The organism is Mesorhizobium sp. WSM4308, from assembly GCF_002294905.1.
GTDB lineage: Bacteria > Pseudomonadota > Alphaproteobacteria > Rhizobiales > Rhizobiaceae > Mesorhizobium.
Genome location: NZ_NSFW01000018.1, coordinates 1 through 56,959 on the forward strand (window position 1 = coordinate 1; position 56,959 = coordinate 56,959).

Here is a 56,959-nt window from a genome sequence, read left to right on the forward strand (position 1 = left end):
GCGACGCCGTCGGAAAAATGCGGATGCGCGTTGGTCTCGTTGGGCACGCCATGGGTGGCCCAGCGTGTGTGGCCGATGCCGATCGTGCCGTCGAGCGGCTCGTCCTTGAGCCGGCGTTCGAGGTTGACCAGCTTGCCTTCGGCGCGGCGGCGGGCGAGCTCGCCATGCTCGATGGTGGCGACGCCGGCCGAGTCATAGCCGCGATATTCCAGCCGCTTCAGTGCATCGACAATGAGCGGCGCAACCTGCGAGTGGCCGACGATTCCAACGATACCGCACATGCAGATAGCCCCCGATTCCCCATGGAAAACCAGCGATACTTAGGGATGGCCGGCCCGCCGCGAAAGTCACATTGCATTTCGCCCGGTGTAACGGACGGTTGTGCACCCATGCACCATGACAGACCGCTGTTGCAATCCGGTTACTGCAATTGGTCGGTTTTTCGATTGCTTCAGCGGGAAGTAAACCCGCTGGCTGACCGCTAGTGATCGGCGCCAGCCGCCTTCTTCTTCGCCGCCGCGGCCGAGGCAAAGCGCTCGCGCAATTCCTTGCCCTTGCCGGGGATCGTCTTCTGGCGGGCGCGGCCGAAGGCCAGCGCGTCGTCGGGCACGCTTTCGGTGATGACGCTGCCCGAGGCAATGTAGCCGCCCTTGCCGATCGATACGGGCGCCACGAGCGAGGAGTTCGAGCCGACGAAGGCGCCCTCGCCGATATCGGTGAAGAATTTCGAATAGCCGTCATAATTGCAGGTGATGGTGCCGGCGCCGATATTGGCCCCCGCGCCGACACGAGCATCGCCGATATAGGTCAAATGGTTGACCTTGGCGCCCTCCTCGATAACAGCCTGCTTGACCTCGCAGAAATTGCCGACCTTTGCCTTGTTCCGAAGATCGGCCCCCGGCCGCAACCGCGCGAACGGCCCGACATCGCAATTCGCGGCAATGGTCGCGCCTTCAATATGGCTGAAGGCATGGATCTTGGCGCCGCCGGCGATCTTCACGCCCGGGCCGAACCAGACATTCGGCTCGACGATGGTGTCGGCGCCGACCTCGGTGTCGTGCGAGAAATACACGGTCTCCGGCGCGATCAGCGTCACGCCCGACAGCATCGCCTCCTGGCGGCGGCGTGCCTGCCAGATGCCTTCGGCCTGGGCCAGTTCGGCGCGGTTGTTGATGCCGAGCGCATTCTCGAAGCTGGCCTCGGTGGCGACGACATCAAGGCCCTGCGCACCCGCGATCTCGACGATGTCGGTGAGATAATATTCGCCCTTGGCGTTCTTGTTGCCGACCGCGTCGAGCAGCTTCAGCGCATGGGCGCCGGCCACCGCCATCATGCCGGCATTGCAGAAACCGATCTTCTTTTCCGCCTCGGAACAGTCCTTTTCCTCGCGGATGGCAATCAGCTTGCCGCCTTTCTCGACCAGCCGGCCGTAGCCGTTTGGGTTGGGTGTTCGGAAGCCGATCACCGCGACGGCCGCGCCTTCGGCGAGTTTCAGCCGCGCCAGGTTCAGAGCTTCCGCATCGATCAGCGGCGTGTCACCGAACATCACCAGGATGTCGTCATAGCCCCTTGATATCGCATCACGGGCGGCAAGAACAGCATGCGCCGTACCCAGGCGTTTTTCCTGCACGAAGGTCTCGGCCTTGGGCGAGAACTTCGCCACCGCCTTGCGCATCTCGTCCGCCCCATGGCCGATGACGATCGCATCGCTGCTGGCGCCGGCGGCATCGGCCGCCTTGACCACATGGGCGACCATCGGCAGGCCTGCGATCTGGTGCAGCACCTTCGGCAGCGCGCTCTTCATGCGCGTGCCTTCGCCGGCGGCGAGAATGACGGACAGGCAGGATCTCTGGCTCATGGATGGGCAACCGTGTGAAAAGGGTTGGGAATCAAGACAGGATAGCAGTGGCGCCATGCTGCACCAATGCGGTTAAATTCCGGTGAGATGGCGGAGCAGCTGACTCTTAATCAGCTACCCCACAGCTCGATCCTAACAGCAATAGCGGCAGTGGCGATCTACCCCAGCCGGCCCAGCACCGGGAAATTCTCCAGCAACCAGTAGGACACGGTCTGCACGCCGCCGGTGAGGAAAAACACGCCGGCGACCACCAGCAGCGCGCCGATCGCCTTTTCGACGCGGCCGAGATGGACGCGGAATTTGCCGAGGAAGCGCATGAAGGCGCCGGAAAACAGCGCCGCGATCAGGAAGGGGATGCCCAGCCCTAGCGAATAGGCGGCGAGCAGCAGCGCGCCCTCGCCTACGGTTTCGCGGCCGCCGGCCAGCGTCAGGATCGGCCCCAGCACCGGGCCGATACAGGGCGTCCAGCCGAAGGCGAAGGCGAGCCCCATGACATAGGCGGCGATAGCGTTGGCCGGCTTGCCTTGCGACTGGAAACGCGCCTCGCGCGACAGAAGCGGAATACGCAGTATGCCGAGAAAATTCAGGCCCATCAGGATGATCAGCACGCCGGCGCCCATCGCCAGCGGCTCCTGCCAGACGCGCAGCAACCGGCCGATGGTCGAGGCGCCGGCGCCGAGCGCGACGAACACCGTCGAGAAGCCGAGCACGAAGGCGATCGAGGAATAGAGCAGCGCGCCGCGCGTGCCTTCGCGGGCTGTCACGCCCGCATCGCCGCGAAAATCGTCGACCGACACGCCTGCCATGTAGCAGAGATAGGGCGGCACCAGCGGCAGCACGCAAGGCGACAGGAACGAGATGGCTCCCGCCCCGACGGCGCTGACATAGCCGATGTCCAATGCCATTCCAAAACTCCAACTGCTCCCGGCCGGATATAGCGACGGCCAGGCCTGTCTGCCAATCACCATTATGTGGAACGTCAGCGGCATACCGACATGGGGGACGAAAGCGGCGGCATGGGACGTTGATATCAAAGAGGCCGCGATTTCCCGCGCCTCTCCAATATCAGCCAGGGAGATTTCCATGAAAACCATGACCATAGGGCTGGCCGCGCTGCTTCTCAGCACCGCCGCATCCTTCGCCGCCGACGCGTGGAAGAAAGCCGAGGTCAACGGCACCAAGATCTACACCGACGCCAAGGGCATGACGCTCTATACCTATGACAAGGATGAGAAGGGCAAGACCAATTGCTACGACAAATGCGCCGCCAACTGGCCGGCGCTGAAGGCCGCGGCCGGCGCCAAGGCGGACGACGAATGGAGCGTCATCGACCGCACCGACGGCACCAAGATGTGGGCCTATGACGGCAAGCCGGTCTACACCTTCGTCAAGGACAAGAAGGCCGGCGATGTGAACGGTGACGGTGTCGCCGGCGTCTGGCACATGCTGAAAGCCGATTGATCCTCGATACAATCGCCCGCCTGACGGCGGGACAAGGCTGGTCGCCGGGCATCCTCCATGCGGGCCGGCGGCCAGCGTCAGGCGGCCTTTCCCCTCGTCGTCCCGGCATCGTACGCAAGCCGCCTTCGCCGCGACTCGGCGCAAAATGAATCGGGCCGTTCGCCCCGAGCAAGCGACGTCATCCCTCCCAGCCAAAATCTGTGATTTTCTCCATACACTCTAAGAGTGTATTGCTGCGAACAGCCCCGCAATTTGGGCGCTTCCCCTTGACCGGATGCAAAAGCGCGGCCATGTGAGCGGCAAATAGAACGAGATTTCGTCGCGCGCAGCGGAATTCTTCTGCCGCATCACAGCTGATATGAGACCTCATGGACGTCGTCGTCGTCGAATCGCCGGCCAAGGCGAAGACAATCAACAAATACCTCGGCAAGAACTACAAGGTTCTGGCCTCGTTCGGCCATGTCCGCGATTTGCCGGCCAAGGACGGCTCGGTGCGCCCGGATGAAGACTTCGCGATGTCCTGGGCGGTCGACACCGCCTCGGGCAAGCGGCTCGCCGACATCGCCAAGGCGGTCAAGGATGCCGACGGCCTGATCCTCGCCACCGACCCGGATCGCGAAGGCGAGGCCATTTCCTGGCATGTGCTGGAAGTTCTGAGGCAGAAGCGTGCGCTGAAGGACAAGCCGGTCAGCCGCGTCGTCTTCAACGCCATCACCAAATCGTCGGTGCTGGAGGCCATGGCCAATCCGCGCCAGATCGACGCGCCGCTGGTCGATGCCTATCTTGCCCGCCGGGCGCTGGACTATCTCGTCGGCTTCACGCTGTCGCCGGTGCTGTGGCGCAAATTGCCCGGCGCCCGCTCGGCCGGCCGCGTCCAGTCCGTGGCGCTGCGCCTGGTCTGCGACCGTGAATCCGAGATCGAACGCTTCATCCGCGAGGAATATTGGCAGATCGCCGCCATCCTCGGCACGCCACGCAACGAGACTTTCGAGGCGCGGCTGACCGCCTTCGAGCGCAAGAAGCTGCAAAAGCTCGACATTGCCAACAAGGCGCAGGCCGACGACATCAAGGCAATGCTCGAGGGCGCGACCTTCAAGGCATTGTCGGTGGAAGCCAAGCCGACCAAGCGTAATCCAGGCCCGCCCTTCACCACCTCGACGCTGCAGCAGGCCGCTTCATCGGGCCTCGGTTTCTCCGCCACCCGCACCATGCAGGTGGCGCAACGGCTCTATGAAGGCATGGAGATCGGCGGCGAGACCGCCGGCCTGATCACCTATATGCGAACCGACGGCGTTCAGATGGCGCCCGAGGCGATCGACGCTGCCCGTGAGGCCATCGCCAAGGAATTCGGCCCGAAATACCTGCCGGAAAAGCCGCGTTTCTACACGACCAAGGCCAAGAATGCCCAGGAAGCGCACGAAGCGATCCGCCCGACGGATTTCATGCGCACCCCGGCCTCGGTTCGGCAATATCTCGATTCCGACCAGATGCGGCTTTATGAGCTGATCTGGAAGCGCGCCATCGCCAGCCAGATGCAGCCGGCCGAGATCGAGCGCACCACCGTCGAGATAGAGGCGGTCAACGGCGCCCGCAGCGCCGAGCTTCGCGCGGTCGGTTCGGTCGTTCGCTTCGACGGCTTCATCGCCGCCTACACCGATCAGAAGGACGATGACGCGGAGGACGAGGAAAACCGCCGTCTGCCGGAAATCCGCGCCGGCGAGCAGCTTGCCCGCCAGGCAATCAACGCCACCCAGCACACGACCGAGCCGCCGCCGCGCTATTCCGAAGCCACGCTGATCAAGAAGCTGGAAGAGCTCGGCATCGGCCGGCCTTCGACCTATACGGCAATCCTGAAGACGCTTGAGGACCGCGACTATGTCACGATCGACAAGCGCCGGCTGGTGCCGCAGGCCAAGGGCCGTCTGTTGTCCGCTTTCCTCGAAAGCTTCTTCGAGCGCTATGTCGAATATGACTTCACCGCATCGCTGGAGGAAAAGCTCGACGAGATTTCCGACGGCAAGCTCGCCTGGAAGGACGTGCTGCGCGATTTCTGGAAGGATTTTTCGGGCGCGGTCGCCGACATCAAGGAGCTGCGTGTCACCGACGTCCTCGATGCGCTGAACGAGGAACTGGCGCCGCTGGTCTTCCCCGCGCGCGAAGACGGCTCCAACCCGCGCATCTGCCCGAAATGCGGCACCGGCAACCTCTCGCTGAAGCTCGGCAAGTTCGGCGCCTTTGTCGGCTGCTCGAACTATCCCGAATGTTCCTTCACCCGCCAGCTCGGCGACGCCGCCAATCCGAATGGCGAGAATGGCGGCGGCGAGGACGGCATCAAGGTGCTCGGCAAGGACCCCTACACGGCGGAGGAAATCACCCTGCGCTCGGGCCGCTTCGGTCCTTACCTCCAGCGCGGCGACGGCAAGGAAGCCAAGCGCTCGAGCCTGCCCAAGGGTTGGACGCCCGAGACCATCGACCATGAGAAAGCATTGGCGTTGCTGGCGCTGCCGCGCGATATCGGCAAGCATCCCGAGACGTCCAAGATGATCTCGGCCGGGCTCGGCCGCTACGGCCCGTTCGTGCTGCATGATGGCACCTACGCCAATCTCGACAGCATCGAGGATGTCTTCTCGATCGGCCTCAACCGCGCCGTCACGGTGATTGCCGAGAAGCAGTCGAAGGGCAAGGGCGGCCGCAATGGCGGCACGCCGGCGGCCCTGAAGGAGCTTGGCGACCATCCGGATGGCGGCGGCAAGATCGTCGTGCGCGACGGCAAATACGGGCCTTACGTCAATTTCGGCAAGGTCAATGCCACGCTGCCCAAGGGCAAGGATCCGCAATCGGTGACGATCGAGGATGCGCTGGCGCTGATCGCCGAGAAGGAAGCCAAGGGCGGCGGCGGCGGCAAGAAGCCGTTCCGCAAGGCTGCCGCGGCCAAAGCGCCGGCAGTCAAGAAGACCGCGGCCAAGAAGCCGGCCGCAAAGAAAAAAGGGTAGGACGGCGTGGCGCGCAGGATCACCGGACGGAGCCACGGCGATCCGCGCACCGCCGACACCCGGGCCAAGGTCAAGGACGACTACCGGCCCTCGCGCGACGAAATCCTGCGCTATATCGCCGAAAACCCCGACCGTGCCGGAAAGCGCGACATCGCCAAGGCCTTCGCGCTGCGTGGTGACGACCGCATCTGGCTGAAAGATATTTTGCGCGACCTGCAGGATGAAGGCGTGCTCACCAAGGAGCGCAAGCGGCTGGCCCGCGTCGGCGCCCTGCCCCATGTCGCCGTGCTCGACATTTTTGGCCGTGACGGCGACGGTATTTTGCTGGCGCATCCGGCGGAGTCCGTGGGCCCCGGGGAGCCACCTGTCGTCTCGATCCGCGTTTCGCGCAGCGGCAACGGTCCGGCGCCGGGCATTGGAGACCGCGTCCTGGCCAAGACCTTCCCGACCGATGATCCGTCAGGCCCCGCCTATACCGGCCGGGTGATGAAGATTTTTGAGAAACGTACAGATGCCGTCCTCGGCGTCTTCCGCGTGCTAAAGGACGGCACCTTCCGCATCGAGCCGGTGGAACGGCGCCAGCCGGAGTTGATCGTCGACAAGGAATTCCAGAACGGCGCCAAGAACGGCGACCTAGTCGAGGTCGAGCCGGCGCGGGCTTCCCGCTACGGGCTGCCGAGAGCCAAGGTGCTCAATGTGCTGGGCTCGCTGACCAGCGAAAAAGCGGTCTCGATGATCGCCATTCACGCCCACGACATCCCGCACATCTTTCCGGCCGATGTCATCGCCGAATCCGAAGCCGTCAAGCCGGCGACGCTTGACCGCCGCGAGGACTGGCGCGACCTGCCACTCGTCACCATCGATCCGGCCGACGCCAAGGACCATGATGACGCTGTGTTTGCGACGCCTGATCTCGACGAAAAGAACCCGGGCGGCGTGATCGCCACGGTGGCGATCGCCGATGTTGCCGCCTATGTCCGCTACGGCACGGCGCTGGACCGCGAAGCCTTGAAGCGCGGCAATTCGGTCTATTTTCCGGATCGCGTCGTGCCGATGCTGCCCGAGCGTATTTCCAATGATCTCTGCTCGCTGCGCGAGGGCCAGGATCGCCCGGCCCTCGCCGTGCGCATGACCTTCTCCGCCGATGGCCACAAGATCCGCCACTCTTTCCACCGCGTGATGATGAAATCGGCGGCGAAGCTCGCCTATCCGCAGGCACAGGCGGCTATCGACGGCGTACCCGACGACAAGACTGGTCCGATCCTCGACACGGTGCTCAAGCCGCTCTGGGATGCCTATGCGATCCTCAAGCGCGGTCGCGCCGGCCGCCAGCCGCTCGAACTCGACCTGCCGGAGCGCAAGATCATGCTCAAGCCGGATGGCACGGTCGACCGTGTCATCGTGCCGGAACGCCTCGATGCCCATAAGCTCATTGAAGAATTCATGATCCAGGCCAATGTCGCCGCCGCCGAGACGCTGGAGGCGAAGAAGCAGGCGCTGGTCTACCGCGTGCACGACGCGCCGTCGCTCGCCAAACAGGAATCGCTGCGCGAATTCCTGCAGACGCTCGGCCTGTCGCTGGCGCGCGGCGCGCAGATGCGACCCAGCCAGTTCAACGGCATTCTCGAGCGCGTGCGCGGCGCCGACAATGAGGCACTGGTCAACGAAGTGGTGCTGCGCTCGCAGAGCCAGGCTGAATATTCGCCCGGGAATATCGGCCATTTCGGCCTCAACCTCAGGCGCTACGCGCATTTCACCTCGCCCATCCGCCGCTATGCCGATTTGATCGTGCATCGCGGGCTTATTGCCGCACTCGGCCTCGGTCAGGGAGGACTGACGCAGGACGAAGCAGCCCGGCTCGAAAACGTTGCGATCCTGATCTCCGGGACGGAACGGCGTGCCATGGCGGCCGAGCGCGACACGGTCGACCGGCTGATTGCAGCCTATCTCGCCGAGCGCATCGACGACCGGTTCGACGCCCGAATCTCCGGCGTCACCAAATCAGGACTATTTGTCCAATTGCCGCAATATGGCGCCGATGGCTTCATCCCCGTGTCAACTCTGGGCGGCGATTACTATATCTACGACGAAACGGCTCGCTCGCTCTTCGGAGAACGCTCAGGCAAAGGCTACCAGCTCGCGGACCATGTCGAGGTCCGGCTCGTCGAGGTGGCACCGATGGCCGGCGCCATGCGCTTCGAGATGCTGACCGACCCGAAGCCCCTGCCAGGCTCTACCAGGTCGTTTCACAAGGCTAAGGGCCGCGCCCGTGCGTCGCAATCGCGACCGGGTTCGCGCGGCAGGAGACGATGATGCCAGAGGAATTAGGGATACAAGAACAGGTTTTCGGCGGCGAACATCACACGGGTCGGGTCGCCCGCCCCTTGTGGACGGCGATGAAGCGCGGCCTTTTGGGCCGCTGCCCGAACTGCGGCGAAGGCAAGCTGTTTCGCGGCTTCACCAAGACTGTCGAGACCTGCAGCGTCTGTGGCGAGGAAATCCATCACCATCGCGCCGACGACCTGCCGGCCTATCTGGTCATCGTCATCGTCGGCCACATCGTTCTCGGCGCCTTCATGGGCGTCGAAGCGGCATCGACGCTGTCCACCTGGCAGCACATCCTCATCTGGGTGCCGTTGACCATCATCTTGTCGGTTGCGCTGCTGCAGCCTGTCAAAGGCGCCGTCATCGGACTGCAATGGGCGTTCTATATGCACGGATTCGGTGGCGAAAAGGATGGGGCGGGCTCCCCCCACGGCGCCTGATGCGCCGCTGGCGCAACACGCCAATCGCTAAGGCCACTTTCGCATGCAAGAAGTTTCCGCTAGGTCCCTGCGCATGGAAGCAATGACCAAGGCGGATGTCGACAAGCTCGACAAGGGTCTTGCCGCACATGGCGGCCGGCCCCTGCGTCCGCGTGACGCCGCGACCCTGATTCTTCTCGACCGCGAGGGCGATGAGGTGCTGGTGCTGATGGGGCGCCGTCACGCCGGCCACGCCTTCATGCCCGGAAAATTCGTGTTTCCCGGTGGCCGTACCGACCCGGCCGACAGCCGCATCGCGACGGCCACGGCATTGCATCGCGACGAGGAAGCGAAGCTGCGTGCGGGTCCCGGCCGCACCAGTGCCGCGCGGGCCCGCGCTGTCGCTCTGTCGGCAATTCGCGAGACCTATGAGGAAGCCGGTCTGCTCATCGGCGAGAGGGCCGCCTTTGCCACCGACAAGCGTGACTGGCAAGGTTTTGTCGAACACGGCGTAAAGCCTTCGCTCGAAACGCTGCGCTTCATCGCGCGCGCCATCACTCCGCCCAACCGGGTGCGCCGCTTCGACACGCGTTTCTTCAGCGCCTGGCGCAGCGACGTCGCCGTTGAACTGCCGGGCGGCGGCCCGACCAATGAACTCGAGGAACTGGTCTGGCTGCCGCTTGCCAAGGCCAGGGAAGCCGACATACCCGACATCACCCGAATGATCTTGGACGAGCTGGAAAAACGCCTCGCCCAAGATCCGCTGCTGCGTCCGGGCGGCCCCGTGCCCTTCTACCGGCTTGTCCGCAACAGCTTCACCCGCGAACTTTTGTAGAGCAATTCCAGGAAGAGGGTGACGCGGTTTTCCGCCCGGAATTGCGCAAGATCAACGAGACAGAGTATTCAGCATCCCATGACGGTCGATACCCAACCACAGGGCGACGAACGCGTACACTGGCTGCCGATGGTGGCGGCGATCTCGTCGATCAGCGTCGTCGGCATCGCCATTGGCCTCGGCATGCCACTGCTCAGCGTCATCCTCGAAACGCGCGGCCACTCGGCTTCGATGATCGGCCTCAACACCGCGGTCGCCGGCCTGGCCTCGATCGCCGGTGCGCCGCTGGCGACGCCGCTCGCCATGCGCTTTGGCGTCGCCTGGACCATGATCGCCATGATCGCCACCGGCGCGCTGGCCTTCGTCGGCTTCCATTTCGCACCCAATTTCTGGATGTGGTTCCCGCTGCGCATCGTGCTGCATGTCGCGTTGACGGTGCTGTTCATCCTGTCGGAATTCTGGATCAGCACGTCGGCGCCGCCGCACCGGCGCGGCCTTGTCCTTGGCATCTACGCCACCGTCCTTTCGCTCGGGTTTGCCGCCGGCCCCTGGCTGTTCGCCCATCTCGGCAGCTCCGGCTTCAGGCCGTTCGGCGTAATCATTGGATTGGTGACGCTGGCCGCCGTACCGGTGCTGGCCGCGCGCAACGAAAGCCCCTCCATCGTGGCCGATGGCGAAACCAGCAATTTCTTGCGCTACGTCTGGCTGGTGCCGACCGCGACTTTTGCCGTGCTGGTGTTCGGCGCGGTCGAAACAGGCGGCTTCGCGCTGTTCCCGGTCTATGGCAACCGCATCGGCTATTCCGAAGCCGACGCCGCATTGCTGCTGACCATGATCGGGCTGGGCAATGTGCTCCTGCAGATTCCGATCGGCATGATCAGCGACCGCGTTTCGGACCGGCGCCATCTGCTGCTCGCCTGCGCCACGGTTGGCCTTGCCGGTACGCTGTTCATGCCCTTCTTTGCCGCGAACTGGCACTTGATGGCAGCGCTTCTGTTCGTCTGGGGCGGTGTCGTCGCGGCCATGTACACGATCGGCCTCGCCCATCTCGGTTCGCAGCTCTCCGGCCACGAACTGGCGTCGGCCAACGCGGCCTTCGTGCTGTGCTACGGCGTCGGCATGGTGCTTGGTCCGCAGGCGATCGGCATCGGCATGGACAGCTTCGGGCCTTCCGGCTTCGGCTGGTCGCTCGGCCTGTTCTTCGGCGCCTATATCGCCCTGGTCTGCTTCAGGCTGGTGCGCAAGATCCTTTTGTAGCGCGACCGGGACAGCGATTCTGTTCGCGTACGCGGCAGGCTGCTGACAGAACCATGTCAGCAGCAGCGCGGTAAAAGAGTGTCCCCAAACATCGGAAGTTGAGGACACTCCCATGATCGACAGCGGCTTTGAAACCACATCCCTGAGAATGACGCTTCTGCTGCTCGTGACCTTCCAGGTCCCGGCGGCGGATGTCGACCGCATCATGGACGCGGTGGTTGCGATCGCCCCGCTGGCGATGGGCAAATATGACCGCAACGCCTATCAGTCGGCGCACGGCATCGAGCGCTACAGGCCGCTTGAGGGGGCCGCAGCCGGCGCCGAGACCGAATTGCGCCGCCGCCCGGGCACGGTCGAGGTTTCCTTCGAATTGCCTGATGACCAGGCTTTGGCCAGCCGTGTCGTCGAGGCGATTTTCCACGCCCATTCCTACCAGGAGCCGGTGATCCGCATCCAGCCGATCCTCGCCAGCCGCTCCAAGGGGCTGGACGACCGTGCCAATCCGAATCGCTGGTGGAACACCACCGGGGACTGGAAAAAGATTGCGGCGCCGGAGACAGAAACCGCATGATTTGAGGCCATGGGCAGTTCCAGTGAGGCGGAGAAGCTCCGCCGGGCTTGACTTTCCAGGCACGTTCTTTATGTGTCACGCCAAGTTTCCCGCGTCCGGGTGTTTTCCCGTGCTCCAGCGGCCAAAACCCCACGAACAAACGGACTGATACCATGGCCAAAGCCGCAAACATCAAGATCAAGCTTCTGTCGACCGCCGACACTGGTTTCTTCTACGTGACCAGCAAGAACAGCCGTACCAAGACCGACAAGCTGTCGTTCCGCAAGTACGACCCGGTCGCCAAGAAGCACGTCGAATTCAAGGAAACCAAGATCAAGTAATCTGGTTTTGCCCTTGCAAACAAAAACGCCGCCCATCGGGCGGCGTTTTTGTTTCTAAGTCATTGTTTTCGTTAAGACAGGCGATGGACGGCATAGCGGCCAGCATAACGCGTCGGGTAGCCAATATGGCTAAACCACGAGCCGCTATTCCTTAAATTGCCGATTTTTCTATTAGCAATCTCTAAACTAAGTGGGAGGACGATGCGGCGTTGGGTTGGCTAGTGGGTGTTGCGATGCAAAGCGACTTTGCAGCGGCGCGCGAGCTGTTGGAATGCGCACAAAACCGCCTGTGCGGCGAGGATGAAACAAGCCAAAGCATACGGGCCAGGCTGGATGTAATGATCGAAGAAATAGCGGCTGCGGAATTTCAGAAGTCGCCGCTGACGATCGTGCCTTTCCCGAAAAGCCGGCCGCCGAGGTTGCCCAACAAATAGCCCGCACGGTGCGGGCCTTGCGGCACGAAAGACCCGCTTCTCCTTTCGAAGCGAGGGAGCCTCCCAAATCTGGTGAAGCGGAGTACCTCCCTGGCAATTGCGGCGCAGCGCCTGCTGAGGCTGCGAGTTGGGTTCCCTCGGCCCCGCCCGAAATCTCTTTCAGCCGATGCGATCGCCGCTTTTCGGATCGAACAGATGCAGCGCCGCAGGATCGGCCGCCAGCCGCACGGTGTCGCCGGGCCTCACGCCGGCCCGCCCCATGGCAAAGACGCAGAGCTGCTGGTTGGCCAGTTTGACGTAGAACTGCGTCGAAAGCCCCAGCGGCTCCACCACCACCACCTCGCCCTGCAGCGCGCCGTCATCGGCCAGCCTTATATGTTCAGGCCGCAGGCCGATGGTGATCGCGTCGCCGTCCTTCAGCGGCAAGCCATCCGGCAGCCGCAGCTTCTGGCCATCGGAAAGCACCGCGTCCACCTTTCCGGCCTTCTCCACGGTTGCCGGCAGGAAATTCATGCCCGGTGAGCCGATGAAGCCGGCAACGAACATGTTGGCCGGCCGGTCATAGAGATCGAGCGGCGCACCAACCTGCTGGATCAGCCCGTCATGCATGACGACGATCCGGTCGGCCATGGTCATCGCTTCGATCTGGTCGTGGGTGACATAGACCGAGGTGGTCTTCAACTGCTGGTGCAGCGCCTTGATCTCGGCACGCATATGCACGCGCAGCTTGGCGTCGAGGTTGGACAGCGGCTCGTCGAAGAGAAAAACCTTGGGATCGCGCACGATGGCGCGGCCCATGGCGACGCGCTGGCGTTGGCCGCCCGACAATTGCCGTGGCAAGCGTTGCAGGAATGTGTCGAGCCCGAGCCGCTTGGCCGCGCCATCCACCCTTGCATCGATCATGGACTTCTGCGCCTTCTTCAGGAGCAGGCTGAAGCCCATGTTCTTCGACACGTCCATGTGCGGGTAGAGCGCGTAAGACTGGAACACCATGGCGATGTCGCGGTCCTTGGGCGCCACATCATTGACCAGCCGCTCGCCGATACGGATCTCGCCGCCTGAAGCCTCCTCCAGTCCGGCGATCATGCGCAAAAGCGTCGACTTGCCGCAGCCGGACGGCCCGACCAGGACGACGAACTCGCCATCGGCGATTTCAAGATCGACCGCATGCAGGACGCGGACGGCGCCATAATCCTTGCGGACTTTTTCGAGCGTAACAGAGGCCATCGATCTATCCTTTGACGGCGCCGGCGGTCAGGCCGGTGACGAGATAGCGTTGCAGGAAGGCGAAGAAGATGCAGACCGGGATCAGCGCCAGGATGGACGCTGCCATCATCTGCCCCCAGTCGACGGCGAACTTGCCGATGAAGGTGAGCAAGCCGACGGCGAAAGTCTTCTGATCGTCGCTGGAGATCAGCATCAGGGCGAACAGAAGCTCGCTCCAGGCGGCGGTGAAGACGAAGCCGAGCGTCGCGCCCATGCCCGGCAGTGTCAGCGGCACGATCACCTTGCGCATCGCCTGCGCACGGGTGCAGCCGTCGATCATCGCTGCCTCCTCCAGATCCTTCGGGATGCCGTCGAAGAAGGACTGCATCAGGAAGGTGGCGAAAGCGGTGTTGAAGGCGGTGTAGATGATGATCAGCCCCGTCAGGCTGTTGATCAGGCCGATCTGCCCCATGACGCGGTAGATTGGCGGAATGACCATGACCAGCGGAAACGTCTGGGTCAAAAGCAGCATCAAGGCCAGCGCCGCCTTGCCGCGAAAGGTGAAGCGCGACATGGCGTAGCCGGCAAGCGTGGCGATGATCGTCACCAAGGCCGCCGTCGACACCGAGACGATGACGCTGTTGAGGAAGTAGCGCGGGAAATCGGTGGCCTCGAGCACGGTGACGAAGTTCTGCAGTGTCATGCGCGATGGCCAGAAGGTGATGCCTTCGGAATAGAGCAGCCGTTCCGGCGTCACCGAGATCTTCAGCGTCCAGTAGATGGGGAACAAGGCGAAAACCACATAGGCCGCGATCGCCGCGTAGAGGCCGACGCCGCCGAAGAACCGTTGTGAGGTTGAGCGTCCCGCGATCATCAGACGTGCCTCACCAGGGAGCGGCGTATGCCGATCAGCGCGATGGCATAGGCGATCAGCAACACAAGCAGCAGCACGGCCACCGCCGAGGCATAGCCCTTGTCCAGCGACTTGAAGGCGCTGACATAGATGTAGACCGGTACCGTGTTGGTCGAGCCGGCCGGTCCGCCCTCGGTCATGACGAAGATCAGGTCGGCGAAGGTGGCGATCCAGATGGTGCGCAGCATCACCGTGATGGCAATCGTCGGCGCCAGGAACGGCAGCGTCACCTTGGTGAAGCGCTGCCAGGGCGAAGCGCCGTCGATCGCCGCAGCCTCGTGCAGTTCCGACGGAATGGACTTCAGCGCCGCCAGCAGCGTGATGGCGAAGAACGGAATGCCGAACCAGACATTGGCGACGATCGGCCCCCACATCGCCGTGGCAGGATCGGAGAGCACATTGGTCGGTTCCGCCTTCAGCCCAAGCGCGAACAACCAGTGCGGCAGTGGCCCGATGATCGGATTGAACAGCCAGGCCCAGGTCAGGCCCGACAGGAAGGATGGCACCGCCCAGGGCAGGAACACCAGCGCCTGCACCGCCTTGCGGCCGCGGAACGGCTTGTCGAGCAGCAGCGCCAGGCCAAGGCCGAGGAAGAATTGGAAGAACAGGCTGGCAACCGTCCACCACAGCGTGTTGACCAGCGCCTGGCCCAGTACCTGGTCCGACAGCATCGCCTGATACTGGCCAAGCCCGACATATTCCGACTTGAACGCCGAGAATTTGCGGAAGGAGTAGCTGATGCCGATGACCAGCGGCACCAAAAGCACCACGACCAGCAGGATGATCGCCGGGCTGAGATAGAGCCAGGGCTCGATGGCGGCGTGCGACAGCCGCTTTCGTCGCGGCTTGCTGGCGGATCGGATTTCGGACACGGCGTAGGTCATCGATTTGGCTCTACGGTGGGCAGTGGGTGCCGGAAGGCAAAACAGCGTCCTCACCCGTTCGACGGGGAGAAGATGCAGGTCAACCCTCCGAAGCTGCGGCGCAGCTGCTGCGGAGGACGGGCAGGCAGATGAGGGCGGCGCTGGCTTCTCAAAACTTGGCGCCGCCCCTCATCCGTCACTTCGTGACACCTTCTCCCCGTGAACGGGGAGAAGGGAAGAAAGACTACTTCTTGTTCTTCGCCAGCCAGTCCTGCTGTTCCTTGGTCAGGAAAGCGGCCCACTGGTCGGCGACGTCCTTGGCGGTCTTCTGGCCAAGCAGCACTTCCTGGAAGTTCTTGATCGCCACCTGGTCGACGAAATTGCCGAGGTTTTCCAGATGCGTCGGCGGCGTCACCATTTCATATTTGGAGGTGTCGCTGAGCTCCGTGAACCAGCCCTTGAACTGCTCGGTCTTGAAATGCGGATCCTGGTCGGCGCCGTTGTGGATCGGCACCACGCCGACTTCCTTCGCCCATTCGAGATTGTCCTTGGGCGAGAGCAGCGTCGCCATCAGCTTCCAGGCATCGTCCTTGTGCTGCGAGTTGGCGAACATCGCCCAGCCGGCATAGCCGAGCGTCGGATAGGACTTGCCGCTCGGACCGACTGGCAGCGGCGCCACGGCGAAGTCGTCGGCGCTCATCTTGTCGGCGATGCCGAGCAGCGCGTCCGGATCCTGGTTGAGCATGGCGCAGGTGCCGGAATAGAAGCCGGTGACGGTTTCGTTGAAGCCCCAGCTCACCGCATCCTTCGGCGCCAAGCCGTCCTTGTACATGTCGGCCAGCATCTGCAGGCCCTTGACCGAGCCCTCCTCGTTGATGGTCGAGGTGCCGTCCTCGTTGAAGTATCCGCCCTTGCCCTGGGCGATGTTCATGAACATGTGCATGCCGTTGAAGGCGCCGGGTCCGCCGCGCAGGCAGTAGCCGTATTTGCCCGGAATGGCGGAGATCTTCTTGGAGTCGGCGACGAACTCGTCGAGCGTCGCCGGCGGGCCGTCGAGGCCGGCCTGCTTGAACAGCTTCTTGTTCCAGAACAGCGCATTCACATAGTAGCCGTAGGGGATCATGAACTGGGTGTTGTTGACGGTCGAGCCGAACTGCTTGGCGCGCTCGCCGAGCGTCTTGGCGTCATCCCATTTGGCCATGTAGGGACCGAGATCCTCGAGCTGGGCATTGTTGGCATAGAGGCCCATCCAGCGTTCCGGCATCTCGACCACGTCGGGCGTGTCGCCGGCCTGCACCATGGTCAGGAACTTTTCGAAGGCCTGGCCCCAGGGCAGCGAGATCAGCTCGACCTTGACGCCCGGATTGGCGGCCTCGAACTCGGCGATCTGCTTTTTCAGGAATTCGGTGCGCGGCGGGCTGGTGATGACTTCGACCATCTTCAGGGTCGAATCAGCCAGCGCGCTCCCGGCGGAAATTGCCAGCCCCGCAACGGTGGCAAGCATGACGGTCAGTTTTTTCATGTTCAAGACTCCCATTTTGAACCCGCTTGTTATTTTCTGGCTTTTTCGAAGGCCTGGGCGACGTCGGCCCAGAGGTCTTCGACACTTTCCAATCCGACATTGAAGCGGATGGTTCGGGGGCTGACGCCGAAGCGCGCCATCGAATTCAGTCCCGGCGTCTGCTCCAGCGACGCCTTGGCCGGCACGACCAGGCTTTCATGCCCGCCCCAGCTGACGCCGATGCGGAAATACTTCAGCGCGTCGACGAAGACCGGGATGTCGATATCGTCCGTGACCTCGAAGGAGAACAGGCCGGCATAGCCGGCCAGCGTCGCCTTGCCGGGATGGTTCGAATAGGCTGGATGGTTGACGCGCTCGACATGGGCATGCGCCTTCAGCCGTTCGGCGATGGTGAGGCCGCTCTTCATGTGGTGCGGCAGGCGCAGCGGCAGCGTGCGCAGGCCGCGCAGCAGCAGCCAGGCCTCGAATGGCGACAGCTTGCCGCCTAGATAAGAATAGGTCTGCTCGTTGATATGCCTGATATGGGCGGCCGAGCCCGCCACCACGCCGGCGACTGTGTCGCTGTGGCCGCCGAGATATTTCGAGGCCGAATGCAAAACCAGGTCGACGCCATGCGAGATCGGCTTCTGGAACACCGGCGTTGCCCAGGAATTGTCGATCGTGGTGACCATGCCCTGCTCTTTCGCCAGCCGGGTCAAATGCGCGATGTCCTGGAGTTCGAACATCATCGAGGTCGGGCTTTCCAGGTAGAGCAGCTTGGCGCCGGGAAGTGCCGCCGCGACCGCATCCGGATCGGAGCCGTCAACATAGTCGACCTTGATGTTGAGCCGCGGCAACAACCGTTCGAACAGCCGGTAGGCATCGCCATAGCAGTTGCGCACCGCGACAATGCGCTCGCCCGCCCCGACGAAGGCAAGCACGGTGGCGCTGATCGCCGCCATGCCGCTGGAAAAGCCGCGCGCGGCCTCGGCGCCCTCGAGCGCGGCGACGCGCGCTTCGAACTCCATCACGGTCGGATTGTCGCCGCGCGAATAGATCGGCTGTTTTCGTTTGCCGGCAAATGTATCGGCCATTTCGGCATAGCTGGCGAAAGTGAACAGCGAGGTCTGATAGATCGGCGGCACCACCGCGCCGCCGGGGAACGGCTCGTCATGCGCCAGAAGCGTTGCCGCCTCGGCAAGATAATCGTGATCGAAACCGGTCGGATGCTCGTTCATGTCTGGCTCGAAAGTTTGAGTTTGGCGGCACCGCGCTTGAGATCGTCCTCGACGGTGGCGATCAGCTTGAGCGCCTCGGCACGGGCGCCTTGCGGGTCGCGTGCGGCAATGCATTCGTAGATGGTGCGGTGATAGGGAAAGCTGGCGTGGCCGAAATCGCGCACGCCCAGAGGATGCTCCCAGAAGCGATGGAACAGCTCGTGCATGGCGGCGATGATCTGCTCGAACAGCGGATTGCCGGAGACCCGGTAGATCGCCTGGTGGAACTCCCAGTCCTCTTCCGACGACATGCCGTCGCGGGTGCGGAAGGCCTGCTCCATGATGTCGAGCTTGCGCATGATTTCGGCAATGTCCGCGGGGCTGGCGCGTTCGGCGCAAAGGGCCGCCGCCTCCGCTTCCAGCGCGCGGCGAATTTCAAGCGTATGCATCAGGCTGGTGAAGTCGTTGCCGCCTGCCAGCGTCAGCGGCATGTGCAGCATGTCGGGCGAAACAGCCGCCTTGAGATAGGTGCCGCTGCCTTGCCGGCGCTCGACCAGGCCAAGCCCCTCCCACCGCGTCAGCGCCTCGCGCACCGTGTTGCGGCTGACCTTCAGCCGCTCGGCCAGGATGCGTTCGGTTGGAAGCCGGTCGCCCGGCTGCAAGGCTTCGGCGCGAACAAAACCCACCAACGCCTTCAGCACGGCGTCATCGCGCGCCGTCGTCTGAATGGGTGGCAGGCTGTTCTGGTCCACAAATCCTCCCGACTTCAAGTGGTCCAATGGTCCAACCAATTTCTGCACAGATGAAACCTCCTGTCAACTGATTGTCAGGAGGACTGTCGGCTTCTGCCTTGTCGCAAGCTGCCACGCGATGCGGCTTCAGGGCATCGCGTGGACCCGACTCCATCTATGCGCTAGCCGGCGGGCGGTCCGAACCAGGTGGTCAGCGCCTCAGCCATCCCCTGTTGGGTTCCGACCCCAACCCAGGCGACATAGCCATCGGGCCGGATCAGCACGGCGGCCGGTGCGGCCACCGTCCCGAGAACCGGCAGATCCCAGGGGCCGTCATATCCAGCCTCCATCTGCCGGACGTGATCCGCCCAGGGCGCAATGTCCAGTCCGCCTGGCTCAGCGAGGTTGAGAAGCACCGGTTGGGCGTCATGCAGCAGACTGAAGACCCGCACCGGACCGTTGGCGGTGGCCAGGTCGAGGTCGGGCATCCGCCGCCCAAGCAGTGGATGTCCCTCGCCGAGATCGTAATGTACACCCAGACCGGACATCTCCCCCGCGATCCGTTTGCGCGGCTCATCCATGCCAAGCAGTTCGGTAAAGATGTCGTTCAACGCCTTGGTGCTGGCATCCATACGGCGAAGCGCAACCTGTGCCTTCGCGTTGCGCAGCACGCGAGCGGCGATCGGATGACGCTCGGCGTGATAACTGTCGAGAAGGCTTTCCGGTGAGGTCCGCTTGACCACCTGGGCCAGCTTCCACCCCAGATTGACCGCGTCCTGCACGCCGATGTTGAGGCCCTGCCCGCCCATCGGCGGGTGGATGTGCGCGGCGTCGCCGGCCAGCAGGACACGTCTGTCCCGGTAGGCGGCGGCCTGCCGTGTCATGTCGGTAAAGCGCGAGATCCAGGTCGGACTGTGGATCCCGTAATCGGTGCCATAGACTGCAGCAAGCGCCTCACGGAGATCTTGCAGCGTCGGTTCGCCGCCGATGGTCAATTGTCTCTCGGTCAGAACGACACCCAGCCGGTCGCTGTCTTCGATCTTGCCTATCGCATGAATTCCGTAGGCGTCGCTGCGAAAGCCCAGTGCCGGCTCACTGGACATTTCGACCTCGGCGATCATCCAGCTTATCGTCGGATCCCAGCCGGGGAACTCGATACCCGCCGCCTTGCGGATCGTGCTGCGCCCGCCGTCGCAGCCAACGAGGTATTGTGCCCGCAACCGTTGGCCTCCGGACAGCTCCACGTCGACGCCGCCATCATCCTGCGCGAAACCGGTGACGTCCTGTCCGCGATAGATCGGCACCCCCAACTCGTCGATCCAGTCGGCCAATATCCGTTCGATATGGTTTTGCCGCAGCGCCAGCAGGTAGTTGTGCCGGCTGGGAAAATCGCTGATATCCAAACGGATCATGTGGAAGCCGACGGTCGGGAAGCTTTGCCCTTGCGAGAGAAACCGGTCGGCAATTCCACGCTGATCGAGAACTTCGATGGTGCGCGCGTGCAGGCCGCCCGCGCGCAACCCGACCAGCTGCTGGGTCGGGCGCCGCTCGACAATGGCAACGTCGATGCCCGCCAAAGCCAGCTCCCCCGCCAGCATCAATCCTGTCGGACCGCCCCCGGCGATCGCCACCGCATGCTCCGAAATCATTAATCGCTACTCCCGTTTTCGCGCCTGATCGCGTGGTTTTTACGGGAGGGGCCGGGTCTTGCCGCAAGCCCTTTGTGCGCCATATGTATGAAATGGAAGGGGTACTTTCCCGCGCTCGGCCGGCCGACAGCCGTGGATCGAGGACGGGGGCCCGGATTGCTCACAGCCAAAAAAATCAGAGAACGTCGTGCCTTGGCACGAAGTTCTGATGTTCTGTTGAAGGAAGGGGGCCGGTCGGCGTTTGGCAGCGGTACGAGGAGGCCACTATGTGCCAGCGCCGGCCGGCCGACCCCACGGACCCAGGAGATGCGGCGGACCTGAGCATCATGGGGTATTTCAGGGATCGAGCCGGTTGTCTACCCTCGTGCCGGCTTCGTCTTGGCCTTCACATTTGCGCAAGAGCTTATGAAAATCAACAATTTCTTAACCAAGGCTCGCGAATCGCTTGGATTAAGGTAAATAGCTAACCTTATTGGATTGACCGTGGAATCGGTCGCGGGCGCCTACGCCGCCTTGGCTACGACGCGGTTGCGGCCGCCGCTCTTGGCTTCATAGAGCGCGAGATCCGCGCGCTTCATCAGTGCCGCCACCGTGTCCACGCCCTTCAGCACCGACGACACGCCGACGCTGACGGTGACCTCGATCGTCTTGCCGTCGGCGCCAATGGCGAACGGCTTCTGGGCGATTTCGGCGCGGATGCGTTCGGCCACTTTCTCTGCCACGGCGCCATCGGTGTCCGGCATCACCACGACGAACTCCTCGCCGCCGAACCGGCAGGCAAGGTCGATACCCCTGACATTCTTGCGCAGCCGCCGCGCGAATTCCCGCAGCACCTCGTCGCCGCCATCATGCCCATACGCATCATTGATCGACTTGAAACGGTCGAGATCGGTGATCATCACCGACAGCGGCCGGCGCCGCGCCACGGCGCGGTCGAACAGCGTCTGCAGATGGCTGTCGAGATAGCGGCGGTTGTGCAGCCCGGTCAGGCCGTCGGTCACCGCCATCTCGATGGTCTGGGTGACACTGGCGCGCAATTGGTCGTTGTAGCGCTTGCGGCGCACCTGGGTGCGCAACCGCGCCGTCAGCTCCTGCTGGTCAATCGGTCGCATCAGATAATCGTTGATGCCCAGCTCGAGGCCGCGGATGATACGCTCCTCCTCGCCCTCCTCGGCCAAAAGGATGATCGGCACGAAACGGGTGCGGTCGAGCGAGCGCAATTGCGAGCAGAGCCGCAACGGATCGAAATCGGTGAAGGCCGTGGAGATCATCACGCATTCATAGGACGTCTCGGCGGCTTGAAAGAACCCGGCATGCGGGTCGCCGATGACATCGAGTTCGGCGCGGTCGCGCAGCATTTTCTGGATGCGCTCGACAGACGATTTGCGCTCGTCGATCAACAGCACCTTCGGCGTCGTGTCCTCGGACGCGAAATTGCGGCTGAGCAGTTCCTCGATGCCGATGTTGCGCGTCGTCGAGGCCCGCAGCCTGAGCTCGTCGGTGAGAGACTTCAACCGGACCAGGCTCTTGACGCGCGTCATCAGCTGCAGGTCGTTGACCGGCTTGGTCAGGAAATCGTCGGCGCCGGCCTCGAGCCCGCGCACGCGGTCGGAAACCTGGTCGAGCGCGGTGATCATCACCACCGGGATGTGCGACGTCGCGGGATCGCTCTTCAGCCGGCGGCAGACCTCGAACCCGTCCATGTCGGGCATCATCACGTCGAGCAGCACGACATCGACCTTGCCGTTCTCGCAGGTCTCGATGGCGTCAGGCCCGTTGGTGGCGGTCAGCACCTCGAAATATTCGGCCAGCAGCCGGACCTCCAGCAGCCTCACATTGGCAGGGATGTCGTCGACGACGAGGATCCGCGCGGTCATTTCACAAGGCTCCGGCTCGGCTGGAAAGGGACATCAGGCATCGCCCAGGTAAGATTTGATGGTTTCGATGAAACGCGGCACCGAGATCGGCTTCGAAATATAGGCCTCGCAGCCGCCCTGGCGGATGCGCTCCTCGTCGCCTTTCATGGCGAAGGCGGTCACGGCGATGACCGGGATGACGTGCAGATCGTCATCTTCCTTCAGCCATTTGGTCACTTCCAGCCCCGACACTTCGGGCAGCTGGATGTCCATCAGGATGAGATCCGGCCTGTGCTGACGTGCCAGGTCGAGCGCCTCCAGACCATTGCGGGTGCGCACTGTCTCGTAACCGCTCGCTTCGATGAGGTCCCGAAAGAGCTTCATGTTGAGCTCATTGTCCTCGACGATCATGACCTTCTTAGGCATCGACATCCCGTCCCGGCCGTCCTTCCGCTCGAAGGTGGCCGTCATGCGCTCCCGGTTGAACGCACCAAACCCTGCTTCACTATACGGCAATATAATTGACGAAACGGAAACCTCCGGGCTGCAAAGCAGCGCGAATTCCACCTCGCCTCGCTGCGCGTCCAAACGGCGCGCGGCGCTGTAAAGGCTTGCCGCAAGCAACTCTTGCCATTACTGCGGAAGAGACTCATTCCACGTACCGAAGGTAGTGATGGCAAACGCGGCGTCAATGCGCGAAGAGGCGGAAACCATTGCCGTGAAGGCGTTGGGCTTCGTCGCCTCTGATCCGGAGCTGTTGCCGCGCTTTCTGGCGATCACCGGAATAGAGGCGCATTCGATCCGCAAGGCCGCAGGCGAGCCCGGCTTTTTGGCCGGCGTGCTGCAGTTCATACTTGCCCATGAGCCGACCCTGATGCGCTTTGCCGAGGAAACCGGCACGCCGCCGGCCGCCGTCGGCAAGGCGTTGCGCGCACTGCCGCTCGGCGACGACAACCATGAGCGGTCCATATGAGCGATGATCCCGAGACCGCGCGCCAGATCGAGGAACTGTCAGCGGACGACCGGCCGCTGCTGGTGCTCGACGTCGACGATGTCGTGCTCGAATTCATCCGCCCCTTCCCGCATTTCTTGAAGTCGCGCGGCTATGGGCTGACGCTGGCGTCCTTCCGGCTGACCGGCAACATTGCCGAAACGGCCAGCGGCCGGCTGATCGAACAGCCGGAAGTCACGGCACTTCTGGGTGATTTCTTTGACGCGCAGGCCGATTGGCAAAGCATAACCGACGGCGCCGCGGAATCCTTGGCAAGGCTTGGCGACCGCGCGGAAATCATAATGCTCACGGCCATGCCGCACCGGCATCGTGCCGTGCGCCGCGCGCATCTCGATGCCTTGGGTCTGAACTATCCGCTGCTGACCACCGAAATGGCCAAGGGACCGGCAGTGGCCAGGCTGCGCGGCAAGAGCGGCCGGCCGGTGGCCTTCGTCGACGATCAGCCGCACAATCTGGCGTCGGTGCGGGAATCGGTCACCGACGCCAATCTTTTCCACCTGATGGCGGACAATTCGCTGCGTGCGTTCCTGCCGCCCGTCCCGGACGATGTCATCGTCGTCCAGGACTGGCACGAAGCCGCGCCGAAGATCGTCGGCGCGCTGGGGCTCTAAAACGTTACACGCAATTCCCAAGGGAAAAACGCTGTGCGTTTTTCCTGGAATTGCTGGAAAGCCCAACCTCAAGGATTCAGCTTCGCGCCGGCCCCACCATTATCGCTGTCGCCACCATTGTCGCTGCCGCCACCATTGGCGCCATCGCCATTGTCGCCGCCGCTGCTGTCGTCCGCGCCGTCACCGTCGTCGACGCTGTCGTCCACCGCCGGATCGGCGGGCTTCAGCATGACGCCGTTGACGGTGACCGAGCCATCGGCCTTGGTGCTGACGGCCCATTCCAGCCGACCGTCCGGCAGCGTCTTGGCAAAGCCCTTGACCATGAGAGCGACAGGCACGTACTGCCCGACCTCCGGTTCCGCCTTTGCCGCTTCCTGCAGATGCGCCATGATCTTGTCGAAGCCGGCGACATCGACGGTGAGATTTGCGTCGGGTTTCTGGCCGAAGCTCGTCATCTCGCCTTCCAGCGCGATCTCCATGTCCTTGTTCTTCACAACGCTGTGGCTAATGACGACCTTCGGCGCCTTGGCCAGGAAGTCGGTCTTGAGCTGGTCGCCGAACTCGGCCGACAGCGGCGGATCCTGATTGAGATCAAAGGCTTCGATCGCCTTCTTCGCCATGGTGTCGAGATCGATATTGGCACCGCCGAAGTTCAGGTCGATATCGGTGGGCAGCAACGCCACGCTCCAGCTCGGCAAAAGCTGCTGCGGCACGGTCAGGCCCGACGCCTTGATGCCGTAGGTGACCTTGCCGCTCTGGGAAACGCCGTCGCTGCCGAACGCGGTGCTGAGCTGGGTTGCGCCGAAAGTGCCGATCGGGCTGTCGACCGCGAAATCCTTGAAGCCATAGGTGCCGTCGATGCGCTCCCACACCGGAAGCGCTGCGCGCAGAAGGGACTTGAGCTGCGCCTGGTTTGCCTTCAGCGTCTTCTCGTCCTCATTGGCCACGGCAAATGCCAGGAGGTCGAGCAGCGGCCTCGTCTGCACGCCCTTGCCGCTGGCTTCCACCGACAATTCCGGCGACTTGATGGTGACCGGAAAATTCAGCCCGTTCTCGGGATCGTCCAGTTTGATCGCCTCGGCGAAATTCGAAATCTTTTGCGACATTGTGAAATCGACGCCGCCATTGGCGGCCTTGGTGGCGGCGATGGTCGCGGTGCCGGCGCCAGTGCTGGCCTCCATCTGCTGCTTGGCATCCTTCGATGCCATCGTCATGCCGGCCAACGAGCTGGTGCCGCTGATGAATGCCGCCAGACTGGGATCATAGATGCCGGAACCCTTGCCGTCCTTGATCGAAAACTGGGTGCTCTGCAGCCCCTCGGGCCCGTTGAACTCGAAGGATCCGCTCTGCGAAAAATCCATCGAGACATCCCAGGTCCCGTCGCTGCGCGGCTTCACCAGCACGGCGTAGGGCGCGAAGTCGAGTTTCACCTTTCCCTGTGCGGGAACCGTCGCGGCAAGCGCCTTGAGATCGAACGCGACCTTGTAGGCGTCGCCTTCGACCGAAACCTTCAGAATGCCCTTGTCGAGCGCCTGTTTGCCGACATAGCGGGACAGGTCATCGGACAATTGCTTGGCACCCTTGCTGTCGACGGTCTGGCCGAAGGCGGGCGCGCTGAAGAGAAGCGCGGCAAAGGCAATTGGCAACATACGGTTCACGGGAAGTCTCCGTTGATCGAAAAGGCAAAAATCGTTTCGTGCTTCTGGTAGGGAAATACCATCACAACTGCAAGATGATGACAGTCAGGCTGTCAGCCAAAAGCAGGAGCCGGTTATCAGCGCTGTGAAGCTATACCCTCAGGGGCTCTGTTTCGCGCCTGCATCGCCGTCACCGTCTTGGCTGCCGTCGCCATGAAAGCGAAAGGCAGGGCACGTTTCACAAAAATTCTCCGTTTCTTTCATGCGGGTATGAAGTTACCGCCACAACTGCAAGATGAAATCAACAACGCCCGCCGACAAAAACGAGATCAAAGCACCAGCCGCATCAGCGGCCGGCCCGCCTTGCGTTCCACCAGCCTCTCGAACCCGGCTTTCTCGAACACCCCCGACGAGCCGACGAACAGGCCGATCGAGCGCGAATCGCGCGACAGGTCGATCGGGCAGGCCTCGACAAGCCGTGCGCCGTTGCCGCGGGCGAAATCGATGCCGCCTTCGACGAGGCGGTGCGTGATGCCCCGGCCCCGCGCCTTGGCGCGGACGAAGAAGCAGGAGATCGCCCAGACGGCCGGATCGGAAGCGTCGGCGGGATCGATCGGCGCCGAGCCCCTGCCCTTGTTGTTCCATTCAGGCACGTCGGCGCGCGGCCCGATCTGCATCCAGCCGACCGCCTTGCCGTCCTCGAAGGCCAGCAGGCCGGGGGGCGGGCCGGCCTCGATGCGCGCCTTGATATGGTCCTTGTTGCGTTCGCGGCTGCTCTCGCGCCTCGCCGCCGGCGCCAGCCGGAAATGCGTGCACCAGCAGCCGTAGCAGGCGCCCTGCTTGCCGAAAAGGTCCTCGAAATCAGGCCACAGCTCGGGCGCCAGCGGTACTACGGTCGTGCTCATATGGTTCTCCCCAGGCCAAGCTTGTCGCTAGCCCTGCACTGTCGTACCATTGCCTCTGTTCTCTTTATGTTCGCAGTGATGGCGGCCCCTGTCAACAATCCCGATCACGGTTTTTGCCGTGACTGCCTGACGTTTCAGCGCGGTGAATCGCGCCGCTGCCAGCGCTGCGGCAGCCCTCGCCTTGCCCGTCATCGCGAGCTTTACCGGCTGCATCTGGCCCATATCGATTGCGACGCCTTCTACGCGGCGATCGAAAAGCGCGACAACCCGGCGCTCAAGGACAAGCCGCTGATCATCGGCGGCGGCAAGCGCGGGGTCGTCTCCACCGCTTGCTACATCGCCCGCATCCGGGGCGTGCGCTCCGCCATGCCGATGTTCAAGGCGCTCGAGGCCTGCCCCGAGGCGGTCGTGATCCCGCCCAACATGGAAAAGTACGTACGTGTCGGCCGCGAGGTGCGCGCCATGATGCAGGCGCTGACGCCGCTGGTCGAGCCGCTGTCGATCGACGAGGCGTTTCTCGACCTCGCCGGCACCGAACGGCTGCACGGCCTGCCGCCGGCCGTGGTTCTGGCGCGCTTCGCGCTGGCCGTCGAGAAAGAGATCGGCATCACCGTTTCCGCGGGCCTCTCCTACTGCAAGTTCCTCGCCAAGATCGCGTCGGACTTCCGCAAGCCGCGCGGCTTTTCGGTCATCGGCGAGGCCGAGGCGGTCGGCTTCCTGGCGACGCAGCCGGTGACCATGATCTGGGGCGTCGGCAAGGCGTTCAACGCCACGCTGGAACGCGACGGCATCCGCACCATCGGCCAGCTTCAGACGATGGAGCGTGGCGACCTGATGCGCCGCTACGGCGTGATGGGCGACCGGCTCTACCGGCTTTCGCGTGGCGAGGACGTTCGCCGCGTCGACCCCGACCAGGACGCCAAGAGCGTGTCGGCAGAAACCACCTTCGACACCGACATCGCGTCGCTGGACGAGTTGGTCGCAGTGCTGAGAGGGCTCTCGGAAAAGGTCTCGGCGCGGCTGAAAAAGTCAGGCATTGCCGGACGCACCGTGGTGCTGAAGCTGAAGACCCAGGATTTCAAACTGCGCACGCGCAACCGCCAGCTCGGCGACCCGACGCGGCTCGCGGACCGTATCTTCCAGACCGGGGTGGAGCTTCTTCGCAGGGAAACGGACGGCACGAAATTTCGATTGCTCGGCATCGGCGTCAGCGACCTCTCCGACGACGACAAGGCCGACCCGCCGGATCTGGTCGACGTCAAGTCGCGCAAACGCGCCATGGCCGAAGGCGCGATCGATGCGCTGCGCGACAAATTCGGCCGCAAGGCGGTGGAGACCGGCTATACGTTCGGCAGGGGTCGCGATGCCCATCCGCCAGAGCCGCTGGAAGACTGATCCTGGATACCGGATGTGTCGAGGTTCAGTCGGATCCTGCCGTCAGACGCGCGTCAGATCGATCCGGCTCATCACCACGTTCTTGCCGGTTTTGGGATCGGTATCGGTGACCGTCAGACGGATGCCGTTCTCGCCTCGCTTCTCGACCGTCATCCGCGCCTTGCGATCGCCATTGACCTCCTGGGCCCAGCGAATGCCAAGATTGATCGCGTCGCCCGAACGGCTGCCGTTCAGCTGTGCAGGCCCGGTGCGCGACCCGACATAGACGCCGCTATATTTCGCACCCGTCACCTTCAACTTGGCACTGATGGCCCGCGTCACCAAAACGAGACCGCGGCAATTGCCATCCAGCGAGAGCGAGGTCGAGGTCGCGTTCGACTTGAAGCTGCAGGAAACACTGACGTTCGGCACATCGGTGGTCAACTGGACAGTGCCCTTGCCGGCAAAACTGCCCTTGAACGACTGGAGAAACTTGGTCTCGTCGGCATGTGCCGTGCCTGCCGCGACCAGGAGACAGCCGGCAAGCGCAAATTGCGCGAATGGTCTCATCGAAATTCTCCCTGTCGACGCTGAAAGACGTCCTGCGAAGCTCGGCTGAATACCGGGACTCAACGCCCACTGCCCTATCGGGTTCCGCTCGCGACATGACCGTTTTGCACATCACGCCACTGCAACTGGCCCAGAAGAATGGAGTGACTAGCAATTGCGGTAAAAGCCCCAGCCTGCGAGATAGCTGCCATGGCACCCACCCCCTCGATCCCCAAGGCCGCGTTCTGGATGGCGCTGTCGATCAGCTCTTTCCTGGCTATGTCGGTCGCCGGCCGCGCCACGACGGCCGAACTCAATGTCTTCCAGGTGCTGGAACTGCGCTCGGTGATCGGCTTCTTCATCCTCTTGCCGCTGGTGCTGGCGAGCGGCGGCTTCGCGGCAATGCGCACGCAGCGTCCCCTCGCCCATCTCGCCCGCAACGTCGTCCACTATAGCGGCCAGGCGGCATGGCTCTACGCCTTGACGCTGATCCCGCTGGCTGTGCTGATCTCGATCGAATTCACCACGCCGATCTGGACGGCGATCCTGGCGGTGACTTTTCTCGGCGAAAGGCTGAGCCGGCCGAAACTGGCGGCAGTCGTGCTCGGCCTGATCGGCGTGGTGGTCATCGTCCGTCCAGGCGTCGACGCGGTCGATCCCGGACATCTGGTCGTGCTGGGCGCCGCGGTCTGTTTCGGCATATCGCTGGTGCTGGTGAAATCGCTGACGCGCACCGACAGCGTCGTGCGCATCATTTTCTGGATGCTGATCATCCAGTCGGCGCTCGGCCTCATCCCCGCGCTCTACGTGTGGCGCACCCCATCGCTTGAACTCTGGCCCTGGATCCTGCTGATCGCCTTCACCGGCATGTCGTCACATTTCTGCATGGCCCGCGCGCTTACCTATGCCGATGCGACCGTCATTTCGCCGATGGATTTCCTGCGGGTGCCCTTGTCGGCGCTGGTCGGCTGGCTGCTCTATCACGAGCAGATCGACGCTTTCACCGCTGGTGGCGCGCTGCTGATCCTGATGGGCAATCTGCTCAATCTGCAGCGCAAACCGGTACAGCCGGCTGAAGTGGCGGCATCGTAGCGTTCGGCCCGTCAGCCGCCTTCGTTCGGTATGTTGAGGACTTGCCCGCAGGCCTTGCAGTGCACGGCATCCGGTTCATGCCGCTGCAGCCCGCATTGCGGACAGGGAAAGAACACCTTGGCCGGCCGGAACATCGCCTGCGCCAGCCTGACAAACAGCGATATGCCGATGATCATGGTGACGATCGCCGTCAGCTTGCCGGCCATTCCCGGCAGCACGATGTCGCCTAAGCCGGTCGTCGTCACCGTGGCGACGGTGAAATAAAGCGCGTCGATGTAGTTTTCCAGGCCGGCTCCATTACGGAAGAAGAAGGTGTAGACGAAGCCGGTGATGACGAACAGAAACGTCAGGAGGTTGATGACCGCATGGCTTGCCTCGCGCCAGGGCCTGAGCCCACGCATCTCGAAATGCCGCCAGATCGAACCGCTGCGCGACAGCGACCACAGCCGCAGGATCCGCAGAAAACCGAGATTGGCGAGCGCCGTCGGCATCAGCAGCGTCAACAGGATGAAGACATCCACCCAGGAAGTCGGCTGCTTCATCAGGCGCAGCATGTCGTTTGAGGCCAGCAGCCGGGCGATCAGATCGGCGCCGACGAGCGCGGCCACCGCATAATCCAGCCATAGGAACGAGGCCGATTGCTGGATGACGGGTGTCGCGATGAAGAAGGCGACAATGGCGAGATCGATGACGATTGCCGCAACGTGAAACCGGAAGGCGGCGGGCGGGCGCCCATGATAGAGCCTGCGCAGCGTGTCGCGCAGCCGCGCCATGGCGGAACGATCCTGTGATGCTCGCTTGTCCGCGGCCTTCATGCCGATCGCGATGACATGGGCGGCATGTGCCGACGCCTGCCAAGGGCGGGGGTCACACCAACTCCACTTCGACCACACCGGGCACGGCGCGCATTGCCGAGGCAATCTGCGGCGAAACGCGGTAGCCGCCCTGCAAGGCGATCTCGACCTCGCCCTGGGCCTCTTCCTTGATCACGATGATGCTCACCTGGCTTTCACCGCGCTGGGTGAGCTGGGATTGGATTATCGAGGCGGGTCCATCGTTCCTGACGAATATGCGCAGCGCCTTCTGAATGCGGCTTGCCTCCTCCTCCAGCGATTGCACGGAGTTGATGCGCAAATTGACGCCCTCGGGCCGGTCCTCGGCCGCGACGGTGATCACGACGGAGCGGCCAGCTTCGAGCAGGTCACGGTACTGCGCCAACGCTTCGGAAAACAGCACGGCCTCGTACTGGCCGGAAGTATCGGAAAAGGCCACGACGCCCATCTTGTTGCCGGTGCGCGTCTTGCGCTCCTGTTTGCTGGTCACCGTGCCTGCCAGGCGGCCGGCGGAAGCGCCGCGTTTGACGGCGGCCGAGAACTCCGCCCAGTTCTGCACCCGCATCTTCTGCAAAGCCGCCTTGTATTCGTCGAGCGGATGGGCCGAGAGATAGAAGCCGACGACCTGGAATTCGCGGTGCAGCCGGTCGGCCGCGAGCCATGGGTCCGTCGCCGGCAGGTTCAGCGCCTGCGACTGTGCGCCGAGCGAGGCGCCGAAAATATCGGCCTGGCCGGAAACGGCGTTCTGCTGGGCAAGTGACGCCAATCCCATCATCCGTTCGACCCCAGCCATCATCTGGGCGCGGTCATGGCCGAAGCAGTCGAGCGCGCCGGCCATGATCAGGCTTTCGAAGACGCGCTTGCCGACGATCTTGGGATCGACCCGCTCGCAGAAATCGGCGAGATTCTTGAACGGCTTTTCGCCGCGCACGGCAACGATGTGCTCGACCGCCGCGTCGCCGACGCCCTTGAGCGCCGCCATCGAGTAATAGATGCGGTTCTCGCCGACCTCGAAAGGCCGGAAACTCGTCATCACCGACGGCGCCAGAACCTCGATGCCGAGGCGCAGTGCGTCCTGGCGGAAGTCGGCAAGCTTGTCGGTATTGCCCATGTCGAGCGTCATCGATGCGGCAAGGAACTCAACCGGATAATGCGCCTTGAGATAGGCGGTCTGGTACGAGACCACGGCGTAGGCGGCGGCGTGCGACTTGTTGAAACCGTAGTCGGCGAACTTGGCCAGCAGGTCGAAAATAAAGTCGGCTTGCGGCTTGCTGACACCGCGCTCGACCGCACCCGAGACAAAGCGCTCGCGCTGCTTGTCCATCTCGGCGCGGATCTTCTTGCCCATGGCGCGCCGCAGAAGATCGGCCTCCCCGAGCGAATAGCCGGACAGCTCCTGCGCGATCTGCATCACCTGTTCCTGGTAGACGATGACGCCTTGCGTCTCCTTCACCAGATGGTCGATCTTCGGATGGATCGAGGCCATCTCCTCCTCGCCATGCTTTCTGGCATTGTAGGTCGGGATGTTCTCCATCGGGCCAGGCCGGTAGAGGGCAACGAGCGCGATGATGTCCTCGATGCAGTCGGGCCGCATGCCGATCAGCGCCTTGCGCATGCCGGCACTTTCCACCTGGAACACGCCGACCACCTCGCCGCGCGACAGCATGGCGTAGGTCTCGGGGTCGTCGAGCGGGATCGTCGCCAGATCGATGTCGATGCCGCGCCGGCGGATCAGCTTCACCGCCGTCTCCAGCACGGTCAGCGTCTTCAGGCCGAGGAAGTCGAACTTCACCAACCCGGCCTGCTCGACATATTTCATGTTGAACTGGGTGACCGGCATGTCCGAGCGCGGATCGCGGTACATCGGCACCAGTTCCGACAAAGGCCGGTCGCCGATGACGATGCCGGCGGCGTGTGTGGAAGCGTGGCGGTAAAGGCCTTCCAGCTTCTGCGCCATGTCGAGCAGCGTCTGGACGATCGGCTCCTTCTCGGCCTCTTCGGCAAAGCGCGGCTCGTTGGCGATGGCATCCGCGAGCTTGACCGGATTGGCCGGGTTCTGCGGCACCATCTTGGACAGCTTGTCGACCTGGCCATAAGGCATCTGCAGCACACGGCCGACGTCGCGCAGCACGGCGCGCGCCTGCAGCGTACCGAAAGTGATGATCTGGCCGACCTGGTCGCGGCCGTATTTCTGCTGGACGTAGCGGATCACCTCTTCGCGGCGATCCTGGCAGAAGTCGATGTCGAAGTCGGGCATCGACACGCGGTCGGGATTGAGGAAGCGCTCGAATAGCAGGGAGAAGCGCAGCGGATCGATATCGGTGATGGTCGTCGAATAGGCGACCAGCGATCCGGCGCCCGAACCACGGCCCGGTCCGACTGGAATGCCTTGCGCCTTGGCCCATTTGATGAAGTCGGCAACGATCAGGAAGTAGCCCGGAAATTTCATCTTCTCGATGATGCCGAGCTCGAACTCGAGCCGTTCGCGATATTGCTCGACCGTGTAGCCCGGCGTCGGCCCGTGCAGCGCAAGCCGCGCGTCGAGCCCCTCGCGCGCCTGGCGCGCCAGCTCCGCGGCCTCGGCCTTTTCGGCCGCGTCCTTATCGGACCCATCGCCGCCGGTGAAGCGCGGCAGGATCGGGCTGCGGGTTTTTGGATAGTAGGAACAGCGCTGCGCGATCTCGACCGTGTTGTCGATCGCTTCCGGCAGGTCGGCGAACAATTGCGCCATTTCGGCCTGGCTGCGCAGGAAATTGTCCGGCGACAGCCGGCGGCGGGTGTCGACGGCGACGACGGAGCCTTCGGCAATGGCAATCAGCGCGTCATGCGCTTCATAATCGTCGCGCGACGAGAAGAAGGCTTCGTTGGTGGCGACAAGCGGTAGTTCGTGCGCGTAGGCGAGATCGATCGTCTGATGTTCGATGACCCGGTCGTAGCCCGCGACCCGGTCCAATTCGACATAGAGCCGGTCGCCGAACATCGCCTTGAGCGTCAAAAGCCGCGCCTCGGCCAGATCGCGGCGATCCTCCTTCAAGGCGTTGCCGATCGGGCCGCGCGGCCCACCGCTGAGGCAGATCAGCCCATCGGCCTTTCCCTCCAGCATCTCAGTCGTCAGATGCACCGCTTCGCCGGGCGGCGTTTCCAGGTAGACGCGGCTGACCAGCCTGACCAGGTTGGAATAGCCGGCTTCGGTCGCGGCGAGCAGAACGACCGGCCGCATCTCCGGGCCTTGACGTCGGCGGTCGCGCTGGCCATCGCTGTTCTCACCGGAAAAGGCGAGCGCGATCTGGCAGCCGATGATCGGCTGGATGCCGTCCTTCACCGCCTTCTGCGCGAATTCGAGCGCGCCGAACAGATTGTTGGTGTCGGTGACGGCGATCGCCGGCGCCTCGTCCTTCACGGCATGGCCGACGATCTTGCCGAGCTGGAGCGCGCCCTCGAGCAGCGAATAGGCCGAATGCACGCGCAGATGCACGAACGGCCGCGCGGCCGCAATGGCGGCTTCGCGCTTCAAGGGATCGCGTGGAAGTCTGTCATCCGCCATGGTTTCTCGCGTACTCGAAGGCTCTGAGTCGATGGAGATGTATTGTCCGGGACCGGGCGATACCAGTCCAGCACAAACGACCGCCAATCACAGGCTTGCCGCTTGTTCAGGCGAACTCCATGATCACTGCGTCCACAGCGAGACTGTCGCCGGGCTTGGCGTTGAGTTTCGACACGATGAGATCGCGCTCGGCGCGCAGCACGTTTTCCATCTTCATCGCCTCGACTACGGCCAAGGTCTCGCCGGCCTTGACCTCCTGGCCCTCGGTGACAGCGATCGACACGACGAGGCCGGGCATAGGGCAGAGCAGCAGTTTCGACGTGTCCGGCGCCACCTTCTCCGGCATCAGCCGTTCCAGCTCGGCGATGCGCGGCAGCATGGCGCGCGCGGTCACCGACATGCCTTTCCAGGCGATGCGAAGACCGTTGGCGACAGGCCGGATCTGGGCGACAACGGAGCGCTTGCCGACCGTGCCGCGCCAGATCAGGTCGCCCGGCCGCCAGTCGGATGAAACGGTCAGCGCCTTGCCGCCGTCGATCGACAGGTCGATCTCCATCGGAATGGAGATCATGCCTTCGAGGATGGACGCCTGGAGATATTCGCCGCCGAGCTTCACCACCCAATCGCGCTTGAGTACGCCCGAATGCGGCGCCAGCCGCCCACCCAGCCGGTCGAGCCGGTCGCGTCGCAGCAGTTCCACCGCGGTCACGATGGAGGCCAGCACCGCCTTTTCTTCGCTGTTCGGCACGATGGGCGCAAAACCGTCGGGATATTCCTCTGCTATGAAGCCGGTCGATATCGCCCCTTCCCGCCAGCGCGGATGCTGCATCAGCGCCGCCAGGAACGGAATGTTGTGCTCGATGCCGTCCACCACAAAACTGTCGAGCGCTTCCGACATGGCGTCGATCGCTTCGATGCGCGTCGGCGCCCAGGTGCACAATTTGGCGAGCATCGGGTCATAGAACATCGAAATCTCGGAGCCTTCGGTGACGCCGGTGTCGTTGCGGATGACGACATCGCCGAATTGCCCTTCCTCCGGCGGCCGGTAGCGCGTCAGCCGGCCGATCGACGGCAGGAAATTGCGATAGGGATCCTCTGCATAGAGCCGGCTTTCCACCGCCCAGCCATTCAGCTTGATGTCGCTTTGCTTCAAAGCGAGCTTCTCGCCGGCGGCGACCCGGATCATCTGCTCGACCAGATCGATGCCGGTGACGAGCTCCGTCACGGGGTGCTCGACTTGCAATCGTGTATTCATTTCAAGGAAATAGAAGTTCTTGTCCTTGTCGACGATGAACTCGACCGTGCCGGCGCTCTGATAGTCGACGGCCCTGGCCAGCGCCACCGACTGCTCGCCCATGGCCTTGCGCGTCTTGGCGTCGAGGAATGGCGACGGCGCCTCTTCCGCGACCTTCTGGTTGCGGCGCTGGATCGAGCATTCGCGCTCGCCGAGATAGAGCGCATTGCCATGCGCGTCGGCCAGCACCTGGATCTCGATATGGCGCGGATCGACGACGAATTTTTCGATGAACACGCGGTCGTCGCCGAACGAGCTCTTGGCCTCCGAGCGCGCCCGGTCGAAGCCGTCGCGCACTTCCGACTGGTTCCAGGCAATGCGCATGCCCTTGCCGCCGCCGCCGGCCGAGGCCTTGATCATCACGGGATAACCGATCTCGCCGGCGATCTTCTCGGCATGGTCGGCATTCTCGATGACGCCGAGCCAGCCCGGGACCGTCGAAACCTTGGCGGCATTGGCGAATTTCTTCGATTCGATCTTGTCGCCCATCGCCTTGATCGCCTTGGGCTTCGGGCCGATGAAGACGATGCCTTCCTTCTCCAGCGCTTCGCAGAAGGCGGCCCGTTCAGACAGGAAGCCATAGCCGGGATGCACGGCCTGAGCCCCGGTTTCCTTGCAGGCGGCGATGATCTTTTCAGGGACAAGATAACTTTGCGCGGCGGGCGAAGGCCCGATATGCACCGCCTCGTCGGCCATCTCGACATGCACGGCATCGCGATCGGCATCGGAATAGACCGCGACCGTGGCAATCCCCATCATGCGCGCCGTCTTGATGACGCGACAGGCGATCTCGCCACGGTTGGCGATCAGGATTTTCGTGAACATGCTGAGGTCGTTCCCCTCCGGTCGGTCGTTCCTTTTATGACCTGTGCTTGCGGGGTCAAGCCGACCATGCAAATCACTGCCTTTCAATCGATTTGCGATTCCAATTCATCGCTGTGGCCCAGTCTCGGCGCCAGCTTCCAGTTGATCGTGTCGAAAAAACCTGAAACCTTGGAAAAAAATTCGCATTTGGAGGACGCCCTATGAAAACCCGCGCCGCTGTTGCCGTCGCCGCCGGAAAGCCGCTGGAGATCATGGAGGTCGACCTCGACGGTCCGCGCGAAGGCGAGGTGCTGGTCGAGATCAAGGCGACCGGCATCTGCCACACCGACGAGTTCACTTTGTCGGGCGCCGATCCCGAAGGCCTGTTCCCGGCCATTCTCGGCCATGAGGGCGCTGGCGTGGTGGTCGATGTCGGCAAGGGCGTCACCTCGGTCAAGAAGGGCGACCATGTCATCCCGCTCTATACGCCCGAATGCCGGCAGTGCCCGTCCTGCCTGTCGAGAAAGACCAATCTATGCACTGCCATCCGCGCCACGCAGGGCCAGGGCCTGATGCCCGACGGCTCGTCGCGCTTTTCGATCGGCAAGGACACGATTTTCCACTATATGGGCTGCTCGACCTTCTCGAATTTCACCGTGCTGCCCGAGATCGCGCTGGCCAAGGTCAATCCCGACGCCCCTTTCGACAAGATCTGCTACATCGGCTGCGGGGTGACCACCGGCATCGGTGCGGTCATCAACACCGCCAAGGTCGAGCAAGGCGCCACCGCCGTGGTCTTCGGCCTCGGCGGCATTGGCCTCAACGTCATCCAGGGCCTGACGCTTGCCGGCGCCGACATGATCATCGGCGTCGACCTCAACAACGACAAGAAGGAATGGGGCGAGCGGTTCGGCATGACGCATTTCGTCAATCCGAAGGAGATCGACGGCGACATCGTCCCGCACCTCGTCAACATGACCAAGCGCGGCGCCGACCAGATCGGCGGCGCCGACTACACGTTCGACTGCACCGGCAACACCAAGGTGATGCGCCAGGCGCTGGAAGCCTCGCATCGCGGCTGGGGCAAGTCGGTCATCATCGGCGTCGCCGGCGCCGGCCAGGAAATCTCGACGCGGCCGTTCCAGTTGGTTACCGGCCGCACCTGGATGGGCACCGCCTTCGGCGGCGCGCGCGGCCGCACCGACGTGCCGCGCATCGTCGACTGGTACATGGACGGCAAGATACAGATCGATCCTATGATCACCCATTTGCTGAAGCTGGAAGACATCAACAAGGGGTTCGACCTCATGCATGAGGGCAAGTCGATCCGCAGCGTCGTCGTTTACTGAAGCAAGCCACACGCCGCCGACCGACCGGCCTGCGACCTCTGTGGTTCACAACTGGGAGGAGAAAAGAATGGCGGAGAAACTGCATCCGAAAATCGACAATGGCCTGCCCAAGGAGAGCGCGAGTTTTGCCGGCGGCACGCTGGTCTGCGCTTGTACCAGCAAGCCGGTCAAGGTGAAGGTCAAGGGCCAGATCGCCCACAACCACGCCTGCGGCTGCACCAAATGCTGGAAGCCGGAAGGCGCTATATTCTCGGTGGTTGCCGTCGCCGGCACGGGCGACGTCACCGTCAGCGAGAACGGCGACAAGCTGAAAGTGGTCGACCCCTCGGCGCTGATCCAGCGCCACGCCTGCACCGGCTGCGGCGTCCACATGCACGGCCCGGTCGAGCGCGACCATCCGTTCAAGGGCCTGACCTTCATCCACCCCGAGCGCTTCGTCGAGGACGGCTGGTCGCCGCCGGGTTTCACCGCCTTCGTCTCGTCGATCATCGAATCCGGCGTCGATCCAAAGCGGATGGATGGTATTCGCGCGCAGCTAAGGACAATCGGGCTCGAACCATATGACTGTCTCAACCCCGGCCTGATGGACTATATCGCCACCTGGACGGCAAAGAAGTCTGGCGCCTTGCCGGCCTGAACGCTGCAAGATTTCAGGCAGGGGCCGGACACGCTTCCGGCCCCTGTCCGTCTCGGAGAAACAATGTCCGCACCCGCCATCTACGTCGACGCCGATGCCTGCCCGGTCAAGGCCGAGGTCGAGAAAGTCGCCGAGCGCCTCGGCGTCGTCGTCACCTACGTCTCCAATGGCGGCTTGCGGCCCTCTCGCGATCCGATGATCCGCAATGTCGTGGTCTCCAAGGGCGCGGACGCCGCCGACGACTGGATCGTCGAGAACGCCAGATCCAACGATGTCGTGGTGACGGCAGACATTCCGCTTGCCGCCCGCGCGGTGGCGCTAGGCGCCCATGTGCTCGGGCCTACCGGGCGGCCGTTTACGCCCGAAACCATCGGCATGGCGGTGGCCATGCGCGACCTCAAGCAGCATCTGCGCGAGACCGGCGAGAGCAAGGGTTACAACGCCTCCTTCGCGCCACAGGACCGCTCGCGGTTCCTCGGCGAACTCGACCGCATCTTGCGGCGCGCGCTGAAATCCGCCACACCCGGCTAGAAACCGAGCGCGAGGGTGGAGACGTCATGGCCACCGAAACCCCGATCCAGGGACCCATGCAGCGCCATATGCTGTTCGCAATGTCGGCGTGTTTCGGCGCGCTCGCGCTCCTTGTGGCGTTGCTGCTGCACGCCCCGCTCGCCTACTCGATCGGCGCCAATGCCTTTTTCGCCGCCTACGTCATTCTTGTCGTCAGCCAGATGCCCAAATTCACCGGCAAATATCTGAGCAAGAATGCGCGCGCCACCGACCAGCCGGTGCTGGTCATCTTCGCAGTGACGCTCGTCGTCGTTGTCGTCGCCGTTGTCTCGTTGTTCCTGCTTATCAATCAGAAGAACAGAGGCAATTCCGTCGAGCTTGGTTTCGCGCTGCTGTCGATCCCGCTTGGCTGGTTCACCATCCATGCCATGGCCGCACTTCATTATGCGCATGTCTACTGGATGGACGGCGATGCGGTGGAGGCCGAAACCAATAAGAAAATCCCGGTCGGCGGATTGCTGTTCCCAGGCGACAAACGGCCGGAAGGCTGGGATTTCCTCTATTTCTCGGCGGTCATCGGCATGACCGCGCAAACCGCCGACACCAACATATCGACCACGCATATGCGCTGTGTCGTGCTTGTTCACTCGATCCTGTCGTTTTTCTTCAACACCGTCATCGTCGCCGCGGCCGTCAATCTCGCCGTCAGCCTGGGTGCTCCGTAATAAATCCGTGATCGGGTGAAACATCGGTTTGGATCGCGACGTATCAGGAGGACAATGAACGCGCAGGCCACGCCGCGAGGCCGGGAGACGAGACAAGATGGAATCCGTTGCCAGAAGCCAATCCGCCACCGGACCGGACGCTCCCGTGTCGAGTGACAGCACGCTGATCTACCGGCAGTCGCGCTGGACGCGGCTGACGCACTGGATCTGGGCCATTTCGCTGTTCTTCATGCTGCTTTCCGGCCTGCAGATCTTCAACGCCCGGCCGCAGCTCTATATCGGCAAGCAATCCGGCTTCGGCTACAACAACACCATCTTCGAAATCGGTGCCGAAAACACGAGCGCCGGGCCGCGCGGCTACACCGCAATCTTCGGGCATCGCTTCGACACGACAGGCGTGCTCGGCTGGTCGGGTCCGCCGGGCAACGAGACGGCGCGCGGCTTCCCGTCCTGGGCGACCATTCCATCCTATTATGACCTCGGCACCGCCCGCGTCGTGCATTTCTTCTTCGCCTGGATCCTGACGACCACCTTGATCGTCTGGCTGGTCGCCAGCCTGGTCAACGGCCATATCAGGCGCGACCTCGCCCCGCGCCTCGACGACCTCAAGCGCCTGCCGCGGGACATAGTCGACCACGCCAAGCTGAAATTCCATCACACGCGCGAATACAACACGCTGCAGAAGATGGCTTATGGCGGCGTGCTGTTCGTGCTGTTGCCGCTGATGATCATCACCGGCCTTGCCATGTCGCCCAGCATGAATTCGGTGCTGCCCTTCCTCAACGAGGTGCTCGGCGGCCGGCAGACGGCGCGCACCATCCATTTCACCGTCATGCTGCTGCTGGTCGGTTTCTTCATCATCCACATTCTGATGATCCTGGCCGCCGGCCCGATCAACGAACTGCGCTCGATCATCACCGGCTGGTACCGCACCGACCCTCCCGCGCATGACGACGAGACGACCGAGAGGAGTGCCTGACATGGCCAAGTTTGAGATCAGCCGCCGGAAATTCCTGACCGCCGCCAGCCTTGGCGGCTCCGGCATCATGCTGTCGGGCTGCGACGCCTTCGACGGCCAGTTGAGCATTGGCGGCGGCCTGCGCAGTTTCCTCGAAAACGCCAATGGCCTGACGTATCGCGCGCAACGCCTGCTTGCCGGCCGTGACGCGCTGGCACCGGAATTCACCGAGGCCGATATCCGCCAGGCGCAGCGGCCGAACGGCGTTACCGCCCCCGACGATGACACCTACAAGGGTCTGCTCGCCAACAACTTCGCCGACTGGCGATTGGAGGTGTCGGGTCTAGTCGAGAAGCCGCTGTCGCTCAGCCGCGAGCAACTCCAGAACATGCCGAGCCGCACCCAGATCACCCGCCACGACTGCGTCGAGGGCTGGAGTTGCATCGCCAAATGGACCGGCACGCCGTTGTCGCTGGTGCTCGACCAGGCGGTGGTCAAGCCGCAGGCGCGCTACGTCATGTTCCATTGCCTCGACACGATCGACCGCAGCCTGTCCGGCGACATCAAATATTACGGCACAATCGACCTGATCGACGCCCGCCATCCGCAGACGATCCTCGCCTATGGCCTGAATGGCAAACCGCTCCCGGTCGAGAACGGCGCGCCGCTGCGCGTCCGCGTCGAGCGCCAGCTCGGCTACAAGATGCCGAAATACCTCTACAAAATCGAGCTGGTCGACGGCTTTGCCAATGTCGGCGGCGGCCGCGGCGGCTATTGGGAAGACAATGGCTACGATTGGTATGGCGGGATTTGATGACCATCCGCATACAGGCCGAGCACGATCTGTCGCCGATCGAGTTGAGCTTGCTTGAGGAACGCCTTCACGAGGACAACCGGCGCGCGACGGGCTGCGCCGATGACCGGACACTGGCTTTCGTTATTCGTGACGGTGCAGGACATGCCATCGGCGTTGCCGCCGGCTACTCTTGGGCGAACACGTCCGAGCTGACATTGATGTGGATTGACGAGGCCTATCGCGGTCGCGGCTATGCAACGCAGTTGCTCAGCGCTTTTGTGGCTGAGGCAACCGTTCGAGGAGTCAGGAGAATTTGGGTCTCCAGCCACGACTTCCAGGCGCCGGGCCTCTACGAGAAGGCTGGCTTCCGGCGCATCGCCGAACTGGCGCAATGGCCCGAAGGCCACTCCAACATCATCCTTTGTAAAACGACAGCAGCGGACGGTGCACTTTAGGCAACCTTCTCAAGCAGCGGCCTCAGCGCCGGATGGATCTCCGGCGAGGCATGCTTGATCAAGGTCAGCAGCGCGCGCTCGTTTTCGTACAGGGGCCTGTCCACGCCGATGTGCTCGATCAGCCATTTGGCTTCGCCGGCATCGATCGTCTCGGCGCGGCGGGCCAGGGCCTCGGCCGCCCTGTTCTTGGCCTCCCACTCGGCCTCGATGTCATCGGGGGACCGATAGGCCTCGATGATGCCGGCGAGGCCGCCGGACACCATGCGGCTGAAGAAGCCGCCGATTTCAGGATCGGCGCGTTCGAGGAAGCTTTCCTGCCGCAGCGCCACATCGCGGGTCGGCGCCTCATAGCCGGCCGAACACATGACGAAATTGGCGATCGCCTTGACGAAAAGGTCGTTCCACGAAGGATCGTTCTTGGCCTGGGCGGTCTGCTCGTTGATCCTGAACAGCAGCTCGGCCTCGCCGCGGGTGATGGCGATGTTGCCGTCGCCGCCATGGGCATGCAGGATGCGGCGCAGCAATTCGACTTCCGCCTTGGCGATCAGTCCGGGCACCAGCGCGCCGCCCAGCATCAGCGGCCCCTTGCCGTCGATGACGGCATGGGCGACCTGCTCCAGCGCATAGACGCAAAGCCTGCTCGGCGTGGATCTCGCCTTTTCCAGCACATGGACCAGCAATTCGAGTTCGGTGCGGCTGTCGACCATGCCGTCGCGCGAGATGGTGCGGACCAGCCAGTCGGCATTGTCCTGCGAGATATAGCCGGACGGCTTTTCCTGATGAACGATGTAGTCGGTCACCGCCTCGACGAAGAACGGTGCCCATTCCGCGCATTTGTCCTGGGCCGTCTGGTCGAGAGCAAACAGCGCCTCGGCCTCGCCACGGGTCACCACGCCATCGGCGAACACGTCGCGGCGCAGCATCACCACATCCTCCGGGGCAATGCGATTCTTCGAGGTCAGCCCCGCCACCGGCGCGCTCATGATCAATTCGCCCATTGTCGTCCCCGTCCGCCCCAAAGCGTTACATCGGCCTGCTATATCAGGAGTGTCTTGAAAAACCGGCAAACGGCGTGGTTAGCGAAGACTTGTCGGTAACATGTCGCTGGGAGGTGACAAGGTGTCGCCGACGGGCTATGGATGGCGCGTCGAGGGCTCGGGATTCTGAGTCCTACCTGTTTGCGGGAGAGAGCAGCGAGAGCTGCCGCCGAAGGGGAAATCGCCCGAAATCTCTCAGGCAAAAGAACCGTAGACGGGAAAGACACTCTGGAAAGTCGGGGCTTGCCCCCGCGCCGAAGGTGTAAGCGCCGCTGACAGAGTTCCGGTTGCGCGAGTCTCTCAGGCTTCAGACAGAGGGGCACGGACTGGTCGCCATTCGCGGCCGATTGCGTGCGACTCTGGAGACGACATGACGGGCGACGACTCAAAACACCTTCCCCTCGAAGATATCCACACAGCCGCCGGTGCGCGCTTCGGCGCCTTTGCCGGCTGGTCGATGCCGCTGACCTATCCGGCCGGCGTCATGAAGGAGCACCTGCACACCCGCGAGCATGCCGGTCTCTTCGATATCTCGCACATGAAACTGTTCGAGGTCAGCGGGCCACAAGCGGTTGCACTACTCAACCGCGCTTGCCCCCTGGATGCCGGCGCGCTCGAAATCTCGCAGTCGAAACTGTCCTTCTTCCTCAATGAGGCCGGCGGCATCCTTGACGACCTGATCGTCACCCGGCTCGGCGATACCAGATTCATGGTGGTCGCCAATGCCGGCAACGCCGTCGCCGACGAAAAGCATCTGCGTGAGCTCGCCACGAATTTCGATGTGAAGGTCGAGCCGCTCGACCGCGTCTTCCTGGCCATCCAGGGACCCGAGGCCTGGGCAGTGCTGTCGCGCGCCGGCATCGAGACCGGTTCGCTGCTGTTCATGCACGGGGTCGAGCCGCGGAAAGACTGGTTCATGAGCCGGTCTGGCTATACCGGCGAGGACGGTTTCGAGATCGGGCTGCCGGAGGCCGACGCGCGGGATCTCGTAGCCAAACTGCTTGGCGATGAGCGCGTGCTGTGGATCGGCCTTGCCGCCCGCGACAGCCTGCGGCTTGAGGCCGGGCTTTGCCTGCATGGCCAGGACATCACGCCCGAGACCGACCCGGCCGCGGCGGCGCTGATGTGGGCGATCCCCAGGGATATCCGCGCTTCCGGCGCCTTTATCGGCGCCGACGCCTTGCGTGCCGCCGTCGAACGCGGCTCGGCACAAAAGCGCGTCGGGCTGAAGCCGGAAGGCCGCCAGCCGGTGCGCGCCGGTGCCGCTCTGTTCGACGCCGATGGCAATCCCGCCGGCCATGTCACATCGGGCGGCTTCGGCCCCTCGTCCGGCCATCCGGTCGCCATAGGCTATGTCGCCACGGCGCTGGCAAAGCCCGGCACGCGCGTGTTCGCCGAGGTACGCGGCACGAAGATCCCCGTCGATATCAGTTCCCTGCCCTTCACCCCTCATCGCTACCGCAAAGGATGAATTTTATGGCAACGACCTATTTCACATCGGATCACGAATGGCTCCGCGTCGACGGCGGTATCGCCACCGTCGGCATCACCGACTACGCGCAGGAGCAGCTCGGCGACCTCGTATTCGTAGAACTGCCGGAAACGGGCAAGAAGCTGACCAAGGGCGACACCGCCGTCGTGGTCGAATCCGTCAAGGCGGCCTCCGACGTCTACGCACCGGTCGACGGAGAGATCACCGAGGCCAACGGCACGCTGTCTTCCGACCCGTCGCTGGTCAACTCGGCGGCAACCGGCGCCGGCTGGCTGTGGAAGATGAAGCTTGCCGACGAAAGTCAGCTCGCCGGCCTCATGGATGAGGCCGCCTACAAAGCCCATATCGCTTGAAATCAGGACACAGAGATGAAGACCGCAGCACTTACCCCCTTCTCGGCCCGCCATATCGGTCCTGGCGTCAACGATGTCAGGGCCATGCTTGCCGTTATCGGCGTTCCCTCCGTCGAGACGCTGATCAGCCAGGCCGTACCGCAGTCGATTCGCCTCGATCTGCCGCTGACCTTGCCCGCGCCGGCCAGCGAGGCCGAAGCGCTGGCCGAATTGTCGGCCATCATGGCGAAGAACACGGTGCTGAAAAGCTTCATCGGCGCCGGCTATCACGGCGTCCACGTGCCGCCGGTCATCCAGCGCAATCTGTTCGAGAATCCGGCCTGGTACACGGCCTACACGCCCTATCAGGCCGAGATCAGCCAGGGCCGGCTCGAAATGCTGTTCAATTTCCAGACACTGGTCACCGAACTGACCGGACTGCCGGTGGCATCCGCCTCGCTGCTCGATGAAGCAACCGCTGTCGCCGAAGCGGTCGGCATTGCGCTGCGCCACCACCGCGACAAGCGCACCAAGGTGGCGTTCGCCGGCACGCCGCATCCGCAGACGCTGGATGTGGTGCGCACCCGCGCCGAACCGCTCGGCATCGAGATCGACGGCGAGACGATCGACGACAACACCGCTGCCTTGCTCGTCTCCTGGCCCGACACCCTTGGCGTCTATGGCGACCATAAGGCGGCGATCGACAAGGCCCGCGCCGCTGGCGCGCTGGTCGTCTTCATCGCCGATCCGCTTGGCCTGACACTCACCGAAGCGCCGGCGAAGCTCGGTGCCGACATCGCCGTCGGCCCGATGCAGCGCTTTGGCGTGCCGATGGGCTTCGGCGGCCCGCACGCCGCTTACTGCGCCGTCTCCGATAAACTGACGCGCCTGATGCCCGGCCGCCTCGTCGGCCAGTCGACCGACAGCAAGGGCCGGCCCGGATACCGCCTGGCCCTGCAGACGCGCGAACAGCATATCCGCCGCGACAAGGCGACCTCCAACATCTGCACCGCGCAGGCGCTGCTCGCCAACATGGCGACGGCCTATGCCATCTGGCACGGCCCCGCCGGGCTGCAGGCGATCGCCGGACGCATCCACGCTCTGGCCAACCGCCTGGCGAGCGGCCTCAAGGCGGCGGGCGTTTCGGTGCTCGGCGCCAGCCGCTTCGACACGGTGACGGTTGAGGCGAAAGGCAAGGCCGCGCAAATCGCCGAAGCCGTCGAGACGACCGGCCGGCTGCTGCGCGTCCTCGACGCCGACCATGTCGGCATCGCCTTCGACGAGACTTCGACAGATGCCGATCTCGATGCGATCGCTTCCCTGTTCGGCGCCAAGGCTGCCCCTTCTGCCGACAGCACCGTTCCCGGCAAGCCGCGTGGAAAGGAGTTTCTGACCCAGCCGGTCTTCAACGAGAACAAGTCGGAGACCGACATGATGCGCCTGCTGCGCCGGTTGGCCGACAAGGATCTGGCGCTCGACCGCTCCATGATCCCGCTCGGATCCTGCACCATGAAGCTCAACGCGGCGGCCGAAATGATGCCGGTGAGCTGGCCAGGCATCGCCAATCTGCATCCCTTCGCACCGGCCAGCCATTCGGCCGGCTATCGCGCCATGATCGGCGAGCTGGAAGGCTGGCTATCCGAAATCACCGGCTTCGACGCGGTCAGCCTGCAGCCCAATGCCGGCAGCCAGGGCGAATATGCCGGTCTGCTCGCCATCCGCGCCTATCACCGCTCGCGCGGCGAAGGCCATCGCACGATCTGCCTGATCCCCTCCTCCGCGCATGGCACCAATCCGGCGAGCGCGGCGATGGCCGGCATGAGCGTCGTCGTCGTGCGCTGCCTGGAAGACGGCAATATCGACATGGACGATATGCGGGCCAAGGCCAACGAGCATTCCAAAAATCTCGCCGCGCTGATGTTCACCTATCCCTCGACGCATGGCGTCTATGAAGAAGGCGCCCGCCATCTCTGCGCCCTCATCCACGAGCATGGCGGCCAGGTCTATTTCGACGGCGCCAACCTCAACGCGCTGGTCGCGCTCGCCCGGCCCGCCGATATCGGCGCCGATGTCTGCCATATGAACCTGCACAAGACCTTCTGCATCCCGCATGGCGGCGGCGGCCCCGGCGTCGGCCCGATCGGCGTCAAGGCGCATCTGAAACCCTATCTGCCGGGCCATGTCACCGAAGGCTCGGCGCATGCCGTGTCGGCGGCACCCTTCGGCAGCGCTTCCATCCTGCCGATCACCTGGATGTATATCCGCATGATGGGCGCCGCCGGACTGAAGCAGGCGACGGAGACCGCCATCATCTCGGCCAACTATGTGGCGACACGGCTCGCGCCGCATTTCCCGCTGCTCTACAAGGGCCGGCACGATCGCATCGCGCATGAATGCATCCTCGACACCCGCGTACTCAAGGAGAGCGCAGGCATCAGCGTCGACGACATTGCCAAACGCCTGATCGACTACGGCTTTCACGCCCCGACCATGTCGTTTCCGGTCGCCGGCACGCTGATGGTCGAGCCGACGGAATCGGAGCCGAAGCGCGAACTCGACCGCTTCTGCGAGGCGATGATCGCCATTGCCGGCGAAGCCGCGAAAATCGCCAGGGGCGACTGGCCGTTGGCCGACAACCCGCTGGTCAACGCGCCGCACACCGCCGCCGAGACGCTGGCCGGCCAGTGGACCCACCCCTACTCGCGCCTGGAAGCAGCCTATCCAGCCGGCGACGCCGATACGGCGGCCAAGTACTGGCCGCCGGTGTCGCGCATCGACAATGTCGCCGGCGACCGCAATCTGGTCTGCTCCTGCCCGCCGCTGTCGGATTATCTGGGAGCGGCTGAGTAGCAGTCCTACGCAGAGCGCAAGGCCGGCTTGACCGGTTCGGCCTTGCCCATTCTTTTGCGGCTGATGACGCAGTTTCGGCCGGCGCGCTTGGCCGCGTAGAGCGCGGCGTCCGCCTCGGCCAGCACCTCGTCGAGGCTGCTGCCGTCGGCGCCGCCAAAGCCGATGCCGCCGCTGACCGTGCTGCGCAACGGACCGAGCGCGGTAGGGACGATTTCGGTGCCGAAGGCCACGCCGATCCTGCTGGCGAGATCATGGGCCCGCTCTTCCGTCATCCGCGACATGACGATGGCGAACTCCTCGCCGCCCAGGCGAAAGGCGTCGACGCCGGTCCTGGCATATTTCCGGATGACGGTGGCGAAGCGGCATAGCACCTGGTCCCCGACCGGGTGACCATAGATGTCGTTCGTCCTCTTGAAATGATCGAGGTCGAACATGACGACCGCCATGAACGGACCGAACGGCCGCTCGCCGTGGAGGGACATCAACCCGCGACGGTTCATCAGCCCGGTCAATGGATCGGTCATCGTCTCGGCCTTCAGCTCGATCTGCGCCTGCAGATGGTGCAGCGAGAGCGTCAAGGCACCCAGGCCCGTCATGCAAGCCACCGCCACGACGGAATTCAGACGTTCGGCCCAGTTGTCGGGCGCCGCCCCGAGCGCCCATTGCCCCTTGGCCATCAGAACCACACCGCAAAGGGCAAACGACACCGCGCAGGTGCCGCTCAGGAAGGAAACCACCAGCAGGATCCGGCGATCGTGGCTGCCATTGACCCAGAACATGGCTCCGATCGTCGCCAGCAGCACGGTCACCGTCGTGTAGGTGACAATGAAGCCGACACCGTCAAGACCGAGAAAGGTGAAGGCCGCGCAGACCGCCATGGCGGCAAGTGTCGGCACGATCGCACGCCTGTGGTCCGGCATGCCGAGATACTGCATGGCCGAAAGGCAGATGATCAGGAAGCCCAGGCTGAGCAGCGCCAGCGCTATCTGGCAAAGCAGAGGATCGGGTTCCTTGGTGTAGCGCCAGAACAGGATCACATGCGCGACAAGCACGATGATGCCGCACGCCACCGTAAACACGAAACGCGCCCGCGGCGCGGTGAGCCAGATGGCAAACATGGTGACGGCCAGGCATGTGCCCGACAGCGCGGCCGCGAGCAGGAGCGAACTGAAATCCAGCATATCGGGCGGGAGCCTCTCCAGCGTCGGCGGTTACGCCGCATTCTAGGTCAGCGGCAGCCCTCGAACATGGTTTTCAGCCGGTCTTTCGACCCAAGCTGCGGTTAGGGTTTACAAAGCGTCGACAGTGCCTGGCCGGAAATCGGACCCTTGGCCGGCGCGAGGATCGAACGCGCATCAGCCCTTGTTCAGCAAAGCGAGATTGGCGTTGACGACCGTCGGGTCGGCCAAGCCGGCCTTCGCCTCGAGCAGCAGCGCCCTGGCCTTCTTCTTGTTGCCGCGCAGCATTTGCGAATAGCCCATATTGTTGACGATCTGCGGTTTGCGGCCTGCGACCTTCAGGAGTTGGCCATATGCGCGGTCGGCGAAGTCGAAGCGGCCGAGCTCGTCATAGGAGGCGGCCAGCCCCATCCAGGCCTCCGCATTGTCGGCCTTCAGCTCGACGGCCTTGCGGAAATGCTGTTCGGCGAGACCATAATTGGCGTCGCGAAACTGCGCCTTGCCCTGCGCCAGGTCGGATGTGTCGACATCCTTCGCCGCCGGCTGGATCGCGGTCGTCTTGGTCGTGTCGACGTTGTTGTTCGTCGTACACCCGGTGATAACAAGGACGGCCGCCATCGTGGCCACCGCCGCAAATTGTGTCTGACGCATGCCCTGCCCCGTCGCCCGATTTGCCGGGTCGTTCTTCAGGTAAAGACTTTAGAGCAAATCGATTAAGCTTCGGTGCAGAAATGCAGCTAAGATTTGGGTTCCGCAATACCAGCCATTAACCACTGGGCCCCAACGCCTCAGGCGGACGCAGGAGGTTCTCTCACGGCGGATCGATGGCCTTGAGCGCCGCCGGAACTGGATAGCGGCTGCCGTCATAGCGCAGCCGGTGGGTCCGGCTCACCGACTTGCCGGGGTGGGACTGGCACTCGCCATCCTTGTCGGGCAACGGCTCGTCGGTATCCTGCCGCTCGACCGCGATGATGTCATGATAGCCGCGATGGATCGTCGGGCTCATCGCCAGGCTGACCTGGCTGGAATGAAAGGACCCCGCGCAACTGGCGTCGCCTTCGCCGCCATAGCCGGCTACGGCAAGCCCGTCGAGCACCGCACGTAGCGCGTTGCCGGCGATGGCGTAGAGCCGCAGGTCGGTTTCGTTGAAGGGATTGGGCTGTGAATGATTGGCCATGTCGATGCGCAGGCCGAAGGCCGTGACACCGGGCGCCAGCCCATAGCGGGCGGTATCGAATTCGATGCCCCGGATGGCGACGGCATCGTCGTTCATCAGCCTGGGCTGGAGCAGTCGCTGGCGTACCTGCAGGGTCTTCCTGTCGACGACCAGAAGCTCGATGTCGCCAACATGCTGGCCGTCGACGGATTGGGCGCTGTCGATCAGCGGCACCGCGGCCAGCAGAAGATCGTCATGGGCGGGCCAGACCTTGCAGACCAGGCCCGGAATACCGTCCTGAGGAACCGCGAGCGGGATGCTGGTATGCGGTTCGAGCGTGAAAGAGCGGCCGTCGGCGCTCTTTTGAAGCTTGGGATAAGCCTGCCGCAACAGTGCGGCGGCATCGCCGCAATCGTCGGCGGCGGCCAGGGCGGGCCACAGGCTGGCGGCGAGAGCGGCGGCACATAACAGTATTCGCATGGGATCCTCATGTTGAAGGGCCGAGTTCGGGCTGTCGGCCAGCTTGGCATTAAGCCCCGCAAGCCGCCATGTGCCAGGCTGGCCGCTGAACATCGATGTCGCCTAGTGGCTGCCCGTCATCTTGACGATGATCGGGATGACAGCGATCATCAGTACAACGGGCAGGATGCACACCGTCACCGGTATCGACATCTTGGCCGGCAAGGCATGTGCCTTTTCCTCGGCCAGCGACATGCGCTTGTGGCGCATTTCGTCGGAGAAGACGCGCAGCGCGCCCGACAGGCTGGTGCCGAGTTCCTTCGACTGCTGCAGCAGCGTGGCGAAGGAGCGAACCTCGTCCAGGCTGAGGCGGTCGGCGAGCGCCTTCAGCGCATCGTCGAGGCTGCGCCCTGCCCTTAGTTCCAGCGACACAAGCTGCAAATTCTGGCTGAGCGCCGGATAGGTCTTGGCGAGTTCCTTCGAGACGCGCTCGATACCGGCTTCCATGCTCATGCCGGCATCCGAACAGACGATCATCAGATCCATGAAGTCGGGAAAGCCGTTGCGGTACTCGCGCATCTTCTCCCGCACCTGCTGGGTCAGCACCAGGCCGGGCAGGAAATAGCCTGCCACGCCCGACAGGATGACGAAAGCCCAGCGGCTGGTCATCGTCGCTTCGGCGCTGGCCAGCCACTGGTTGAGGACAAAGGCGCCGATCGCGCCGCCGACCAGCGCCGAGAACCGTATGATGAAGAACGTGCCGACGGCGCGCGGCTCCATGTAGCCGGCCTGGATCAGCTTCATGCGCAACCGGGCGACATTTTCCGGATCGCTCTTGGCGTAGAATTCCTGCGCCCGCTTCACCGCCTTTTCGCGCACGACATTGGCGTTCTTCTTCTGCAGCGGCTCGGGCTTCGCGGCTACGGCGCCATGGTCGACCTTGAGCCGGCGCTTGACGTCGTTGCGGTCGCCCTTCGCCGCCACCATCGGCCAGGCGACGGCGACACTGCCCAAGGCCAGAAGCAGGATCGCCACCGGCATCAGGGAGGTCGGTGCGAGCGAGGCGAGGAATTCGATGAAGCCCTGCATGTCAGAACCTGAAATTCGACATCTTGAACATCATCAGATTGCCCAGCATCAGCCAGGTCACCGATCCGCCGATCAGGTACCAGGTTTTCGGCTCGTCCCAGACATCACGGTAGAAGCCCGGCATCAGCGCCATGATCGCGGCAAACAGCAGCGCCGGTATCGCCGTCAGGATGTAGGCCGACATGCGGCCTTCGGTCGAGATGGCGCGCACCTTGCGGCGAAGCTTGCCGCGCTCGCGGATCGTCAGCGCCAGGCCGTCAAGAATTTCGCGCAGGTTGCCGCCCGAACTGGACTGGATGGACACGGCGGTGATGAACAGCGGCAGATCCTCATGGCCGACCCTGTCGAACAGCGAATTCAACGCCGAGACCAGGTCGGAACCATAGGTCACCTCATCGGCGATGACGCCGAACTCGGTACCGATCGGATCGGGCATTTCGCGCGACACCATGGCGATGGCCACCGGCACGGGGTGACCGGCCTTGAGGCCGCGCGTGATCAGCTCCAGTGCCTCGGGCAGCTGCATGCCAAAGCGCTTGAGCCGACGCTTGCGCTTGGAGCGCATCACCATCACCGGCACCAGCGGCATCAGCACGACGAACAGGAGAAGCCCCATCAGCAGCGGCAAGCCATGCCAGATGGCGACCAGGGCCGCGGCCATCGCCACGCCCGAGGTGATCATCAGGAATTTCGACAGCGGCATGATCATGCCCGACTGCGTGCGCAGCGCGCGGAACCGGTCCGGCGAGAACAGCGAGGTGCCGGCGTCGAGGCCGCGCTCCTTGCGCAGTTGGATCAGCACCTGCTCCTGGCTGATCTTGCTTTCCTGCAGCTTCATGCGCCGGTTGATGGCGGTGCGTTTGTCGCTGCGTCCGGCATAGAGGAGATAGCAGGCCTCGGCGATCATGATGCCGGTAAGTGCAGCCCCGGCATAGACGACATAGATTGCGCTCAACCCGTCGAACACCTGGCTACTCCTGCGGCCGGCCGGGTTCGAAGTACCGTCCGGGAAACTCGATGCCCATGGCGCGCAGATCCTCAAGGAAGCGCGGCCGGATGCCGGTCGCCTCGAAATAGCCGAGGATGCCGCCATCGGCATCCATGCCGGTGCGTACGAAGCGGAAAATCTCCTGCATCTGGATGACGTCGCCTTCCATGCCGGTCACTTCGGCGACGCTCGTCACCTTGCGCTTGCCGTCGGAAAGCCGGGTCAGCTGCACGATGATGTCGATGGCGCTGGCGATCTGGCTGCGGATCGACTGCACCGTCATCGGCATGCCGGTCATGCCCAGCATCTGCTCGAGGCGCGAAATGGCATCGCGCGGCGTGTTGGCGTGGATCGTCGCCATCGACCCTTCATGGCCGGTGTTCATCGCCTGCAGCATGTCGAAGGCCTCCTCGCCACGGCACTCGCCGAGGATGACGCGGTCGGGGCGCATGCGCAGCGCGTTCTTGACGAGATCGCGCTGCTTGAGTTCACCATGGCCCTCGATGTTGGCGGGGCGCGTCTCCATGCGCGCGACATGCGGCTGCTGGAGCTGAAGTTCGGCCGCATCCTCGATGGTGATCAACCGCTCGTCTTCGGGAATGAAGGCCGACAGCGCGTTGAGCATCGTCGTCTTACCGGTGCCGGTGCCGCCCGAAATGATCGTCGTCTTGCGGGCGTGGACGGCCGCCGCCAGCACCTCGGCCATGTTCTGGGTGATGGCGCCGAATTCGACGAGCTTGTGCAGGCCGAGCTTGTTCTTGGAGAATTTGCGGATCGACACCAGCGGCCCGTCGACGCCGACCGGGCGGATGGCCGCGTTGAAGCGCGAGCCGTCCAGCATGCGGGCATCGACCATCGGCTGCGATTCGTCGACGCGGCGGCCAACCGCAGCGACGATTTTGTTAATAATTCTAAGCAGATGCGCCTCATCCTTGAACGGGATATGGACCTGCTGCAACTTGCCCTTCTTTTCGATGAAGCAGTTCTGGTGGCCGTTGATCAGGATGTCATTGATGTCGGGATCCTTGAGCAAGGGCTCGAGCGGACCAAGGCCGACCATCTCGTCGACGATATCGTCGACCAGCGCTTCGAGTTCGGCGGTGTTGATCGCCATCCGCTCCTGGCGGGTTTTTTCCGAAACGAAATCATGCACCTGACGGCGCATCTCCTCCTTGGGCAAGCGCTCCAGCGCCACCAGGTTGATTTCCTCGAGCAGCATGCGATGAATGCGCACGCGTGCATCGAGCACCTTGTTGGCGTTCTTTGCCGGCGCGACATCCGGCTTTGCCGGCAAAGCCTTCCGGCTGGTCGGGATGACGACCGCATGATGCGCGACCGGCGTCGACTCCGCCGGGCGCTGCGGACGCGCATCGCGGTTCTGCAGGGTGGAAAAACGGCTGGTCATCCGGCCTTCCTCTTCAAGAAGCCCTTGCCGAGACCGAACAGCGACTTCGATTTGGCTCCGGTCGCGACCGCCTCCTCCGGCAGGATGATCTTCTTCAGATCGTTGACGACATTGGCATTGGGATCGATCTCGTGCAGCGGCACGCCGCGGTCGACCGCCTCGCGCACCAGCCGGTAATTGTTGGCGATGCCGCCGACGAAATGCTCGCCAAGGATCTCCTGGACATCCGCCTGCTTGATGCCGTTGTCGAACATCTTCTGCTCGAAACGGTTGACGATGACATTCGGCTTCACTTCCTTGCCGGCGGTCTCATAGACCGCCTGGATCAGCCTTTGCGTGTGGCGCAGGCACGGCACCGTCATTTCGGCGACGATATAGAGCTTGTTGGATCCAAGCAGCACGGTCTCCGTCCAGGGAAACCACGTGCGCGGCATGTCGATGACGACATTGTCGAAATAGGCCGAGACGAGGTCCAGCATGCGCACCACGACGTCGGTCTTGAACGAGCGCATCTCCGCCGGATGCGTCGGTGCGGCCAAAACGCAAAGCCCGCTGGCATGCTTGGACAGCATCACGTCGAGCAATTGCCGGTCGAGGCGTTCGGGCTGGTTTTCGATCTCGGTGATGTCGAAACGCGGCTCGAGGTCGAGATATTCGGCACAGGCGCCCTGCTGGAAATTGAGGTCGACCACGCAGGTCGAGGCGCCGCGCGTCACCGAGTGATGCAGCTGGAACGCAGTCTGCAGCGCCAGCGTCGTGGTGCCGACGCCGCCGGCGGCCGGCATGAAGGTGTAGATCTGCGACTCGGTGTTTTCCTCACGCCCCGGCCCTTGCAGGGCCCGCACCACCGAGCGCACCAGATCGGCCGTGGTGATCGGCTTGACCAGGAAGTCCGCGACCTTGAGCTGCACCAGGATGCGGACGGCGGCGGCGTTGAACTCCTGGGTGACCACGACCACCGGCGCCTTGCCCTCCAGCCGGCGCATGACGCGCTGCAGCGACTCGACCTCCTCCAGTCTCGCCGCGTCCATGTCGACGATGATGGCGCCGAAGTCCGCTTCTTGGATCTCGCCGCGCAGTTCGGTGACATTCTTTTCCACTGTCGAGAGCTGGATGATCTCGGAGGCGGCGAATGCGGTCCGCGTGTCCTGCACGAAGGTCCTGTCCGTCGATACGAGCAGGATCTTCTTGGTCTTGATGCCGTTTGCCATTTTTGTCAGCCTGTGAGCGCGATCGCCCTTTGGGGTCAGTTGCCCGTGGTCTGTTGCGAAGCCTTCGTAGCGGCGGCCTGATCCGGCGTGACCGGCACGGCGTCGCCGCGCTTGGCAGGCACGAGAAGCCTTGTGTTCTGGACGCCGTACTTCCAGGGATCGACCATCTGCATGACGGTGTTGGCGGCCTGGGCGTCGCCGGAGCCCGGCGTCACCCCTTCGGTGCGTATGTAATCGTCGCTGGTGCAGCCGCCGGCCAAGCCGGCAAGAAGCAAGGCGACACTCGATTTCAAGGCCACACGCATGGCTTCAGTCCTTCGGCAGGTCGAGGAAGTGCCCGACCGTGGTGGCGGGAGCGGTCCGTGCGGCGCTGCCATCGGCCAGTGCCAGCGCCCGGCCAGTGTCCGACGCCTTCACCTCCTCGGTGTTGTTGAGGAAATAGTCGACATTGCTGGCCGGCCGCGTGCCGTCGGTCGGCTCGACCATTTTCTTCGACGGATCGACCGGCTTGACCAGGTAGGGCGTGACGATGATGACCAGATCGGTCTCGCGCCGCTGATAGGATTTCGACGAGAACAGCGCCCCGAGCACCGGCATCTTTCCGAGGCCGGGAATGCGCGACGTGGTGATGTCGTTTTGCGACTGCAGCAGTCCGGCGATCATGAAGCTCTGGCCGTTCTTGAGATCGACCGAGGTCCTGGCGCGGCGCACGATGAATCCCGGCACCGAGATGGTGCCGATGTTGTAGGAGGACGACGCATCGATCGAGGAGACTTCCGGCGCGATGTCGAGGCTGACCAGCCCATCCTTGAGGACGGTCGGCGTGAAGTCCAAGCTGACGCCGTATTTCTTGTAGCTGACGGAGATCTTGCCGTTGTCTTCAGAGACCGGGATCGGGAATTCGCCGCCGGCCAGGAAGCTCGCCGTCTCGCCCGAGCGGGCGATCAGGTTCGGTTCGGCCAGCCGGCGGGCGAGGCCGCGCTCTTCCAAGGCCTTGATGGCGATGTCGATCGACACGCCGTTCGATAGCAGCCGGCCGATGATTTCACCGGTTCCGGCCGTCGGCACGGTTCCTGGGTCGAGCGAAACATCGCGCCCGCCGAAACCGTAGGCGAAATTGGCAGCGTATTTGGCACCCAGATCCTGCCCCGCCTGGCGGTTGATCTCGACGAAGCGTACGTTGAGCTGAACCTGCTGCGACGACGAGATGTTGACCGAGTTGATCACTTCCTCGGTGCCGGAAAAGCGCGTTGCGATCTTGTTCGCCTTTTCGGCGGCGACCGCATCATCCGCCTCGCCCGATAGCACGACACGGCCATTGGCCGAGCCGACCTTGATCTTGGCGTCCGGCACGCTGGCGCGGATGGTGCTGGCCAGTTGATCCGTGTCGAGCGTCACTTCGATGTCGACGGTGCCGACGAGTTGCTTCTTCTCGTCGAACAGCGCAATGCCGGTTGTGCCGAGATTGTTGCCGAGCACATAGAAGGATTTGTCGGTCAGCGGATTGACGTTGGCGATCTCAGGATCGCCGATGACGATCTGGTAGAAGGCGGCACTCGTCACGATCGTCTTGGGCTTGCCCTTGGCGACCTTGATCGACGCATTCTTGGTCGCCGAGACATAGACGATGTCATTGTCCGCCTTGGCCAGGCCGGGCAAGGCGAGCATCCCGCCGGCAACCAGCGCAGCAGCCATCGCCAAGGCGCGCGCAAAGCGCGATCGGTCCATCATTCGATATAGGGTACGCATCAACATTGCCCTGTCCCGTCCGGTCCCCACCGGCTTTTACTTCTGGTCCCGCTCAGGAACCTGATATTCCTCGGCCTTCGTGCCGCGCGTCACGATGACCGTCTTGAATTTCGGCTTCTCCGGCTCCTTGGTCACTGCGTCGAACAGCGAGCCGGCCGCGGCCTGAGCCTTGGCCGCCACCGATCCGCCAAAGGACGAGATGGTGGTGACGCCGTTCTTGCCGTCGCCGCCTTCGCTGGCGGAGCGCAGCGACAGCGACAGCGTGCCGACGGTGCGGGCAAGCGCCACTTTCTGCGCGCCTTCGGTCGTCACTTCGATGGTCACGGAATTCGTGATCTGCGGCGTCGTCTGGCGCTCGTCGGCACCCTGGCCGACACTCAGCACCTTGGCGTCGGCAACGACGATCTCGGAGGTGACGGTCGAACCGGCCGCGCCTTGCGCGTTCTTGGCGACTTCCTGGATTTCGCCGGCATCGCGCGTCAGCACCACATCGACGCGGTCGCCCGGCGTGACGAAGCC

At 63.5% G+C, this 56,959-nt stretch carries 51 protein-coding genes, 1 pseudogene and 1 riboswitch (1 of these 53 cut by a window edge); of the genes and pseudogenes, 23 read left to right on the plus strand and 29 right to left on the minus strand.

The features are described 5' to 3' along the window. The 3 genes and pseudogenes from CK227_RS28030 to CK227_RS28040 form a co-directional block, all read right to left on the minus strand. Nucleotides 1-281, minus strand: a pseudogene (locus CK227_RS28030) (glutamine--fructose-6-phosphate aminotransferase); the annotation flags it as partial. Nucleotides 282-481: 200 nt separating this feature from the next. Beyond that, entirely contained in the window at nt 482-1,858 is a 1,377-nt protein-coding gene (gene glmU, locus CK227_RS28035) for a bifunctional UDP-N-acetylglucosamine diphosphorylase/glucosamine-1-phosphate N-acetyltransferase GlmU (protein WP_095772752.1), read from the minus strand. A gap of 158 nt (nt 1,859-2,016) precedes the next feature. Beyond that, nucleotides 2,017-2,763 carry a cytochrome c biogenesis CcdA family protein gene (locus tag CK227_RS28040; RefSeq protein WP_095772753.1) on the minus strand — a complete coding sequence of 249 codons (747 nt, stop codon included), beginning with the start codon at nt 2,761-2,763 and terminating at the stop codon, nt 2,017-2,019. 178 nt (nt 2,764-2,941) lie between these two features. Between CK227_RS28040 and CK227_RS28045 the strand changes: the two genes are divergently transcribed. From CK227_RS28045 to CK227_RS28085, 9 genes are all read left to right on the plus strand, one after another. Next, nucleotides 2,942-3,319, plus strand: coding sequence for a hypothetical protein (locus tag CK227_RS28045; RefSeq protein WP_095772754.1), 378 nt, complete (start codon nt 2,942-2,944; stop codon nt 3,317-3,319). A gap of 368 nt (nt 3,320-3,687) precedes the next feature. Further along, on the plus strand, nt 3,688-6,312 hold the full coding sequence (gene topA, locus CK227_RS28050; protein WP_095772755.1) for a type I DNA topoisomerase: 2,625 nt from the start codon (nt 3,688-3,690) through the stop codon (nt 6,310-6,312). Between the two features lie 6 nt (nt 6,313-6,318). Next, complete coding sequence (rnr, locus tag CK227_RS28055; protein ID WP_095772756.1) at nt 6,319-8,625, plus strand: ribonuclease R; 2,307 nt, start codon at nt 6,319-6,321, stop codon at nt 8,623-8,625. Then, complete coding sequence (locus CK227_RS28060; protein ID WP_095773079.1) at nt 8,625-9,077, plus strand: DUF983 domain-containing protein; 453 nt, start codon at nt 8,625-8,627, stop codon at nt 9,075-9,077. Before rnr ends, CK227_RS28060 begins: the two co-directional genes overlap by 1 nt. 73 nt (nt 9,078-9,150) lie before the next feature. Continuing rightward, a complete protein-coding gene (locus tag CK227_RS28065; protein ID WP_095772757.1) occupies nt 9,151-9,891 on the plus strand; it encodes an NUDIX hydrolase in 741 nt (246 codons plus the stop codon). 78 nt (nt 9,892-9,969) lie between these two features. Continuing rightward, nucleotides 9,970-11,148, plus strand: coding sequence for an MFS transporter (locus tag CK227_RS28070; protein ID WP_095772758.1), 1,179 nt, complete (start codon nt 9,970-9,972; stop codon nt 11,146-11,148). A gap of 112 nt (nt 11,149-11,260) precedes the next feature. Further along, nucleotides 11,261-11,719 carry a hypothetical protein gene (locus tag CK227_RS28075; protein ID WP_095772759.1) on the plus strand — a complete coding sequence of 153 codons (459 nt, stop codon included), beginning with the start codon at nt 11,261-11,263 and terminating at the stop codon, nt 11,717-11,719. Nucleotides 11,720-11,871: 152 nt separating this feature from the next. Then, nucleotides 11,872-12,039 (plus strand): 50S ribosomal protein L33, encoded by a 168-nt coding sequence (gene rpmG / locus CK227_RS28080; RefSeq protein ID WP_006201775.1) that lies wholly within the window; start codon nt 11,872-11,874, stop codon nt 12,037-12,039. A gap of 233 nt (nt 12,040-12,272) precedes the next feature. Continuing rightward, nucleotides 12,273-12,473, plus strand: a complete 201-nt coding sequence (locus CK227_RS28085; protein WP_095772760.1) for a hypothetical protein — start codon at nt 12,273-12,275, stop codon at nt 12,471-12,473. 159 nt (nt 12,474-12,632) lie between these two features. Here the strand turns inward: CK227_RS28085 and ugpC are convergent, their stop codons facing one another. From ugpC to CK227_RS28135, 9 genes are all read right to left on the minus strand, one after another. Next, nucleotides 12,633-13,700, minus strand: a complete 1,068-nt coding sequence (gene ugpC / locus CK227_RS28090) for a sn-glycerol-3-phosphate ABC transporter ATP-binding protein UgpC (protein ID WP_095772761.1) — start codon at nt 13,698-13,700, stop codon at nt 12,633-12,635. A gap of 4 nt (nt 13,701-13,704) precedes the next feature. Next, complete coding sequence (locus CK227_RS28095; RefSeq protein WP_095772762.1) at nt 13,705-14,553, minus strand: carbohydrate ABC transporter permease; 849 nt, start codon at nt 14,551-14,553, stop codon at nt 13,705-13,707. After that, nucleotides 14,553-15,476 carry a sugar ABC transporter permease gene (locus CK227_RS28100; RefSeq protein ID WP_095772763.1) on the minus strand — a complete coding sequence of 308 codons (924 nt, stop codon included), beginning with the start codon at nt 15,474-15,476 and terminating at the stop codon, nt 14,553-14,555. The genes CK227_RS28095 and CK227_RS28100 overlap by 1 nt, the downstream gene beginning before the upstream one ends. 223 nt (nt 15,477-15,699) lie before the next feature. Beyond that, nucleotides 15,700-16,977: a sugar ABC transporter substrate-binding protein gene (locus CK227_RS28105; protein WP_095773080.1), complete on the minus strand. Its 1,278-nt coding sequence runs from the start codon at nt 16,975-16,977 to the stop codon at nt 15,700-15,702. A gap of 29 nt (nt 16,978-17,006) precedes the next feature. Then, a complete protein-coding gene (locus CK227_RS28110) occupies nt 17,007-18,194 on the minus strand; it encodes a PLP-dependent transferase (RefSeq protein ID WP_095772764.1) in 1,188 nt (395 codons plus the stop codon). Beyond that, nucleotides 18,191-18,925, minus strand: coding sequence for a FadR/GntR family transcriptional regulator (locus CK227_RS28115; RefSeq protein ID WP_095772765.1), 735 nt, complete (start codon nt 18,923-18,925; stop codon nt 18,191-18,193). The genes CK227_RS28110 and CK227_RS28115 overlap by 4 nt, the downstream gene beginning before the upstream one ends. 161 nt (nt 18,926-19,086) lie before the next feature. Next, nucleotides 19,087-20,553 carry an FAD-dependent monooxygenase gene (locus tag CK227_RS28120; RefSeq protein ID WP_095772766.1) on the minus strand — a complete coding sequence of 489 codons (1,467 nt, stop codon included), beginning with the start codon at nt 20,551-20,553 and terminating at the stop codon, nt 19,087-19,089. 503 nt (nt 20,554-21,056) lie between these two features. Next, nucleotides 21,057-22,430 (minus strand): PleD family two-component system response regulator, encoded by a 1,374-nt coding sequence (locus CK227_RS28130; RefSeq protein ID WP_095772767.1) that lies wholly within the window; start codon nt 22,428-22,430, stop codon nt 21,057-21,059. 33 nt (nt 22,431-22,463) lie between these two features. Then, a complete protein-coding gene (locus CK227_RS28135) occupies nt 22,464-22,835 on the minus strand; it encodes a response regulator (RefSeq protein WP_006334976.1) in 372 nt (123 codons plus the stop codon). A 247-nt stretch (nt 22,836-23,082) separates the two neighbouring features. On the opposite strand from CK227_RS28135, the gene CK227_RS28140 reads away from it, so the two are divergent. Together CK227_RS28140 and CK227_RS28145 are read left to right on the plus strand one after the other, a co-directional pair. Further along, complete coding sequence (locus tag CK227_RS28140; protein WP_032930433.1) at nt 23,083-23,382, plus strand: DUF3572 domain-containing protein; 300 nt, start codon at nt 23,083-23,085, stop codon at nt 23,380-23,382. After that, nucleotides 23,379-24,032, plus strand: coding sequence for a hypothetical protein (locus tag CK227_RS28145; protein ID WP_095772768.1), 654 nt, complete (start codon nt 23,379-23,381; stop codon nt 24,030-24,032). Before CK227_RS28140 ends, CK227_RS28145 begins: the two co-directional genes overlap by 4 nt. Before the next feature lie 68 nt (nt 24,033-24,100). Here CK227_RS28145 and CK227_RS28150 read toward each other — a convergent pair whose 3' ends face one another. Both CK227_RS28150 and CK227_RS28155 read right to left on the minus strand, forming a co-directional pair. Next, nucleotides 24,101-25,681 (minus strand): hypothetical protein, encoded by a 1,581-nt coding sequence (locus CK227_RS28150; RefSeq protein WP_095772769.1) that lies wholly within the window; start codon nt 25,679-25,681, stop codon nt 24,101-24,103. Between the two features lie 317 nt (nt 25,682-25,998). Beyond that, nucleotides 25,999-26,574, minus strand: coding sequence for a GNAT family N-acetyltransferase (locus CK227_RS28155; RefSeq protein ID WP_095772770.1), 576 nt, complete (start codon nt 26,572-26,574; stop codon nt 25,999-26,001). A 66-nt stretch (nt 26,575-26,640) separates the two neighbouring features. Here CK227_RS28155 and CK227_RS28160 point away from each other — a divergent pair, with 66 nt between their 5' ends. After that, nucleotides 26,641-27,969, plus strand: coding sequence for a DNA polymerase IV (locus tag CK227_RS28160; RefSeq protein WP_095772771.1), 1,329 nt, complete (start codon nt 26,641-26,643; stop codon nt 27,967-27,969). Nucleotides 27,970-28,011: 42 nt separating this feature from the next. On the opposite strand, the gene CK227_RS28165 is transcribed toward CK227_RS28160, so the two are convergent. Further along, the gene (locus tag CK227_RS28165; protein WP_095772772.1) at nt 28,012-28,518 is read right to left on the minus strand and encodes a hypothetical protein; all 507 of its coding nucleotides are present in this window, start codon (nt 28,516-28,518) and stop codon (nt 28,012-28,014) included. A gap of 189 nt (nt 28,519-28,707) precedes the next feature. Here CK227_RS28165 and CK227_RS28170 point away from each other — a divergent pair, with 189 nt between their 5' ends. Then, complete coding sequence (locus tag CK227_RS28170; RefSeq protein WP_095772773.1) at nt 28,708-29,589, plus strand: DMT family transporter; 882 nt, start codon at nt 28,708-28,710, stop codon at nt 29,587-29,589. Nucleotides 29,590-29,600: 11 nt separating this feature from the next. Here CK227_RS28170 and CK227_RS28175 read toward each other — a convergent pair whose 3' ends face one another. The 3 genes from CK227_RS28175 to CK227_RS28185 form a co-directional block, all read right to left on the minus strand. After that, a complete protein-coding gene (locus CK227_RS28175; RefSeq protein WP_095772774.1) occupies nt 29,601-30,404 on the minus strand; it encodes an ion channel in 804 nt (267 codons plus the stop codon). A 52-nt stretch (nt 30,405-30,456) separates the two neighbouring features. Then, nucleotides 30,457-33,966, minus strand: a complete 3,510-nt coding sequence (gene dnaE, locus CK227_RS28180; RefSeq protein WP_095772775.1) for a DNA polymerase III subunit alpha — start codon at nt 33,964-33,966, stop codon at nt 30,457-30,459. Between the two features lie 106 nt (nt 33,967-34,072). Beyond that, a complete protein-coding gene (locus CK227_RS28185) occupies nt 34,073-36,085 on the minus strand; it encodes an acetyl/propionyl/methylcrotonyl-CoA carboxylase subunit alpha (RefSeq protein WP_095772776.1) in 2,013 nt (670 codons plus the stop codon). Nucleotides 36,086-36,285: 200 nt separating this feature from the next. Between CK227_RS28185 and CK227_RS28190 the strand changes: the two genes are divergently transcribed. The 7 genes from CK227_RS28190 to CK227_RS28220 all read left to right on the plus strand — a co-directional run bounded on the left by CK227_RS28190 (nt 36,286) and on the right by CK227_RS28220 (nt 41,494). Beyond that, nucleotides 36,286-37,413: an S-(hydroxymethyl)glutathione dehydrogenase/class III alcohol dehydrogenase gene (locus tag CK227_RS28190; RefSeq protein WP_095772777.1), complete on the plus strand. Its 1,128-nt coding sequence runs from the start codon at nt 36,286-36,288 to the stop codon at nt 37,411-37,413. Nucleotides 37,414-37,480: 67 nt separating this feature from the next. After that, on the plus strand, nt 37,481-38,050 hold the full coding sequence (gene gfa / locus CK227_RS28195; protein WP_095772778.1) for an S-(hydroxymethyl)glutathione synthase: 570 nt from the start codon (nt 37,481-37,483) through the stop codon (nt 38,048-38,050). Nucleotides 38,051-38,113: 63 nt separating this feature from the next. After that, nucleotides 38,114-38,581 carry a YaiI/YqxD family protein gene (locus CK227_RS28200; RefSeq protein WP_095772779.1) on the plus strand — a complete coding sequence of 156 codons (468 nt, stop codon included), beginning with the start codon at nt 38,114-38,116 and terminating at the stop codon, nt 38,579-38,581. Between the two features lie 26 nt (nt 38,582-38,607). Next, nucleotides 38,608-39,285, plus strand: a complete 678-nt coding sequence (locus CK227_RS28205) for a DUF1345 domain-containing protein (RefSeq protein ID WP_095772780.1) — start codon at nt 38,608-38,610, stop codon at nt 39,283-39,285. Nucleotides 39,286-39,382: 97 nt separating this feature from the next. After that, entirely contained in the window at nt 39,383-40,264 is an 882-nt protein-coding gene (locus CK227_RS28210) for a cytochrome b/b6 domain-containing protein (RefSeq protein ID WP_095772781.1), read from the plus strand. Between the two features lies 1 nt (nt 40,265). Next, nucleotides 40,266-41,057 (plus strand): molybdopterin-binding protein, encoded by a 792-nt coding sequence (locus CK227_RS28215; protein ID WP_095772782.1) that lies wholly within the window; start codon nt 40,266-40,268, stop codon nt 41,055-41,057. Next, nucleotides 41,057-41,494, plus strand: a complete 438-nt coding sequence (locus tag CK227_RS28220; RefSeq protein WP_095772783.1) for a GNAT family N-acetyltransferase — start codon at nt 41,057-41,059, stop codon at nt 41,492-41,494. Before CK227_RS28215 ends, CK227_RS28220 begins: the two co-directional genes overlap by 1 nt. On the opposite strand, the gene CK227_RS28225 is transcribed toward CK227_RS28220, so the two are convergent. Then, the gene (locus tag CK227_RS28225) at nt 41,491-42,492 is read right to left on the minus strand and encodes a hypothetical protein (protein WP_095772784.1); all 1,002 of its coding nucleotides are present in this window, start codon (nt 42,490-42,492) and stop codon (nt 41,491-41,493) included. The genes CK227_RS28220 and CK227_RS28225 overlap by 4 nt on opposite strands. Before the next feature lie 173 nt (nt 42,493-42,665). Continuing rightward, nucleotides 42,666-42,752: riboswitch (glycine riboswitch) on the plus strand. Nucleotides 42,753-42,901: 149 nt separating this feature from the next. Between CK227_RS28225 and gcvT the strand changes: the two genes are divergently transcribed. The 3 genes from gcvT to gcvP are packed head-to-tail and all read left to right on the plus strand — an operon-like array spanning nt 42,902 to nt 47,205. Then, on the plus strand, nt 42,902-44,002 hold the full coding sequence (gcvT, locus tag CK227_RS28230) for a glycine cleavage system aminomethyltransferase GcvT (RefSeq protein WP_095772785.1): 1,101 nt from the start codon (nt 42,902-42,904) through the stop codon (nt 44,000-44,002). Between the two features lie 5 nt (nt 44,003-44,007). Next, nucleotides 44,008-44,376: a glycine cleavage system protein GcvH gene (gene gcvH, locus CK227_RS28235; protein WP_095773081.1), complete on the plus strand. Its 369-nt coding sequence runs from the start codon at nt 44,008-44,010 to the stop codon at nt 44,374-44,376. A gap of 15 nt (nt 44,377-44,391) precedes the next feature. Then, nucleotides 44,392-47,205 carry an aminomethyl-transferring glycine dehydrogenase gene (gene gcvP / locus CK227_RS28240; protein WP_095772786.1) on the plus strand — a complete coding sequence of 938 codons (2,814 nt, stop codon included), beginning with the start codon at nt 44,392-44,394 and terminating at the stop codon, nt 47,203-47,205. Nucleotides 47,206-47,210: 5 nt separating this feature from the next. On the opposite strand, the gene CK227_RS28245 is transcribed toward gcvP, so the two are convergent. The 10 genes from CK227_RS28245 to cpaB all read right to left on the minus strand — a co-directional run. Next, nucleotides 47,211-48,386 (minus strand): GGDEF domain-containing protein, encoded by a 1,176-nt coding sequence (locus tag CK227_RS28245; RefSeq protein WP_095772787.1) that lies wholly within the window; start codon nt 48,384-48,386, stop codon nt 47,211-47,213. Nucleotides 48,387-48,560: 174 nt separating this feature from the next. Next, a complete protein-coding gene (locus tag CK227_RS28250; RefSeq protein ID WP_095772788.1) occupies nt 48,561-49,034 on the minus strand; it encodes a hypothetical protein in 474 nt (157 codons plus the stop codon). 160 nt (nt 49,035-49,194) lie between these two features. Next, complete coding sequence (locus CK227_RS28255; protein WP_095773082.1) at nt 49,195-50,019, minus strand: hypothetical protein; 825 nt, start codon at nt 50,017-50,019, stop codon at nt 49,195-49,197. Nucleotides 50,020-50,121: 102 nt separating this feature from the next. Then, nucleotides 50,122-51,087, minus strand: coding sequence for a type II secretion system F family protein (locus CK227_RS28260; RefSeq protein ID WP_095772789.1), 966 nt, complete (start codon nt 51,085-51,087; stop codon nt 50,122-50,124). A gap of 1 nt (nt 51,088) precedes the next feature. After that, the gene (locus CK227_RS28265) at nt 51,089-52,054 is read right to left on the minus strand and encodes a type II secretion system F family protein (RefSeq protein WP_095772790.1); all 966 of its coding nucleotides are present in this window, start codon (nt 52,052-52,054) and stop codon (nt 51,089-51,091) included. A 4-nt stretch (nt 52,055-52,058) separates the two neighbouring features. Further along, nucleotides 52,059-53,480: a CpaF family protein gene (locus tag CK227_RS28270; RefSeq protein WP_095772791.1), complete on the minus strand. Its 1,422-nt coding sequence runs from the start codon at nt 53,478-53,480 to the stop codon at nt 52,059-52,061. After that, on the minus strand, nt 53,477-54,691 hold the full coding sequence (locus CK227_RS28275; protein WP_095772792.1) for a response regulator/pilus assembly protein: 1,215 nt from the start codon (nt 54,689-54,691) through the stop codon (nt 53,477-53,479). The genes CK227_RS28270 and CK227_RS28275 overlap by 4 nt, the downstream gene beginning before the upstream one ends. A gap of 35 nt (nt 54,692-54,726) precedes the next feature. Further along, on the minus strand, nt 54,727-54,996 hold the full coding sequence (locus CK227_RS28280) for a hypothetical protein (protein ID WP_095772793.1): 270 nt from the start codon (nt 54,994-54,996) through the stop codon (nt 54,727-54,729). A 4-nt stretch (nt 54,997-55,000) separates the two neighbouring features. Next, entirely contained in the window at nt 55,001-56,386 is a 1,386-nt protein-coding gene (locus CK227_RS28285; RefSeq protein ID WP_245318128.1) for a type II and III secretion system protein family protein, read from the minus strand. A 90-nt stretch (nt 56,387-56,476) separates the two neighbouring features. Further along, nucleotides 56,477-56,959, minus strand: partial view of a Flp pilus assembly protein CpaB gene (cpaB, locus tag CK227_RS28290; protein ID WP_245318117.1) — the 3' portion only. Its footprint extends 444 nt past the window's final position; only the last 483 of its 927 coding nucleotides appear in the window; its start codon lies off the right edge, out of view; the stop codon is at nt 56,477-56,479.

Excerpts from the sequence above, each read along its gene's own strand:
- glmU (WP_095772752.1), bottom strand. The coding sequence starts at position 1,858 with ATGAGCCAGAGATCCTGCCTGTCCGTCATTCTCGCCGCCGGCGAAGGC.
- CK227_RS28040 (WP_095772753.1), bottom strand. The coding sequence starts at position 2,763 with ATGGCATTGGACATCGGCTATGTCAGCGCCGTCGGGGCGGGAGCCATC.
- CK227_RS28045 (WP_095772754.1), top strand. The coding sequence starts at position 2,942 with ATGAAAACCATGACCATAGGGCTGGCCGCGCTGCTTCTCAGCACCGCC.
- topA (WP_095772755.1), top strand. The coding sequence starts at position 3,688 with ATGGACGTCGTCGTCGTCGAATCGCCGGCCAAGGCGAAGACAATCAAC.
- CK227_RS28060 (WP_095773079.1), top strand. The coding sequence starts at position 8,625 with ATGCCAGAGGAATTAGGGATACAAGAACAGGTTTTCGGCGGCGAACAT.
- CK227_RS28065 (WP_095772757.1), top strand. The coding sequence starts at position 9,151 with ATGGAAGCAATGACCAAGGCGGATGTCGACAAGCTCGACAAGGGTCTT.
- CK227_RS28070 (WP_095772758.1), top strand. The coding sequence starts at position 9,970 with ATGACGGTCGATACCCAACCACAGGGCGACGAACGCGTACACTGGCTG.
- CK227_RS28075 (WP_095772759.1), top strand. The coding sequence starts at position 11,261 with ATGATCGACAGCGGCTTTGAAACCACATCCCTGAGAATGACGCTTCTG.
- rpmG (WP_006201775.1), top strand. The coding sequence starts at position 11,872 with ATGGCCAAAGCCGCAAACATCAAGATCAAGCTTCTGTCGACCGCCGAC.
- CK227_RS28085 (WP_095772760.1), top strand. The coding sequence starts at position 12,273 with ATGCAAAGCGACTTTGCAGCGGCGCGCGAGCTGTTGGAATGCGCACAA.
- ugpC (WP_095772761.1), bottom strand. The coding sequence starts at position 13,700 with ATGGCCTCTGTTACGCTCGAAAAAGTCCGCAAGGATTATGGCGCCGTC.
- CK227_RS28095 (WP_095772762.1), bottom strand. The coding sequence starts at position 14,553 with ATGATCGCGGGACGCTCAACCTCACAACGGTTCTTCGGCGGCGTCGGC.
- CK227_RS28100 (WP_095772763.1), bottom strand. The coding sequence starts at position 15,476 with ATGACCTACGCCGTGTCCGAAATCCGATCCGCCAGCAAGCCGCGACGA.
- CK227_RS28105 (WP_095773080.1), bottom strand. The coding sequence starts at position 16,977 with ATGAAAAAACTGACCGTCATGCTTGCCACCGTTGCGGGGCTGGCAATT.
- CK227_RS28110 (WP_095772764.1), bottom strand. The coding sequence starts at position 18,194 with ATGAACGAGCATCCGACCGGTTTCGATCACGATTATCTTGCCGAGGCG.
- CK227_RS28120 (WP_095772766.1), bottom strand. The coding sequence starts at position 20,553 with ATGATTTCGGAGCATGCGGTGGCGATCGCCGGGGGCGGTCCGACAGGA.
- CK227_RS28130 (WP_095772767.1), bottom strand. The coding sequence starts at position 22,430 with ATGACCGCGCGGATCCTCGTCGTCGACGACATCCCTGCCAATGTGAGG.
- CK227_RS28135 (WP_006334976.1), bottom strand. The coding sequence starts at position 22,835 with ATGCCTAAGAAGGTCATGATCGTCGAGGACAATGAGCTCAACATGAAG.
- CK227_RS28140 (WP_032930433.1), top strand. The coding sequence starts at position 23,083 with ATGGCAAACGCGGCGTCAATGCGCGAAGAGGCGGAAACCATTGCCGTG.
- CK227_RS28145 (WP_095772768.1), top strand. The coding sequence starts at position 23,379 with ATGAGCGATGATCCCGAGACCGCGCGCCAGATCGAGGAACTGTCAGCG.
- CK227_RS28150 (WP_095772769.1), bottom strand. The coding sequence starts at position 25,681 with ATGTTGCCAATTGCCTTTGCCGCGCTTCTCTTCAGCGCGCCCGCCTTC.
- CK227_RS28155 (WP_095772770.1), bottom strand. The coding sequence starts at position 26,574 with ATGAGCACGACCGTAGTACCGCTGGCGCCCGAGCTGTGGCCTGATTTC.
- CK227_RS28160 (WP_095772771.1), top strand. The coding sequence starts at position 26,641 with ATGTTCGCAGTGATGGCGGCCCCTGTCAACAATCCCGATCACGGTTTT.
- CK227_RS28165 (WP_095772772.1), bottom strand. The coding sequence starts at position 28,518 with ATGAGACCATTCGCGCAATTTGCGCTTGCCGGCTGTCTCCTGGTCGCG.
- CK227_RS28170 (WP_095772773.1), top strand. The coding sequence starts at position 28,708 with ATGGCACCCACCCCCTCGATCCCCAAGGCCGCGTTCTGGATGGCGCTG.
- CK227_RS28175 (WP_095772774.1), bottom strand. The coding sequence starts at position 30,404 with ATGAAGGCCGCGGACAAGCGAGCATCACAGGATCGTTCCGCCATGGCG.
- dnaE (WP_095772775.1), bottom strand. The coding sequence starts at position 33,966 with ATGGCGGATGACAGACTTCCACGCGATCCCTTGAAGCGCGAAGCCGCC.
- CK227_RS28185 (WP_095772776.1), bottom strand. The coding sequence starts at position 36,085 with ATGTTCACGAAAATCCTGATCGCCAACCGTGGCGAGATCGCCTGTCGC.
- CK227_RS28190 (WP_095772777.1), top strand. The coding sequence starts at position 36,286 with ATGAAAACCCGCGCCGCTGTTGCCGTCGCCGCCGGAAAGCCGCTGGAG.
- gfa (WP_095772778.1), top strand. The coding sequence starts at position 37,481 with ATGGCGGAGAAACTGCATCCGAAAATCGACAATGGCCTGCCCAAGGAG.
- CK227_RS28200 (WP_095772779.1), top strand. The coding sequence starts at position 38,114 with ATGTCCGCACCCGCCATCTACGTCGACGCCGATGCCTGCCCGGTCAAG.
- CK227_RS28205 (WP_095772780.1), top strand. The coding sequence starts at position 38,608 with ATGGCCACCGAAACCCCGATCCAGGGACCCATGCAGCGCCATATGCTG.
- CK227_RS28210 (WP_095772781.1), top strand. The coding sequence starts at position 39,383 with ATGGAATCCGTTGCCAGAAGCCAATCCGCCACCGGACCGGACGCTCCC.
- CK227_RS28215 (WP_095772782.1), top strand. The coding sequence starts at position 40,266 with ATGGCCAAGTTTGAGATCAGCCGCCGGAAATTCCTGACCGCCGCCAGC.
- CK227_RS28220 (WP_095772783.1), top strand. The coding sequence starts at position 41,057 with ATGACCATCCGCATACAGGCCGAGCACGATCTGTCGCCGATCGAGTTG.
- CK227_RS28225 (WP_095772784.1), bottom strand. The coding sequence starts at position 42,492 with ATGGGCGAATTGATCATGAGCGCGCCGGTGGCGGGGCTGACCTCGAAG.
- gcvT (WP_095772785.1), top strand. The coding sequence starts at position 42,902 with ATGACGGGCGACGACTCAAAACACCTTCCCCTCGAAGATATCCACACA.
- gcvH (WP_095773081.1), top strand. The coding sequence starts at position 44,008 with ATGGCAACGACCTATTTCACATCGGATCACGAATGGCTCCGCGTCGAC.
- gcvP (WP_095772786.1), top strand. The coding sequence starts at position 44,392 with ATGAAGACCGCAGCACTTACCCCCTTCTCGGCCCGCCATATCGGTCCT.
- CK227_RS28245 (WP_095772787.1), bottom strand. The coding sequence starts at position 48,386 with ATGCTGGATTTCAGTTCGCTCCTGCTCGCGGCCGCGCTGTCGGGCACA.
- CK227_RS28250 (WP_095772788.1), bottom strand. The coding sequence starts at position 49,034 with ATGCGTCAGACACAATTTGCGGCGGTGGCCACGATGGCGGCCGTCCTT.
- CK227_RS28255 (WP_095773082.1), bottom strand. The coding sequence starts at position 50,019 with ATGCGAATACTGTTATGTGCCGCCGCTCTCGCCGCCAGCCTGTGGCCC.
- CK227_RS28260 (WP_095772789.1), bottom strand. The coding sequence starts at position 51,087 with ATGCAGGGCTTCATCGAATTCCTCGCCTCGCTCGCACCGACCTCCCTG.
- CK227_RS28270 (WP_095772791.1), bottom strand. The coding sequence starts at position 53,480 with ATGACCAGCCGTTTTTCCACCCTGCAGAACCGCGATGCGCGTCCGCAG.
- CK227_RS28275 (WP_095772792.1), bottom strand. The coding sequence starts at position 54,691 with ATGGCAAACGGCATCAAGACCAAGAAGATCCTGCTCGTATCGACGGAC.
- CK227_RS28280 (WP_095772793.1), bottom strand. The coding sequence starts at position 54,996 with ATGCGTGTGGCCTTGAAATCGAGTGTCGCCTTGCTTCTTGCCGGCTTG.
- CK227_RS28285 (WP_245318128.1), bottom strand. The coding sequence starts at position 56,386 with ATGGCTGCTGCGCTGGTTGCCGGCGGGATGCTCGCCTTGCCCGGCCTG.